Origin of the sequence: Marinifilum sp. JC120 (assembly GCA_004923195.1) — a bacterium.
Lineage (GTDB): Bacteria > Desulfobacterota > Desulfovibrionia > Desulfovibrionales > Desulfovibrionaceae > Maridesulfovibrio.
This window is the reverse complement of the sequence record RDSB01000016.1, coordinates 1-57,671: the sequence shown is the minus strand read 5'-3', so window position 1 is coordinate 57,671 and position 57,671 is coordinate 1. Positions and strand designations below refer to the sequence as shown.

The following is a 57,671-nucleotide window of genomic DNA, read 5'->3' as shown; positions in this document are numbered from 1 at the left end:
TTATCCCCTGAACGAAAATAAAGTTAAGCGTGGGACCAATCTCCTTTTATATTATGAGCCCATCAATTGGTTCACTTCTGCTCAGCAGGACAGGTATGAGTTTTATCTTACGCAGGATGTTGTGCTCGAATCCGCAGTCGGGGAAGTTCTTTTTGAACGCAAAGGACTTTTGAGCATGCATTACAATACCAGCAAGCCCATCCTTGATATTTATATGACCAATGATTTTAATCCGGGAAATTTGCCTGCCGGGAAGTATCGTTATCTTATTGTCTTGCACGACATGATCAGCGGGCAGGAATTTAAGCGGAATGTTGATTTTGAATTGGTCGATTAAGTTAATTTTTGTCCGAGACATGATAGGCCCGGATTGTTGGCGGGCCGTCGCAAAGGACGGCCCTTCTAGCTTAAGCTGTTGTCCTAGTTATTTGTTTTGGCGAAGTGCAGCGAGGCAGGCCGGACTCTTCGTCCAAGTGCAAAACCGTTTTAGCTACGGCGGTTGAAAAGTCCGGGAAGATATTTTGGGGCCCAACCAACTTATCGGTGCCGAGTCGGGTCATGATTTTTCTGATCCGCGGATGTACACCTGAGAGAAGTATTTTAATTCCCTGTGCGTGTGCCCGTCGAATTACAGTCTCAAGGGCTTCAATTCCTGTGGCGTCCATGGTTGGCACAAGACGCATGCAGAACACGATGATCTCAGGTTTCTTGCGGGTAAAGCTCATGACATCCACAAATCTCTGGGCCATGCCGAAAAACATGGGGCCGTTGATTTCATAAACAACCACTTTTTCGTGACCGTTAGTGCGGTCGATAATTTCATCTTCGGGCAATCCGGTGTCGAGGCTGTGAATATCTGTTAGTTGACTCATACGTTTCATAAATAGCATGGCGGCCATGACCACACCAACTTCCACTGCTACGGTCAGATCGACAAAAACAGTCAGTAGCAGGGCGATGAGCATGACCAGCGAGTCCGACTTAGGGGCGAAGAGTAAACGTTTGATGCGGTGGACCTCACTCATGTCCCAGGCTACCAGCATGAGTACCCCGGCAAGGCTTGCCAGCGGAATCATGGAAGCCAGCGGAGCGCAGACCTTAATGAACAGAATCAGGGTCAAAGCGTGAATTATACCGGCTAATGGGGAATGTGCCCCGGCCCGGATGTTTGTGGCCGTTCTGGCGATTGCCCCGGTGGCAGGCAGGCCGCCAAAGAGTGCTGAGCATATATTAGCCAGTCCTTGGGCAACGAGTTCATTAGATGAATTGTGGCGGTCTCCGCTCATGCCGTCTGCCACAGTTGCGCTGAGCAATGATTCGATCCCGGCAAGGATGGCGATGGTCAGGGCTTCCGGGATCAGGGCTTTGAGGTGCATCAGGTCAAGCCCGGAAAATGAAATAACGTCAGGAAGGATTGTGGGAATTCCACCGAATCTGCTACCGATGGTTTCAGTCTGAAGTCCCATGATCCACGTGATTATGCTTGCCAAAGCAATTCCGACAAAAGGAGCTGGGATGCGGGGGATGAACCTTCTGACCAGCAGCATAGAAATTACGGTTAGCATGCCCAGTCCTAAAGTGGTTGGGTCCGCACTCGGCAGTGCTTGCGCACAAGCCTTGATTCGGGGCAGGAAATCCGCAGGCAGCTGAGCAATGTTCAGGCCGAGGAAATCCTTGATTTGGGTGGAAAAGATCAGAATACCGATGCCGGAAGTAAATCCGGTTGTGACCGGGTAGGGGATGTATTGCAACAGTTTGCCAAGGCCGAGGATGCCCATGATCAGCAGCATGATCCCGGCCATGATGGTGGCGAGGATTAATCCCTCATAGCCATGGCGGGTGATGATCCCGGAAATTATGATTACGAATGCTCCGGTTGGGCCGCCGATCTGGAAGCGGGTACCGCCGCAGGCCGAAATGATGAGTCCGGCAATAATGGCGGTGAATAGTCCAGTCGCGGGGCTTGCACCCGAAGCGATAGCAAAGGCCATGGCTAGCGGTAGGGCCACAATACCGACAGTGATCCCGGCGGCGATATCCTGTCTTATTGTTGCAGGAGAGCAACCTGCTTTAATGAATTTGAAGCTGGTCGGGATGAAACGGTTTAGTTTTGAACAGACGTAAGTGTCCATTGAGAAACCTCCTTGTATGTGGTGGTGTCTCCGTGGGGCTCAGTCGGTGGTCATGTTTAATGAAATGAATTGGCCAGAGGCTGGGTCGCGCGCGGAAAAAAGAATCTGATAATGCCGCTGTTATTTCATGTCAATGGGGTTTTGAAGAAAAACTTTGTGCTTTTATTCCCAAATGTTGCGCGGTAGGGAGTTTGGCATAAGACCAAAAAAAGACCGGATAAATCCGGTCCAACTTAATTAAGGATATAAATGTAGTTTAACATCCATTTTTTCATGCAATATTCTTAAAATATTCAAATGATTTTTTGTCAGAAAATAAAAAACCAGATGGCGGTTTATTTGGGCTGAAAAGTAGCCTTGTTTTATTTCAAAACGTTTTTTGCCGAGTCCGGGGCTTGCTGCAAGTGATTTGATTTTAACATCCATTTCTAACATATAGCTGTCGGCTTTATCTTCTCCCCAGTGCGTTGCGCTATACAGCCAGATCTCTTTGAGATCTTGTCTGGCTGATCTTGAAAGGCGAATTTTAAGCATTTCGCTCTGTTCGGGCTTCGGAAATAATGGAGTTCATATCATATTCAGCGGTTTCACCATTTATGATTTCATCTTCGCCAGCAGCCAGTTTTTTTCTGAGTGCTTCAAGCTTCATGTATTGGACCAGCTCTTCGTGTTTATTCATAAAGCGCAAAGCTTCGCGTATAACTTCGCTGGCATTGTTATACATACCTGATTCAACTTTCTTTTTTATCTGAGTTTCCAGTTCGGGAGTTAAGGAAATGTGCATAGGTTTCCTCCTTATTTAATAATCATATATGAAAATTAAGTGCTCTCTCAAAGATTGTCAATGTTTGTAGGAGGGCATAAGACCAAAAAAAAAGACCGGATAAATCCGGTCTTTAAAATATGGGGTGAGTGAAGGGGTTTGAACCCTCGGCCTCTTGGGCCACAACCAAGTGCTCTACCAACTGAGCTACACCCACCATATAAAGGGGTCAGGGATTCTGATCCCTAAATGTCAAATGGGGTGAGTGAAGGGGTTTGAACCCTCGGCCTCTTGGGCCACAACCAAGTGCTCTACCAACTGAGCTACACCCACCGCGTGCTGAGAGGAGTGTTTAACTAAGCTGAGTGCGATGGTCAAGAAGTTTCTGAAAAAAAGGTCATTTTTTTTGTAATAAGTAAATCTTGCAAGTCAAAGAGATGATTAACTTGTTTATAAAACAGCGTTTTGCTCTTAATAGAAAAATAGGTTAAGCGCGGTCTTCACTAAAAAGTTATTTTGTGCCACAAACAATTTATTATTTTTGTTACTGAAAGCAATCAGGGGTCGCGGAAAGGTTATGTCTTTTCACCCGGCTGCCGCAGCGTTAATTTCAAGCTATTAACAGTGGTAGCTTTTACCTGATAATTATAAGGATTTTTAGATGGATAAATTAGTCATTGAAGGTGGAGTTTCCCTTAACGGTCCGATTCGGGTCAGTGGTTCCAAGAATGCAGCCCTGCCCATCCTGTTAGCCTGCATCCTGCCGGAAGGTCCGGTCTGTCTCAGCAATGTTCCCCGTTTGAGGGATATTAACACCACGCTTAAGCTGCTTGATATTTTGGGTTGTGAGACTTCTTTTGAAGGTAATACTGTCTGTAGTGAAGTTAAGGACCTCAAAGTTGAAGCTCCTTATGATCTGGTTAAGACCATGCGTGCTTCCGTGCTCTGCCTTGGTCCCTTGCTTGCTCTGAAAGGCGAAGCCAAGGTTGCGCTTCCCGGCGGATGTGCCATCGGTGCACGCCCTGTTGATTTGCATCTGACCGCATTTGAACAGATGGGGGCCAGCTTTGATCTCGATTCCGGCTACATTCACGGAAAATGTGATAAGCTTAAAGGCGCACATATCACTTTTGATTTCCCCACTGTGGGTGGTACTGAAAACGTGCTTATGGCTGCTGCCATTGCCGAAGGTGAGAGCATCATCGAAAATGCAGCTCGTGAGCCTGAAGTTGTAGATCTTGCCAACTTCCTCATTGCCTGCGGGGCTAAAATTTCCGGCCATGGTACCAGTATCATAACTGTACAGGGCGTACCTTCGCTTAAGGGGTGTGATTACAAGGTCATGCCGGACCGCATTGAGGCCGGAACTTACATGGTTGCCGCAGCCATGACTGACGGTGAATTGCTTATCGAGGATTGCCCGTTTCAGGAGCTTGAGTCTGTTGTTTACAAGCTGCGTAAGATGGGCGTTTTTCTTGAGGAAGAAAAGGGCGGGGTCCGCGTACGTCGTACTAATGGTCTTATCTCCGGCGTGGATATTACCACTCAGCCGTATCCCGGTTTCCCTACTGACATGCAGGCTCAACTCATGACCCTGATGTGTCTTTCCACCGGTGCCGGAACCATCGAAGAAAAGATTTTTGAAAACCGTTTCATGCATGTACAGGAACTGGTGCGTATGGGCGCGAATATCAAGCTCAAGGGACGTACTGCCATGATCCGTGGTGTTGAGAAGATGACCGGTGCCCCGGTTATGGCTTCCGACTTGCGGGCAAGTGCCTCTCTGGTTGTGGCTGGACTTGCAGCCCATGGGCGAACTGATGTCCAGCGTATCTACCACCTCGACCGAGGATACGAGAAGCTGGAAGACAAGCTTTCCGCTGTAGGCGCAAGGGTCTGGCGCGAGAAAGAGTAACCGTCCTCCCGCATTATGACTCAGGTCGCGGATAATTTGATTATTGAAAACAGGTCCGGGCTACCGGGCCTGTTTTTCTGGCAGATTCTTGTGCCCGCCTTTGTGTTCGGCATCCTTTCCATTAAATGGATGCTTCCTTCTCTGACCGCTTTGTTGGTCTATTTTTTTCTCATTTTTATTTTTAGATCTGAAAAAGCCGTGATCGTTTTGCTGCTTTTGTTTTTCGGGCTGGGCAACTGGTATGGAAATTTTGTTTTGCCGCCCGGTCCGGGACCTATGCCTGAGTGGATGGCTGCCCGTGAAAAGGTGCAGCTCAGCGGCACGATCCACAGCATCAAGGGTGCTCCGGGAAATCGTCTTAAAATTCTGCTTGAAAATGTTATCTGCCAGAGTGAGACAGAACAGACTCGGCTGGCTGGTTTTCTGAACTGGACGTGGGATAATCCGGATCAATTTCCTTTTGTGGGGCAACAGGTATCGCTTCATGTGCGGGTTAAGCCTGTCCACGGATTTCGCAACAGCGGGCTATGGGATTACGATTTTTTCTGCCGTGTGAAGAATATCCGTTACCGGACCTACACCCGTGGTTTGATCAAGAACGGTGGTTTGAAGCCTTATGAACCGCATGGCTTGCAGAAACTGCGAGCCTCTTTGCGTGAGCATGTTCTAAAAAACGGACCTCCCACTGCAGGCGGTGCGATTTTTCCGGCTTTGCTGACCGGGGATCGCTTTTATCTTTCCCGCGATAGTGTGGAGCTTATTCGCCGGGCCGGGGTTTCGCATGTTTTGGCGTTGTCCGGGTTGCATGTAGGTTTTATCGTAGCCATGGGATTTGGTCTGGCATGGTTGGCTGGTGCGGTTTATCCCCGTATTTATTTGCGGGTACCCCGCATGCGTTTGGGCGTACTTTTTTCTGTTATCCCGGTCTTGTTGTATCTCTGGCTGGGACAGTTCAGCCCTTCGCTTATGCGTGCTGTGTGCATGTTTGCGTTCTGGGGGCTGCTCATGTTTTTCAGCCGGGGCAGGGTGCTTTTAGACGGCTTGTTTCTCGCTGTTGTTGTGATTCTAGCCTTTTCTCCACTCAGTGTTTTTGATCTGGGGTTTCAACTTTCAGTGCTGGCCGTGGCCGGGATAGCCTTGTTGTACCCCCAGTTTGCTCGGTTTATGCCTGCCGGACACAATTTCATTTTTAAAGCAATCCGTTTTGTGCTGGCGATTTTTTATGTCAGCTTGTCTGCCAACCTTATTTTGCTTCCGGTAGTGATATGGAATTTCGGCGTGCTCACCCCGAATTTTCTGTTTAATATTCTTTTTGTGCCTGTGCTTGGCTCGATTATTCTGCCTGTTTGTGGTGTTGGCGGGCTGGTGGCGTCTTATTTCAGTCCGGAACTCTCGCATATTTTGTTTACATACGGGGCAAGGATCTTTGACTGGCTGCTGCAATTGGTGCGTGATGCAGTCAGTGCCGGATTGCTTCCTGAGTATGCTTTTTACCGTCCGCACTGGGAAGGGCTGCTGATTTACTATCTTGTGCTGGGGGCGGTGCTTCTTTTTTGTCATGGCAAAATAAAGCGGGCGCAACTTTTGTTGATTCCGGTCGTACTTCTCTTCTGCGTGCGGATGTATGGAGAACTGGGGCCGGAGCGGGTGCGCATGGATATTCTTGATACCGGTCAGTCTCAGTGCGTGGTCATTACCGGACCTGCGGGAACTCGCACTGTTGTAGACGGTGGCGGCGGTTTCGGCAGGACTTTTGATATGGGGCGTTCTATTGTCGGACCATGGTTGGCTCATGGGCATCTTCCGCGGGTGGACAATATTTTTATGACTCACGGTGACCGGGATCATGCCGGGGGGCTGGCTTTTTTGCTGGAGAAATTTTCTGTGGGCAACTTTTACTCCAATGGTGATATTCCTGCTGGTCGGGTTGGGCAGCGTTTTGATGCGGCATTTAAAGAAAAGAGCATAACTCCAAAGGCACTTGTGGCTGGCGATGAGATTGTTATTGAGCCGGGGCTGGTAATGGAGGTGCTGCATCCGTCTGTTGGATTTGAGGGCAGCCGCAACGATCGTTCCTTGTATCTTAGATTGCTATGGAACGGGCATCCCTTGTTGTCCATTTCTGGTGATCTGGATCGTAAGGGTGTGCGGGCAGTGCTTAAGAGTGGAAATGCGCTTGATTCCAAGGTTTTGGTGCTGCCGCATCATGGTAGTGCCGGATCATATTCTCCTGATTTATATGGACGTGTCGATCCTGAAATAGCTCTTGCAGCCTGCGGTTTTTTAAATCGTTTTAATTTTGTTGCACAAAAAGTTGTACGTGAGCTGGAAAAAAGACACATATGTATGTATACAACTTCTGCATACGGGATGCTTACCGTGGAATGGAACCGTGATGGGGCGATAGTAACTGTCCCTTGATTTAAAATGTTTTTTTCTTATTAATTTTGTACAGGAAACTTGATTTTCAAGTGCAAAAGTGCCAATGTCTACCCATTGACAGAAGTCTTTGTGTGATGCCTATGATGAATGGAGGTTAGTCTGCATGCGGGTTCTGATTGTTGATGATGATTTTTATTGCCGCAATATGTTGCATGAGATCATGAAACCATATGCACAGTGCGATATTGCCGTTAACGGTGAAGAGGCTGTATTTGCATTTAAGAAAGGACTTGAATCAGGCAATGCCTATGATCTGGTCTGTCTGGACCTCGTGATGCCGGAAATGGACGGTCAGCAGGCTTTACGTGAAATCAGATCTATTGAGAAAGATTTCAAGGTAGAGAATGATGGTGCAGTCAAGGTTATCGTGACGACCATGCTTGATGATCGTAAGGAAACACACGATGCTTTTTTTCTTGGCGGGGCCACATCGTATCTGGTTAAGCCAATTGAAGAGGTTAAGCTTGTGAACGAGCTTAAGAATCTTGGTTTTTCAGTTTAATTTATTTTAAGTTTTTTCGGGACTGTAATTAAGTCCTATTTTATATCTTTTGCCCTTTCACTTGGGCTGAATCCGCAGCATTTGCTGCGGATTTTTTTTGCTAAATATTAAAAATTGTTTTATTCAGGGCTATTAGAGATAGAAAACAAAATTGAAGTTCCTTTGGAAGTGGTCTATTGTGGCTCCTTCATATCAAGTTTTATCCGCCATCAGTTGCGGTTTATATAAGGTTTTTTAAAAATGTCACAGATTTTAGGTGTTAAATTTAACGATTTCGGACAGATATACTATTTCTCGTCCGGACCTTTCGTTGTCCGTGAAGGACATTCGGTCATCGTAAAGACCGAACAGGGTATGGGACTCGGTAAGGTCTTTGTGGTGCAGCAGGATCTGCCGGAAGATGTAGCTGAGGATTCAATTAAAACCATCTACCGCCTTGCCGGTGAGGAAGATCTTGAGGCTGAGGCTGAAAACAAGGAACTTGCCCGCTCTGCGCACAGGTTCTGCAAGGATTGTATTGAGCGCCAGAAGCTTGAGATGAAGCTTGTGGATGTTGAGGTCTTTTTTGACCGCAGCAAGATGATTTTTTACTTCACTGCTCCGGGCAGGATTGATTTCCGTGAGCTTGTCAAAGATCTGGTCAAGGAATACAGAACCCGTATTGAATTACGCCAGATTGGCGTGCGCCACGAAACCCAGATGCTGGGAGCTATCGGAAATTGCGGTCAGATTTGTTGTTGCCGTCGTTTTATGCGCAAGTTCATGCCGGTAACCATCCGGATGGCCAAAGAGCAGAATCTTTTTCTTAATCCGACTAAGATTTCCGGGATTTGCGGAAGGCTGCTTTGCTGCCTTTCCTTTGAGCAGGAAAATTACGAGGAATTCCATCGTAAGAGTCCCAAGACCGGTAAGAAATACAATACTGTACATGGTCTTGTCCGCGTTGCACGGACCAATTTTTTCAGGAATACCCTGACCGTTCAGCCTGAACATGGGGATGAAATTGAGATTCCTCTTGATGACTGGCCGGATATGATTAAGCCCGCCGGGCATGATCGGGGAGGAGATTCTGATTCCCGTTCCGATGAACCCCGCAGAGGGCGTTCCGAGGGTAAGGATAAAGGCTGGGGTGATCGTGATGGAGGCAGCGCAAGGCCGCAGAGGTCTCGTTCTGATCGGGGGCGTTCTGACCGTTCCAGACCTGAAAGAGGGCGTCCTGAACGTTCAAAATCAGATCGTCCCAAGTCTGATCGTCCCAGACCGGAGCGCAGGCCTGAGCGTGCGAATGTTGAACGGGAAAAGGTTGATGAGACCAGAACTTCAGCGGAAAAACCTGAAGCAAGGCAGGAACGCCGTCAGGATGAGTCCCAGCAACAGGATCGCCGTAGACGTCCTTCAAGGGGCAAGGATCGTCCTCAGAATAGACCGGAACAGAAGTCAGAGCAGAGCAAACCGGAGCAGAGCAAGCCGGAACAACAGTCTTCAGTTCCAGCTAAATCCGGGGAAAAGGATGATTCCGGTACGTCTAAAAAGTCTTCGCGTCGTCGTCCTTCAAGGCGCAGGCGCAAGCGCAAGCCTTCCGGACCACGGAAGAATAAAAGCGATTAATTCGTAAGAATAGAAATATTTGCTTATCTTCGGGTTCTTCGCTATATGCGTTCTGCCCGTTCAATGTAATCAATCTTGCGGCCGGTTGAAAATGTATGTGTTCTCACCCGGCTGTTAAGATTTTTTACGCTGTATTCATTTCGGATTTTGCGTGCGGCAGTGGCCGTTTTATATAATCTTTACTTAATCCGATTGTTATCACCTTAACAGGAGTGACTGATTTTGGATTCGTTTTTTATTACAACTCCCATCTATTATGTTAATGCTAAGCCGCATCTCGGCCATGCTTATACTACCATTCTTGCTGATTCCATGAACAGGTTTCACAAGCTGCTGGGAGATGAAACTTTCTTTCTCACCGGAACAGACGAGCACGGTGACAAGATTGTTCAGGCCGCAGAAAAAGGCGGTCAGACACCCCGTGAATACGTCGACGAGATAAGCTCTCTGTTCAGCGGCCTGTGGCCTGGTTTGCAGATTGAAAACGACGATTTTATCAGAACCACTGAAGACAGACATATTAAGTGTGTTCAGGAAGTTCTGCAAAAAGTTTATGACAAAGGCGATATTTACTTCGGTGAATACGGCGGTCATTACTGCTTTGGGTGCGAAAGATTTTATACCGAGAAGGAACTTGTTGACGGGAAATGCCCGCAGCATGAAACCGTTCCCAAATATATTGCTGAGAAGAACTACTTCTTCAAGATGTCCAAATATCAGGACTGGCTCATCGGACACATTAATGCCAATCCTGATTTTATTCGTCCTGAAAGGTACCGTAATGAGGTTTTGAGCCTGCTTAAGTCCGGTGCTCTTGAAGATCTCTGCATTTCCCGCCCTAAGAGTCGTCTTGAGTGGGGAATCGAGCTGCCTTTTGATAAGGATTTCGTGACCTACGTGTGGTTTGATGCTCTCATCAACTACATTACAGCACTTGAATATCCTGAAGGTGAAAAATTTGAAAAATTCTGGCCCAAAGCCAATCACCTTGTTGCCAAGGACATCCTTAAGCCTCACGCAGTTTTTTGGCCTACAATGCTCAAGGCTGCTGAGATTGAGCCTTACCAGCACCTCAATGTGCATGGTTACTGGCTGATCAAAGACACTAAGATGTCCAAATCTCTTGGTAACGTTGTTTCCCCGCTGGAAATGGCCGATAAATACGGGGTTAACGCATTCCGTTATTTCTTGTTGCGTGAAATGGTTTTCGGCAATGATTCCAGCTTTTCCGAGGAAGCCCTAGTGGGTCGTCTCAATGCTGATCTTGCTAATGATCTCGGCAACCTGTTCAGCCGCACCCTGTCTATGACCCACAAATATTTTGAGGGTAAGGTTCCTGCTCAGGGTGATGAGGTTGATGAGGATTGTGAAATCAAGAGCCTTGGTCGTAAGGCTATGGCTGAATTCCAAAATAATTTTATGGACGCTAAGTTTTCCCGTGGCCTTGAAGGGCTCTGGGAACTTGTACGCGGTTTGAATAAATATATCGATACCACCCAGCCGTGGGCTCTTTACAAAGAAGAGAACATGTCTCGTCTTGGTACTGTAATGTATGTCCTGCTTGAAAACATGCGCAAAATCGCGGTTCATCTCTGGCCGGTCATGCCTGAAGCCAGTGAGAAAATGCTCGAGCAGCTTGGTATCAAATTCGCTCCTGAGAAGGTCAACTTGCAGGGTGAGATTGATGTCTGGGGTCTGCTTGATCCCGGCTCCGAGGTTGCTAAGAAGTCTAACCTTTTTCCGCGTGTGGAACTGCCCAAGGAAGAACCTGCTCCCAAGAAAAAGGAAGCAAAGAAATCCAAGAAGCAGTCTAAGCAGGCCACGGAAGAAATTCCCGGCGTAATTGAGTTCCCCGATTTCCAGAAAGTGGATATGCGGGTTGGAACCGTACTTTCCGTAGCCAAGCATCCTGATGCAGACAAATTGCTGCTGGTCAAGATTGATACCGGTGATGACGAACCTCGTCAGGTCGTGGCCGGATTGGCTGAATTCTTCAAGCCTGAAGATCTTGAAGGACGTCAGGTTGTTGTGGTTGTGAACCTCAAGCCTCGCAAGCTGCGTGGTGAGGTGTCTCAGGGCATGATTCTCGCTGTGCGTAACGGTGATGAAATGCAGTTGCTGAGCGTCTCCGCACCTGTTGGAAATGGGTGTAAGGTTTCCTAGTTTCTCGTAAATAGTTAAAATCAAAACCCCCTGTTGCAGATGCAGCAGGGGGTTTTTGTTGTTTCCTATCTTAATCAATTAAAATTGAATTACTCTTCCACAACCTCGATTAATTTTTGCAAAACCAACGGAGTATTAAAATTCTCCAAAACCCGCACACGTCCGGCAGCACCCATTTTCTTGCGCAATTCTACATCTACAATCAGCTTTTCCAAAGCCGCAGCAAGCTTCTCAGTGTCTTCAACAGGAACTAAAATCCCTGTTTCGCCGTCAGCGACAACTTCAGGATTGGAGCTTATGTTAAAACCTACTACGGGCTTTTCAAGTGTCATGGCTTCCACAAGGGCATAACCGAATCCTTCCCAGAGGGAGGGCAGGCAGAAAATGTCCTGTGAAGCGTGGAAAGATTTCATGTCTTCGATGAAACCGAGGAATAAAACTTTGTCGGTTACGTCCAGTTCTGCGGCGTAATCTTTTAATTCCTGTTCCATTTCGCCTTTGCCCGCGATGAGAAATTTGAAATTTAATTCCTTTTCTTTGAGGATTTTTGCGGCTTCGATGAGATGCTTCTGGCCCTTTTGGGCGGTAAGACGGGCTGCGTTTCCGATTAAAATTTCTCCGTTCTCGGGAGTGTAAAGCGGGGAGAAATTCTGTTTATCGAATGCCGCTACGTCAAATCCATTATAGATTTGGCGAATTTTTTTCTCATCAATCAGGTGAGCATTGTTAGCTAAAACGGTCCGTTTTGTCTCAAAGGAGTTGACGATTAAGCGGTCAACAACGTTCTTGAAAATGTAGCGGTTGAGTAAAGAATCCTTTACTGGAACGGCAATTCCGCGACGGTAAATTACGCGATTAACTCCGGCGCGCTTGGCTGCAATGCCTCCGCTTTTGAGGTCAGAAGGTAGGGCGGTGATCAGAGTCTGGATGTTGTGGGCTTCAAAAAAAGATTTCAAGCGGCCCATTAGAATGGGATTTAAGAAGGAAAGATTACCGATCGGCTCACTATGCAGGGTGATGCCTGGTTCGTTTTCAAGGCGGGCTTTCAGCTCGGATTTATGGTTGGTTACTACAAATACGTTGTAACCTTGATCCCGGAGGAGCAGGGAAAAGTGGTGGTTCCACTTCTCCCCGCCGCCCCAGGCTTTATTGCTGTTAAAAAAGCATATGTTTTTATTCACTTAATTTAATTCCAAGTGCGTCTGCGGTAAGCTGCGGGATAGCCTCAAGGCTGGGGCAGACTGTGAAGCCAGCTGCTTTCATTTTTTCCAGCTTGCCCTGTACCCCGGTTCCTTCTTGGAGGATCGCACCTGCGTGGCCCAGACGTTTACCCGGAGGCGCGGTCTGACCAGCAATAAAGGAAAGTACGGGTTTGTCAAATCCTGTTTCAATAACATAATCAGCAAGATCCTGTTCTGCGGTACCACCGATCTCACCAAGGACCATGACAGCCTTTGTTTCATCGTGGTTGCGCAGCATCTCAAAAACGTCCGCAAAGGTGGTGCCGATGTATGAGTCACCGCCGATTCCGATGGACAGAGACTGCCCGATGCCCACCTGATTGAGGCGATCGGCAACTTCGTAGGTCAGGGTTCCGGAACGGGAAAGGACCGCAACCGGACCGGGTGAGAACGGGGTGGTGGGCAGGATACCGATTTTGGTCTGTCCGGGTACGATCAGGCCGGGAGTGTTGGGGCCGACAATTCTTGATTTGCCGCCTTTGACCTGCTCCAGCACGTTGAGCATGGCAGATTGCACAATACCTTCGGTGATGCAGACAACCCATGGAACTTCGCAGGAAGCCGCTTCAAGGATGGCATCCGTTGCCAGCTTGGGCGGTACGAAAATGATGCTGGCTCCTATCTCATGATGCCGCTGCGCTTCCTTGATTGAGTTATAGACCGGAACGCCGAGAACTTCCTGCCCACCTTTGAACGGAGTTACCCCGGCAACAATGTTGGAGCCGTATTCAAGCATTAGTTTGGTATGCAAGCGGCCTTCAGCACCGGTGATACCCTGCACGAGGATGGGGGTATCCTTGTCGATGCCAAATTCATGCGGAGATTTATAGCCGACATCTTTGGGACGGGAATCAGGCATGGCAGCGATGGGGTCAGGGAAATCGATTTTCTGCGTATCCGCAGGCTTGAGCTTAGTCAGCAGGTCGAGGGCTTCCTGCATGTTTCTGGCCCGGTGCAGCTTGTCACCTTTTACCTGCTTGAGGACTTCTAGACCTACTTCCGCGCTGTTACCGGACATGCGCACTACGATGGGCTTTTCAGGCTCCTTGCCGCCGAGGGCAGCAACGAGGGCATTAGCAACCAGTTCGCAGGAAAGGATGCCGCCGAAAAGGTTGATCAGGATCGCTTTGACCTGATTATCATCGAAGAGTAACCGCAGTGCGGTTTCAATCCGTTTCTGATCCGCAGCACCGCCAAGATCGAGAAAGTTGGCAGCCGGAAGGTCGGAAAAGTTGAGTGCGTCCATGGAGGCCATGGCCAGACCTGCGCCGTTGGCAATAAGTCCTACCCATCCTTTGAGGGAAACGAAACTCATCCCGGCGTCACGAGCGATGTTTTCCACCGGAGTGGAGTGTTCAGGCTGGTAATATTTTTCAAGTGCGGGGTTGAGGTCGACGATGTTGTCGTCCATCTCGATTTTACCATCAAGGGCGAGCAATTTGCCGTATCCGGTCAGGGCAAGAGGGTTGATCTCTGCCAGCAGCAGGCCGTGGTCGAGCATGGTATTATAAAGATTGGTGACGATCTTGCTGAAATCGCTGAAAAGCTCTTTGGCGATTCCAATGTGGAAGAACGCGGCGCGAATCTGGTTGGGCTGTAAGCCGCCGGGCAGGCTGATTTCCTGAACGAGCAGGTTTTCAGGACCCATGTTTTCAATTTCAACTCCGCCTTCGCGTCCCACTGTCATGATGACCTTGCGGCGTTGGCGGGAGAGAGTTAGGGAAAGATAAAATTCTTTGCGAATGTCCACCGCAGGCTCGGCCCGCAGGAAGGGGACCTTATTGCCTTTGATTTCCATGCTGAGGATTTCACGGGCGATTTTTTCGTATTCTTCTTTTGAATCAACCTTCTGAATACCTCCGGCCTTACCTCGGCCTCCTACGGGTACCTGTGCCTTGAGAATCCATGGCAAGGGGAAGTATGGTTCCAGTCCGGGAAGATCTTTCTCAGTGATTTTCACCCCGGTAGGTACGGGAAGTCCGGCAGCCTCTTTGAGTAAGGTTTTACTTAAATGTTCATTGAGCAGCATACTCCCTCCAGTATGTCTGATGTAGATGATGCGCTTCGCGCTTTGTTGATCCTTCGACTTGATGATACTCGTGCCCATAGCGTATAATTCAATTATATGGCACTCTCAAGGTTAATTAGTAATTTCATTTGCGGGTTGAATGCTTGTTTTGTCCTGGAAACCTGTAAAACAAAAGGATAGGGCGGAAATAAAAAATTTCCGTATAAAGTTTTTCAACTGTTCTATTGAAGGAAATATTATGGCTGATTTTAAAGATTTAACCGACGCTTTGACGGATGAAGTCCTTAGCGATATGGCGGATTCTTTTTTTGGTGCCCGTGTTGATGTGGATGATGCTCTTGAATTTTTCCATGAGGTTTCGGAGAAGCTTCACGTTAAATTGTATCAGGTTTTTCAGGCTTGTGCCCTGATGGAAAAAATATGCCTTGGCCCTGATGGATTTAATGATTTCTGGGTTTGTACCGGAATGAGCAGGGACCGTTTTTATTCTCCCGCCGGGGTGGAATGCGCTCCCATTATGGATAAGCCTCCTTTTGCATTTACGGGCAGGGGCGAATATACCAAATGGTTAGGTATTGCCTACGATATGCTTGCCATTGCTATTGACGAATATATGCATGGTTCGATCAAGGATGATGGAAATGGGCGTAAAATGCGTACCGTGAACCGTGAGGACTTCTTCAGGATGGCTGAAGAAATCAATATCAAGATCGAAAAGGTAAACAAGAACGTTACAGCTTCGGATGTTTTACAATTCACAAAATCACTTGATCCTGAATCTGTACACAAAGAGAATATTGCCGGATGTATCGGACCGGAATGTAAAGTGATTGATGATGAAATGGCTTTTACTGTAATTACAATTAAAGATATTGATTTCCCGCAGTTCCCGGACCTGCCTGTGCGTAAGGAAGTTGCATCTTATATTTCCGGGTATTGTTCACAGGTCTGGACCCGCGATAAAGTTCGGGTCAGGGCCTTGCTTGGGGAGTTGCGAAAGAACGCTGATAAGGAGTTGTCATGAAGAAATTATTTGGTTCTATATTGATTCTGATGCTTGTGTTGTGTCTTGGAACGGTTGTTTTCGCTGAAGAAAAGAAAGCTGTACCTGATTCAAAAAGTAAACCTGTTCCTGTTGAGAAGGTAGAGCAGGGTGCTGAAAAACAAGGCATTCCAGTTGTCGTCATTCACAGTGGGAATGATGTGCTTGGCGGGACTCTTGCCTTGAGGTTAAAGGAAAAATTCAGGAAATCAGTTCTTTTTGACTTGTCCGGCACTGACGCAAAAGCTGTACGTATCAATGTTGAATCGCGCAGTGAATTTAACGAAAGGCCTGAGATAGGTTCTGTTTATTCCGTGGTCTGGACCTTTGCGGAAAGTGAAGAGGTTGTTCCTTTTTATCTTAAGCAGGAGCTTGGTCTTGTAAGTTCGCGCAATGTAGAAAACGATGCCGCTGCACTAATGAATAAAACTGACAAAGTGGCCAGTGAATACAAGTATCTTTTTGAGTAGTCGATTGACGTTTAAATTGTGATGGCTATTGTTCACTTTTATTAGTTTTATTTTGCATAATCACTTATAAGCATGTAATGCTTCTTCTTGTAGGGTGTTGTTAAATTTTTTTAAAGGTATCCGAAGGAGTGTTAGATGAAGAAAGTCTTGTCGTTTACATTACTATTCGTTTTGTTTTGTGCTGCCACAGCTCTGGCTGAAGATTTTATTCCGATTGAAGTTGAGAACAATTGTTCATGTTACCTGTCTATCCCTTCTGCGGTGAAAGGAACTACGCATAAAACCAATGGGTTGGTTGCTCCCGGTGAATCTAAAACTCTGTACTATACTCCCGGATATCTGAAGTGGACTGGCAATAAAGTTGTAATTTATATGCAGACCGCTAAACTGCAACGGCTCAAGGATGAGTCTCGTCCTGTTGGTTCGAACCCTAAAAAAATAGTGGTGAAAGCCTCTGGCTTTGAATTGGCTTGTACGGCTAAAGTTAGTGTCCAGTAGTTAAATATATATCTTTTCAATAGATCAAAAAAAGCACCCCGTGCGGTAAAAGCGTACGGGGTGCTTTTTTTGTAATGGGGTAAATGTTTTGGATAAAGAACTGGGCCTAAGCCCATTTTCTGTTACTGCTGATGGTTTTGATTCTCATGGCCCGCATATTGCGCAACTTTTCTCCTGATTCTTTACCGAGATTTCTTTTATGGGCTGGTAGGGACACTTTGAGTATCTCTGCCAAGTCTGCGGGGGCATGTTTTAGTGCTTCTTCCTCCCTGTCCGCATGGCAGAGAGTGATCATGTTTTCGAGTAAACCGGAGACATGCAATTTTATGAGTAGGTCCACCTTGGTTCCGGGCCTGAGCTCTCTATAGTTGCCTGCTTTCATGTGTAGCAGGGCAGCGGTCTCCCCGGCGCGGATGAATTTTACCGGAAGCATGAGTCTGTTACCCAGTTCTTTTGCCGGGGCGGTTCCTGCTTTATCGTGCCCGTAGTGTGAGGGTAATATGTCTGTTGGTGTTAGCACTTTGCCCAGATCATGGCACATGGCCATCCAGCAGGTCAGTGGATTGCCTGCTACTTTATCCATTATTTGCGCCGTATGTCCGGTAACGGATTTGTCGTGATACTCTGGCGGACCAGCAGGAATTTCATCTGCCCCGCAAAATTCTTTAAGCCATGGTTCAAGGCAGCTCCCTTCTATCAACAAACGTAGAAAATTTCCCGGTTTGGCACCGTTTAATCCTTTACGCAATTCAACTCCGATACGGTCCGGGGCAATGTTTTCAAGCCAGCCGTTTGCAGAGCAGCGTTTCATTTCCATGATTAAGTCGGGGTGGGCGGAGAATTCAGGGAAACGGGCCATGAAGGCCGCTGCCCGGAACACACGTAATGGGTCTTCTTTGAATGTGTCGGTGAAGGAAGGCCGCAATACTTTGTTACACAAGTCATCCAATCCCTGCGGGTGGGCGTACATTTCTCCTTCTTCATCCAATGCAAAGCTGTTGACTGTGAAATCCCGTGCTTGCAGGTCTAAATTTATTGTTTCCTCTATGCTCTTTCCCATCACTCTTGGTAAGGAGAATTCCAAGCCATTATAATAGAAAATTTCATAGGATTTGCCCACAGGACGTGCTTTTGGAAAAGCAGCAATAAAATCTTCCGCAGAGCCGGACGCAATAAGATAATCAACATCTTTCGGGCTCTTGCCAAGCAGCAGATCCCGAACCGATCCTCCGGCAATAAGAATTTTTAATTTACTTTTTTTATTAGTCATTTATGGTCTTTTTATAGTGGCAGCTGCTAGCAGCTTGTTACTGGTATGAGTTCTTGATTAATTTGGTGTTGATGTTATCGTATGATCAATGAAAAATAAAATACTGATACTCATATTTATTGCTGTGGTTGCGGTTCTTTTTTTCGCTTTTGATCTGGACAGATTCCTTACCCTTGAATACTTGAAAAATTCGCGTCAGGAATTTCAAGTCTTTTACGATCAAAACCCACTGCTTACAATCTCTTCTTTTTTTCTGGCTTATATTCTTATTGTCGGTTTGAATTTGCCCGGAGCAGCCGTATTAGGTCTTGCCGGTGGGGCCATGTTCGGGTTTACAGTGGGAGTGGTGACTATTTCATTTGCCAGCTCCATTGGTGCTACACTGGCTTGTTTTTTCTCACGTTACCTGTTCAGGGATTACGTGCAACAGAAATTCGGTGATCGGCTGGATAAGGTTAACCGGGGCATTGAGGAAGAAGGGGCTTTTTATCTTTTTACCATGCGCCTTATTCCGGTGATTCCTTTTGTGGCTATTAATCTGGTAATGGGATTGACGCCCATAAGATTGAGGACATTTTATTGGGTATCGCAAGTAGGAATGCTACCCGGAACAATGGTTTACATTAATGCAGGAAAGGAGCTTGGGGGCATTGAGTCTCTGGCTGGAATTGTACAACCGGGCGTTCTGATTTCTTTTGCCTTGCTCGGGTTGTTTCCGCTTGTGGTTAAGAAAGTGGTAGGGCTTGTTAAGCTCCGCCGTAATGTGTAATATTTATAAAAATTCATTTTAATTAAGTACGGTTAAAGATGATTGTCAGGACAGCACCAAGTATTCGGACCTACCACAAGGGTAAGGTTATTTTTCACGAAGGGCAGGAAAGCAAGATTGCCTACATGATCAAGTCTGGTAGTGTTGATATTTTCAAGGTTATCGACAAAAAAAAGACGGTCATGGCTACCCTGCGCCGAGGTGATATCTTTGGTGAAATGTCTCTTCTGGCAAACCAGAAACGCACAGCCAGTGCTGAGGCTTCCAGTTTTTGTGAGCTGGTGGTTCTGACTGAAGAGATGATGAATAAGCTGCTCAGGTTGTCGCCTGAGACCGTGCGTAAGATGTTGGAACTGCTTGCTAAGCGAGTCGCTGCTACAGACTTGAAAGTTTCTGGATCGGAGCAAAATGATTCATTTCTTGCTCTGGCTACCATCCTTGATCTTGCCTACCGGGAATTTGCATATATTCCCCGCAATAAACAGCAAGAAATTGATAATTATAAAATGGGTTTGTCGGTTAAGTCCTATACTGAAACGGTAAAGAATCTGGCTGTCTTTTCGAATCTTGAAATTGAAGCTTTTCTTGAAACTGTTTTCAAGCTGCGCCTGATTGATATGAAAAGTGTAAAAAAGGGCGATAAAAGCGCGTTTGTTGAAAGGTATATCAATATCAAGAATTTTGAGCAGTTTATGCCCAGTTTACGCAATCTTTATAAGCAGATGAGAGAGCTGGGCGCAAATGTAGATCAGCGTATGAGCTTCATGAGCTTCAGCGATCTTGCTCAAAGAACTGGAAGTACCCCGGAGCAGATCTATAAAAAGGTCATTAAAGAAGAGATGCCTGAAAATTTACTCTTTTTTAACCGTGAAAAGGCTATAGAGTGGGGGAAGGGCAAGGACTCCAATTTTTTCAAAAAGTTCCGCAGGCCGCGTAAGGCTCTGGAAGATCTTGAGTCTGTTGAAGATATTATCTTTATTGATAATCCAACTCTTAAAAAAGCCCTTGAAGGATTTAATTATCATAATATTTCGGTTCTTTATTCTGCTATGGATCAGCAGGGGCAGGATAAGCTTAAACGCAATATAGGTAAGAAAGTCGCTCAGATATTGTTGCGCGAGCCTCCTGTTGCCCGCGATGCCAATGATTCCGAAGTTCTTGAGTATTGCGATGAACTCCTTGATATTGTCCGTAAATTAAAGGGAGTTAAATAGTATGGCATCTGTCAAGCCGCAGTCAAAAACGTTTCTCAAAGGCGAGGTCATTTTTCGGGAGGGAGGCAAGGGGCATGTTGCTTATTTGATTCAGTCCGGTTCTGTTAATATTGTTAAAAATATTAAAGGAAAACGTCAGATACTTGCTACCTTGGGCCCGGGCGAACTTTTTGGCGAGATGGCTATTATTTCGAAATGCGAAAGGGTTGCCGGAGCAGAGGCGGCCTCAGAGTGTGTTTTGCTGGAACTGACTGCACGGCTGATACTCTTGCTGCTCAAAAAAAGCCATCCCACGGTCTTTCACCTAACCAGAGTTTTAGCTTCTCGTCTTGCACGGGCTGACCGTGCTATTTCAGAAAGCCGCAGTGATAATTCTTGGCTGACTTTTTGTCGCTTGCTACATATGAAGCATCGTATTTTTCAGACCGCTCCTAAAAGCGAGGATGCACCTATCGGCATAACCCTAGAGGAATTGTCCAGAGAGTTTTCTGAAATTACCAATGCTCCGCAGCTAGAAATTGACCGCCATCTCAAATCTGCAATCGGTTTTAATATGGTTTCGGTCAATAAAATTGCATCGCAGACCTATCTTAGTATCACTAATCCTGATGATTTTCTTGTCATTGCGGAGAATCTTTCTGAAGATATCAATAAATTCAGTGGTAAGGTGTTTGTCTCCGATTTTGTCGATATTTATGATTTTTCAGCTATTGTGGATTCCGAACCTGAGATGCTTTATAAAAAGATAGGGGTGGGCGATTTTCCTGAAGAAATCTGCATGCTGCATAAGGAAGCCACTTCCAAATGGGTCGAAAAGAAAGGGGCCCAGTATTTTAAAGAGGTCAAGCGTAAGCGCAAATCCATTGATGAGCTTGAAGGCGTTGAAGATATTATATTTGTGGATCTTGGAACATTGAAGCTGGTTTTTCGCAAGCTCGGTTATTATAAACTGGGTATTCTGCTGGCTATTGCCGGAGATGATGCGAAAAAACGGATTCTTACAGCCATTTCAACCAAGATTGCCGCAGCCATTACCCGTGATTCCCGGTCTTCCGATGCCATTGACCAAAGCGAAGCAGATGATGTGGAAGAGGAACTCATCGATATGATCAGGGAGATCAAGTCCTCAAAAACAGAATAGCCAAACGTCTTACAAAGCACCATCTGCTGCGTAAAGTGAAGAATGAAAAGAAGTTGCACATCGTGCTGGCTTTGGTTAATAATATAATTAAGCTAAAGTATTAATAAAAACAGGGTTAACCTTGTCAACCAGCCTTAGAACATGGGATAGTGCAGCATGATTACACGAATTACCATTATCAACGGAAAGGACCCCAGCCCTCTTCCCAAGACGACTCCGGAAAATCTTTTTCAGTCCCATCCCCTTTGGGCGCGGGATATTGAAAGCTTCGGCCCCTGGAACAGCGAAGATGCCGAGTACAGGACCTATTCAACATGGATATCCGGTTCGCGAACCGGCGTTCCTGTTGCGGTTTGCGGTTCTTGTGTTTCCAGTCTTGACGTTGCATGGCGACTCAATGCGCTTGAAGATCTTTCGGAATGGGGAAGCGTGCTGGCAGTTGAGCAGAACACCGGACGCGGACAAGTGCGCCGCGAGTGGATTTCCCCTCCAGGAAATTTGTACGGTACAATTAAGTGGCCTGCGTTGCCGGAAGTTAAGCCCGGTGAAGTTCGTCCTGTCTGGAACCGGATTCTTCCTCTTATTGTTGGCTACTTGACTTGCAACGGTCTGCGTGATCTCGGCGTGGAAGTCCAACTCAAGTGGCCTAATGATATTTTGATCGATGGGAAGAAGGCTGGCGGTATTCTTATCGAGGAGCGGGGAAATGCGACTATGGTCGGAATTGGGCTTAATTTGGCCTACGCTCCGTCTCGTGACCTGCTCCGGCCTGATCATGCTGTTCCCGCCGGAAAGCTTAATACCGATACAATGCAACTTGGTCCTTTGGAAACATGGGTTGAGTTGATTAAGTATTTCAGGGGTAATTTTGAGCATATTATCTCCATGAAGAATACTGATGATTTTCTATACGAGCTTGCGGATCGGCTGGTCTGGTTCGGTGAGGAAGTACGAATTGTTGACGGTCCTGAAGGAATTGACCGTGGTGTTATTTGCGGTCTGCGTTCTGATGGAGGTCTTGTCGTTGATCATAATGGTGAGCAGCACGAGATTTATTCCGGTTCTGTAATGCCTTTATAACTGTGTTAGGTACTGTTTTTTCTTGACATACAGGCCTTGCTGAGGAATTCATTTTTTGTTGCCGGGTGAAATGAAGGGAAGCTTTTCACCCGACTACGGCAACCCCGGAATGCAGCGGAGTTCTTCCGTTTGCGCTCGAATTAGTATCATTACTGTTGGCACCCCTGTCTTTTTATTGAGCAGGGTGCTATGTCTGTTTATATTCTGTTAATTTCTTTTCGATTACTGATTATCTTATTTACCCGGATTTTATATTAAAATCCAAAGGCATATCTTATTAATGATGTGTAAGGAGGAAGTGATGGCTGGTAAGACGGAAGAAGCCGTTTCCGCTAAAGGTGCGGGAACCGCAGCTCCCAAGAAGTCCCAGGCTAAAAAACAGCTTGAGAAAAAGCTGATTCTAACCGGTGCCGATATCGTTAAAATCGGCGAAGATGCAGAATTACTGGTCGGCGGAAAGAACTATAATACCGCTTTGATCAGTGAGGTCGAAGGCATCAGATCACCCCAGTTTAGAGCCGTATCGTCTATTGCATTCCATAAACTTCTTGATGAGACCAAGGTCCACGCCAGTGTTGTCCGAGCTGTTGTAGACAGTGAATATAATGCTGTGGACTGGAGCAGTGAAGAAGTTAACAGCGACAGTGAATTTTTACAGAAGTTTGTCCGTTCTATCGCGCTGGTGATCAGGAAAGAAGCGGGTAAGCATACTGAAACGCAGATTCAGCTGCGTACTTTTATCAACAACGTTGTTGAAGGGTTCGCCACTTCTCCTGAAGGAATTGACCAGCTGCGTAAAAGATCCGTACTTGTTCAGAGTGCGATTCTTTCGGTTATACTGCCTAAAGAAGTCGAAAACGCAGTTAAGGAAGCTTATCTTTCAATATGCAAGGATGCAGGACTTGAGAATGAGCCTGTTGCTGTCCGTTCCTCCGCAGCCGGTGAAGATAGTCGTAAAAAGGCCTTTGCCGGACTTCAGGATACCTATCTTAATATTGTCGGCGACGATAATTGTGCCGAAGCATATCACTGGGACTGCGCATCCGCTTATAACCTGCGCAGCATGACCTACCGCCGTGAAGCTATTCTTGATGCTGTTACTCTTGCTGAGAATACCGGCGATGCCTCCATTGCCGAGAATGCGAAGCTTGAATGGGCCATCGAGAATACCTCACTTTCCGTGTGCATCATGCGCATGATCAACCCGGTTATTTCCGGTACCGCGTTTAGTGCGGATACTTCCACCGGTTGCCGTGGAACAGATCGTAAAGATCTTGTTTCCATAGATGCCAGTTATGGTCTCGGAGAGGCTGTTGTGGGCGGCATGGTCACCCCTGATAAATTTTACGTATTTCAGCGCGATGACGGTTCTGAAGTTGTTGTCCGTAACATGGGTAGCAAGGATAAGAAGATAGTCTACAGTGAGAAGGGCGGAACCAAGGTTGAGAAGGTTCAGCCCGGTGCAGTGTACCGCTGGGCACTTTCTCTTGCACAGGCAGAGGAAGTAGCCAAAGGCGTACGCTCTATCTGTGAGGCATACGGCGGTATGATCATGGATACCGAGTTCTGCCTTGATGCGGCTGACCGTCTCTGGTTTGTTCAGGCCCGTCCTGAAACTCGCTGGAATGAAGAATTTGAGCAGCATCCCGATTCCATCTTCATGCGTAGACTTGAGGTTGATCCCAAGGAGCTTGAAGAGGCCGAAGTTGTTCTCGAAGGTAACGGTGCTTCACGCGGAGCAGGGCAGGGCACAGTTAAGTTCCTTCGTTCTGCTCTTGAGCTGAACAAAATCCACAAAGGCGATATTCTTGCGGCTGAGCGTACCGACCCGGATATGGTTCCGGGGATGCGTATTGCTTCCGGCATTCTCGCGGATGTGGGCGGTGACACCAGCCATGCCGCGATCACTTCCCGTGAGCTGGGAATTCCGGCCATCATCGGTATCCAGAGACTGGAAATTATCCGCTCCCTTGAAGGGCAGGAAATCACTGTCGACGGTTCACGCGGTAAGGTTTATCGCGGCGTGCTGCCTCTTATTGAGGTTGGCGGAACTATCAATATCGCAGAACTTCCAGCCACTAAGACTAAAGTCGGCCTTATTCTTGCGGATGTGGGACAGTCTCTGTTCCTTTCCCGTTTGAGAGAAGTTCCTGATTTTGAAGTCGGCCTGCTGCGTGCTGAATTTATGCTCGGCAACGTGGGCGTGCATCCGCTGGCTCTTGAAGCTTACGATAACGGAACTCTTGATAAATTGGTTCAGGATAAGCTTGATGAACTGGATTCAAGGCTGACTACGGTCATGAAGACCCAGCTTGATTCCGGACTTATTTCCCTGAACATTAATCTCAGGGAGTATGTGGGTGCATTGACCGGGTTGACTGAGGACATGGACTCCATGGCCAACGCCAACACCGCACGTGGCACTGAAGAAGTTTTGGCCATGCATCGTCAGTTGCGCGAACTTGATAAGAAGCTTGACCATTATCTTGAGCATGCCACTGAAAGTCTCTATGCACTCAAGACATCAGTTAATATTGAGGAGCATCTGCGTGGTGTTCTCGGTATTCATGCCGGTGAACATGCAGACTCCAAGTTCATCTATAAGCGTACCGAATCTCTTGATGAACTGCCTGAGATGCTTGCTAAAGCCAAAGAGAATCCTGTTGTTTTAGATTATATTAATGAAATTAAAGCATTACGTGAAGAAGTGGCCCTTAAAATGGGTCTCAAATCCGAAATGGACGAGGTTACCACTCTTCGCCAGCGTATAGCAGATATTATTAAATCCCGTGGTCTCAGAACCGGTAAGGAAAACTATATCCAGACCCTGTCTCAGGGCTTGGCTCTGTTCGCCATGGCTTTCTACGGCAAGGATATTGTTTACAGAACTACCGACTTCAAGACCAACGAATATCACAACCTTCTCGGTGGATTGCTTTTTGAGCATCACGAAGACAACCCCATGCTCGGCTATCGCGGTGTTTCCCGAAACATCCACGACTGGGAGCTGGAAGCCTTCAAGCTGTCGCGTGGCGTATTCGGCGGTAAAAATCTGCATATCATGCTGCCTTTTGTCAGGACCATTGAAGAAGCGCGCAGCATGAAACGTTACCTCTCGCAGGTGCATAATCTTGAATCCGGCAAGGACGGCCTGAAGCTTATCCTCATGGCTGAGATTCCCAGTAACGCCGTACTCAGTAAGGAATTCATCAAGGAAGTCGACGGATTCTCCATCGGTTCCAATGATATGACTCAGCTGGTTCTCGGTACTGACCGGGATAACTCCAGTCTTCAGCACATCTATGATGAAGAAGATCCAGCTGTTGTCTGGGCCATTCTCTCCGCAATCTTTACCGGGCAGAAGTTCGGTAAGAAGATCGGTTTCTGCGGTCAGGGTGTTTCCAACAGCGTCATTCTGCGCGGTGTTGTCTGCATTGCCGGGATTGTTTCCGCATCTGTTGTTCCTGACACTTATCTCCAGACCAAGCTTGATATGGCTGCGGTTGAAGCGGAAAATATCAAGGTCAGTGAGTTGGGACAGTGGATCAGGGCCCGTCATTTTGAGCGCCTTGCCAAGCTCATGGAAGAAAACGGTTACAGCCACATCATCAAAAAGTACAAGACCCCTGAGGATCTTGAAGACTGGTATGAAGGCGAAATCAGAAGACTTAACGAGCAGCTCCGCGACAACTTGGATTCTCCCAGAGAAGATTTTATCAGGCAGGAAATGGATACCTTTCGCGGTACTTTCCACAAACCTGTCATCTATTCTGCTTGGAATTGGAACCAGACCGTTGAAGATGCCATGCATCATGCCGGTTTTGCTACTTTTGAAGAACAGGACGCAGCTCTTGAAGAGCAGCGTAAGAAGCAGTGGTAAGAATCCAGTAAATAAAATATTGAAAGGCCGTCCCGATGGGGCGGCCTTTCTTGTTCTAATTCTGTTCAGAATCCTTTATTGGCCCTGTAAATACGCGCATAGTCTTGACAGAGAACTGGAGCGGGGGCATATATTTATGAACAGGAGATAAAATGATTAAATCTAAAATATTTGTAAAAATATTGCTTGTCGCAGTGGTTTTGTCTTCAATGCTGCTTGGCGGCTGCTCCCTTAACTCAGCAAACTATGTGGGAAACGAAGAGAATTATTCTGATCGTGCGCCTCGTAAGTTGGGACGGGGGATGACTAATATTTTGAGCGCGCCGCTGGAGATCCCCAATCAGGCTGTTGATCTCGCTGCTGAAAATGATGAACCTGCACAGCAAGCCGCTGGTTATATAGGCGGTTTATTTGTGGGCTTTGCCTATGCCGGAGGACGTGTTGTTTCAGGTATGTATGATATCGTGACTTCTCCTTTTGGCGGACCTTCGGTTCCCACCATGGATCCTGATTTTATTCATTCAGATTTTTGTGAAAAGGTTGATAAAAGAGACGATTCTTTTAGTGATGTCTGGGGACTTGGGGTTGAATAGTTTCGAGCCTGTTTGAACTTATGATTATCAAAAACCTCCTCGGTATGACCGTATGGAGGTTTTTTATTGAATTACAGCTGAAGAGGGTACTATGCTAAAGAGAATTTTACTTGTGTTGTGTTTACTTGTGATGGCTTCCGGTTGTGTGAATAAACAGATGCTCAAGGAACAGATTACCGAAGCAATACGCGAGAATCCTCAGATTGTGCTTGATGTCATGCGTGAAAATAGTGTGGATATGCTGACGATAGTTGAAGAGGGTATTGACCAGCGTGAGAAACTCAAGCGCGAAGCCATGCTTCAAGCTGAAATTATGAATCCTTTCAAGCCTCGTATCTGGGCTGAAAGACCCATGCTTGGGAATCCTTCTGCCCCGGTGACAATTGTGGAATACTCTGATTTTCTTTGCCCTTATTGCAGCAAGGGAGCCAAGGTTGTAAGCAAACTGGCGATTGAACAGCCGGAAAAATACAGGCTGGTTTTTAAGCACCTGCCCATGCATGAACAATCCCGTGAACTGGCACTTATTTTTGAAGCTCTTGCCCTGACTGATAAGAATAAAGCATATAAATTTCATGATCTTGCTTTTGAACGCCAGAAAGAAATCTATGAAGATAAAGAAGGTGTTGTTCTAGGAGAAATTCTGACTGAAATAGGCGTTGACCCGGACCAGCTTCAGAAAAGTCTTAATTCAGCCCAGTTGCAGGAATTCCTGCTGGCTGACGAGAAAGAAGCCGGCGAATTTAAAATCGATGCTACTCCCACCTTCTTGGTTAATGGTGTAACCATTCGTGGTTACCTGCCTGCTGAAAGATTTGAAAAGATGGTGGATATGATTTTGGAAAAGTCTGCCAAAGCTGCTCCCGTGGAAACACCCGAAGGCGAAGTCTGCGATGATTGTTTGAACCAGATGTAAGCGGTGGACCATGAGAGATATTACTAAGATTTCTGATCCTCCAGAGGATTTGCATATTTGTTTCGGTGGGGGAGATTTCCGTGCTGTGGGGAACAAGATGATCGGCTTCTGCCGGGATAAGCTTGACCTGCAACCGGATGAGAAAGTTCTGGATATCGGGTGTGGAATAGGTCGTTTGGCTTTTCCGTTGCTGGAATATCTTTCAGAAGAGGGGGGGTATGAAGGATTTGATACCTTTCCTGTGGGGATTAAATGGTGTTCGGATAATATTACCCCGGAGTTTCCTAATTTCAGGTTTCAACTGGTTGATATCTTTAATTCAACATACAATCCCTATGCTCAAATCAAGGCAGCTGATTTTATTTTTCCCTATGAAGATGACAGCTTTGACTTGATTATGCTTAATTCCGTGTTCACACATATGATGCCGGAAGATATCATGAATTACATCAAGGAGATGGATCGGGTTCTGACCGACAAAGGGCGTATTTTTGCGACGTTCTTTTTGGTTAATGATGACTCCAATGCTTTGATGGATCAGGGTAAGAGCACACATGATTTTTTCAAGTACGGGATATTCTACACCGCTGATCCCAAGGACCCCATGGATGCGGTGGGTTATGATGAAACGTTTGCCTTGAATATGTTTGAGCAGAGAGAATTTAAGGTTAAAGAAATCCTTTTGGGTAACTGGTGTGGCCGTAAGGCGATGAATCATCAGGATATTTTATTGGTCACCCGTTAGATCTATAATTTTAGAAAAAAGAAAGCTGGAGTTAACGTGTTTAACGTAAACTCCAGCTTCTTCTTTTGTATTAACTAAACTGATTAGAAAGCAGGATTTTTGTGCCAACGGTAAGCTGTTTCTATGATCTCACGCAGGTCTGCATATTGCGGGGTCCATTTCAGAAGTTCTGCCGCCTTTGAACTGTCTGCTACCAGTCTGGGTGAATCCCCGGCCCTTGCAGGTTCGTAGTCGAATTCAATTTCGTGCCCGATTACTTCGCTGGAAGACTTGATCACATCAAGTATACTGAATCCTTTGCCATTTCCGAGGTTAAAGGAATGTGCGCCTTTGTTGTCGTTCATATACTCAATAGCTTTGAGATGTGCGTCACAGAGGTCCAGTATGTGGATGTAGTCGCGCACGCAGGTTCCGTCCGGGGTGGGGTAGTCGCTGCCGAAAATCTTCAGCCTGCGTCCTTCGTCTATACTGCTGAGCAGAATGTTGGGAATGAGGTGTGTTTCAGGTAAATGCGCTTCCCCGATGATGCTGTCCGGGTGAGCTCCGGCAGCATTGAAGTATCTGAAGCAGACTGAATCAAGACCGTAGGCAACAGCATAATCCTGTAAGATCTCTTCTACCTGAAGTTTGGTCCTGCCGTAAGGATTCAGCGGCTTAAGGGGATGCTCTTCAGTGATCATATCCATAACCGGATCACCATAAACCGCAGCCGTGGATGAAAATACGAATTTATCCACGCCGTGTTTGCGCATGGCTTGCAGCAGGTTGAGGGTTCCGGTTACGTTGTTGTCGTAATATTCAAAGGGCTTCTCTACGGATTCGCTGACTACAATCAGCCCGGAAAAGTGAAAAACAGCATCATATGATCCTTCAGCAAACAGCTTTTCAAGATCAGCGGGGTTGCGCAGGTCGCCCTGTACGAATTTACCCCATTTGAGTGCCTGTGCATGGCCTGTGGAGAGGTTGTCAAAGACTGTTACTTCATGTCCGGCCTCGGCAATCATTCTAGTCATATGTGAGCCGATATATCCTGCACCGCCGCAGACGAGCAGGGAGAGTTTTTTGCTCATTTTTGTGCTCCGATTGTAGTGAATAAATTTAATACTAACGGCATGGAGTATTTATCAAAAAGGATGAATTGTCGAGTAGGGCAAAGGATTAATAGCCGTCAGTAGGGGTGATTAAATATTTTTAATTAGATATGATTGAGTGTTGTTGAATCTGATTGATCTCTGATATGATGCAGAATCAAGATTTTTATTGACTGCTAACCGAGGATGATGATTTGCAGAAAAAAATGATATGTATGACTTTACTTTTGTTGGTTGTGTTTTGCGGCACAGCTTTGGCTGCATCCGGGCAAAGGGTGGTTTTTTATCCGTCCGGTGCAGATTTCAGCAGTGAGGTGAAGGCGAACATTAAGAATGATGTGAATGGCAACTACGTTCTGTTTACCCTGTCAGGGCAGGCAGTGCCGGATACATTTACCATCGCTTCTCTGAGCAAGGGAGTAGCTATCAATGATGTTTCATGGAGCCGGAGTGATTTGTCTCGTTCTCCAGCTGCAATTGAGCTTGGTAAAAAGATTGATCAGTTGAAGTTCAAGAGGAATACCGTAATCTCCCAGAAACAGGCCATAGATGGCGGGATCGTTTTTTGGAAGGAGAGAGGAAGTGAGCAGCAGATTAAGCCAGCAGATTTAAATAAAATTGCTGGGCTGGTGGTCAGCAATCTTTCCAATCTTTATACTGAATCTGCAAAACTCAAAGTCAAGATTGATGAGCTGCAAGAACTTATCAACGATTTGCAGCGACAGTTGGAGGAAATGTCCGGTGGCGGCAAATTGGTTTGGAACGTGAAAGTTTCTATAGTTTCCAAGGGTGCTAAGAGTGCCGATTTTAAAATAGGTTACATGCTGGGCAATTGCGGGTGGACTCCAAAATACAAGCTTGATGCATTTCCCGGTTCCGGAAAGGTACAATTTACCTTTGAAGCGGAAATTCGTCAGGGTAGCGGCATGGATTTTAAAAATTGTGATGTAGCCCTTGCAACAGTAAAAAAACGCTCCAGAATCTCCCCGCCGCAGCTTGATATCTGGATTATTGAACCCCGCCCTGAGCCGGAACCGGTCGTGGGCCGTTATGTCATGGATGAAATGAATATGGCCATGGAGTCCGCTTCCATGGCTAAAAGTGCAGGGAGTGGTGTGTCTTATAGCCCTGCTCCCAAGCGGGTTAGTAAAGCTACTTATTCATTGTGGGAGATGGGCAAGAAATCCATTCCTGCGGGTAGTACCCGGAAATATGCGGTGGAGAGTGAGACTTGGAAATCTGAATTCTCTTTCATAGCCCGTCCTTCCCTTACTCCTGATATTTTTGTTTCTGCTAAAACTCTGCTTGCTGAAGCAAAAGATTATCCGGTTGGAGTTGCTCTCATGTTCATGGAAGGAACCATGATTGGAAAGAAACGGTTTTCTTTTTCCGGTAAGGAGAAGAAGCTTTTCTTCGGCTCTGATCCCATGCTTAAAGCTGAGCGCAAAACTGTAGAGAAGAAATCAGGCGAGCAGGGTATGTTCAGTTCCAAGCAGACTTACAGCTGGAAGTACAAACTTGAGCTTGAAAACAGCCGCAAATCTCCGATTAAAGTACTGGTGCAGGAGCCTGCTCCAATATCCGGTGATAAGCGAATTAAGCTGGAAATTATAACTAAACCCAAGGCTGAGATTAAAGATGATAATTTTGAGTGGCTGGTAGAAGTTCCTGCTGCTGGAAAATATTCAGTAAATTATGCAGTGGAAATGAAGGCCCCGGATGATATGGAAATTGATCTGGGTATCGGCAGATAGTTTGAGGATGTCGTTTGAGACGCCCTGTAATAGATTAACGGTTTACTAAGAAGGCCAGCCTCATTACGAGGCTGGCCTTTTACATTCTTATTTTAGAGGCTAGTTTGCGAATCTAAATTAAACCTGTCCGTAATGGGGCGGTGGAACATCATCCTGCGGAGAGGCATAGTCCACGGCTTCTTTGAGGTCTTTCATCTGCCTGACCATGAATTCAAGCTTTTTCTCAAGCTCGTTGATTTGTTTTTGCTGGGCGATGATGAATTTATTCAGTTCTTCAACGGTCTGGTCCTGAAGAGCTAGTGCGCTTTCAAGGCTTTCTATTCTTTCTTCTGTGGATTTTGTGTTGCTCATGGCTGGAAAATGCCAGAAGAGCAGGGGGAAGGCAAATAAAAGTAAGCAGGGTGAAATTAATTATGCTTTGGTCTTTTTAGGCAGGTCGTAAGGAACGTCCGTACCATTGACTACGAGATTGATAACCCGGCCTTCAGTGCGTTCGACGAAATCTTTGTAGTTTTTGAGGGAGTTCATGGTCTCTACTGTGTCCTGAGTGTTGGACCAGACACCGTGCGAAGCCTTAAGGCGGTCATGAATTTTTTTCATCTCAAGAATTGTGAGAGAAAACCATGAGCCGTTGTTGGCAAGAATTTCAAGAGATTGCCATTTTGCGTCAGAACCCATGACTAAATCCTCTTGATTGAATTGGCGAAAAGTTTAGTTGCGTGTATACTAAAATGCACTGCATTTGTTGCAGTCGCATACAGGGATGGCCATGATCTTGTTGGCCATTTCACGTCCAATGGCAAACTGCGAGCTGCGCACACGGACATTCATACGACCGTGACCACTAATTATGTCCACGATTGTACCCGGAATTATGCCCATGGAAAGGAGTCTGCTACGGCAGCACTTTCCACCTTCAAATCCGGTTACCCTGACCGACATTCCGCCTTTATAGCTGGAGAGAGGTCGTGCGTTTTCTGTGTTTGTCATTACGTTCATTGCAATTGAAATTTAAAGTCAGTTGTGTATTTTGTCAATGGCACGAGGAGATTATCATACAAATAAGGTAGACAACTCTCTGCTTGCTCATCTGCGAGTAATGATTTATGTCTTTCTGTCTCTTCACAAGTCTTAACGCCAATATCTCAAACCATTTTTGGGTGGAGTTCATGCCTAAACGCACTGATATCAAAAAAATTATGCTTATCGGCTCCGGGCCGATCGTCATTGGTCAGGCCTGCGAGTTTGACTATTCCGGGACTCAGGCTCTTAAAGCCCTTAAGGAAGAAGGTTACGAGGTTATTCTCGTTAACTCAAATCCCGCAACCATCATGACCGATCCCGTTCTAGCGGATCGAACTTACATTGAACCCATCGAACCCGGCACCATTGCCAAAATCATTGAAAAAGAAAGACCGGACGCACTGCTGCCCACGCTTGGTGGACAGACTGCACTGAATACCGCCCTTGCTGTTGCAGAGCAGGGTGTGCTTGAAAAATTCGGTGTGGAGCTGATCGGTGCATCTGTTGATGTTATTGAAAAAGCTGAAAGCCGTGAACTTTTCCGTGCAGCCATGGAAAAAATCGGCCTTAAGGTTCCCACCAGCCGAATTGCCCGCAACATTGATGATGTCCGCCGTTGCGGTAAGGAAATTGATTTTCCTATCATCATCCGTCCGGCATTCACCCTTGGTGGAACCGGTGGCGGTGTTGCCTACAACATGGAAGATCTTGAAGATATCGCCATGCAGGGTATTTCCGCCAGTCTTCAGAACGAAGTCATGCTTGAGGAGTCCATCCTCGGCTGGAAAGAGTACGAGCTTGAGGTCATGCGTGACCGCAAGGATAACTGCGTAATCATCTGTTCAATCGAAAACATCGACCCCATGGGCGTGCATACCGGTGATTCCATCACTGTTGCACCGGCTCAGACCTTGACCGATGTTGAATACCAGATGTTAAGGGACGCCTCACTCGCCATTATGCGCGAAATCGGCGTTGAAACCGGCGGCTCTAACGTACAGTTTGCTATCAACCCGGAAAATGGTGAGCTGGCAATCATTGAGATGAACCCGCGTGTTTCCCGTTCTTCCGCTCTGGCATCCAAAGCAACCGGATTTCCTATCGCCAAGATCGCAGCCAAGCTTGCAGTTGGCTACACCCTTGATGAGATTCCCAACGACATTACTCGCGAGACAATGGCTTCTTTTGAACCGACCATTGACTACTGCGTGATCAAGATTCCCAGATTTACTTTTGAAAAATTCCCCGGTGCTGAAGATTACCTGACCACTGCCATGAAGAGTGTCGGTGAGACCATGGCAATCGGAAGGACCTTTAAAGAATGTTTGCAGAAAGGGCTTCGTTCGCTGGAAGTAGGCATGCCCGGCTTCGGCAAGGTTTTCGAACCCAGTGATATCGACCGTGATGAATTGGTCGGTTTGATCCGCAAGCCCAACTCCAAGCGTATGTTTTTCCTACGGGAAGCTTTCCTTGCCGGAATGACCCTTGAGGAAATTTTCGACATTACCAAGATTGATCCCTGGTATCTGCACCAGTTTGAAGATCTTGTTACTTTTGAAAAAGAACTCAGACAGTTCTCCCTTGAGAACGGTTTGTATTCCGGTGATGAGCGGGTTGCGGCCATGTTCAAGAAAGCCAAGGAATACGGTTATTCCGATCCGCAGCTGGCAACCATGTGGCGTGAGTCCGAAAAGAATGTCCGTGAATTCAGGAAGAATCTCGGTCTGATTCCTACTTACTATCTGGTTGATACCTGCGCTGCTGAATTTGAAGCATACACTCCTTACTTTTACTCCACTTATGAGTCCGGTCAGGAAGCAGAATCCATGAAGGAGCGCAAGGTCATGATTCTTGGCGGCGGTCCCAACAGGATCGGGCAGGGCATTGAGTTTGACTATTGCTGCTGTCACTCCGCTTTCGCGTTGGAAGACATGGGCGTGAAATCGATCATGGTCAACTCCAACCCGGAAACCGTATCTACTGACTATGATACTTCTGACAGACTCTACTTTGAGCCGCTTACTTACGAAGATGTGCTCAATATCATCGAGTTTGAAAAGCCTGAAGGTGTCATCGTCCAGTTTGGTGGACAGACTCCCTTGAACCTCGCTATTCCGTTGCTCAAGGCCGGGGTTCCCATTTTGGGTACTTCACCTGACGCAATTGACCGTGCAGAAGACAGGGAAAGATTTCAGGCATTGCTCCAGAAGCTTGATCTCAAACAGCCGCCTAACGGAACTGCCATGTCCCTTGACGACGCCAAGACCATTGCTGAGCGTCTCGACTATCCGCTGGTACTGCGTCCTTCTTACGTTCTTGGTGGACGTGGTATGGATATTGTTTACAGTGACGAGGAATTCGATACTTATTTCCGCGAAGCTGCGGTTGTTTCTCCAGAGCACCCCATCCTCATCGACAAATTCCTTGAGAATGCGGTTGAGGTGGATGTTGATGCTCTTTCAGATGGCGACCAGACCTATGTTGCCGGGGTAATGGAGCATATTGAGGAAGCTGGAATCCACTCCGGTGACTCCGCTTGCGTACTGCCTCCGCATACTTTGGGCGATGAGCTCGTGGCTGAGATTGAACGTCAGACTGTGGCCCTTGCTGAAGAGCTGGAAATTGTCGGCCTTATGAACATCCAGTTCGCGGTTAAAGATGGTGATGTTTATATTATTGAAGTAAACCCCCGTGCTTCCCGTACTGTTCCGTTCGTGAGCAAGGCTACCGGTATCCAGCTGGCTAAGATGGCAACCAAGGTCATGCTCGGTGAAAAGCTCAAGGATCTCGATCCTTGGTCTATGCGTAAGGAAGGATTTTACTCCGTTAAAGAAGCGGTTTTCCCTTTCAATAGATTTCCTAATGTGGACGTCATGCTTGGGCCTGAAATGCGTTCTACCGGCGAGGTTATGGGGATGGATTATACTCCCGGCCTTGCTTTTATGAAAGCTCAACTGGGTGCAGGCATTAAGCTGCCTCTTGAGGGAACTGTTTTTATTTCGGTCAAGGATCGTGATAAGGAAGCAGTTTTGCCTATTGCTAGAAGATTTGAAGACTTGGGCTTCAAGATTCTGGCCACCGGAGGAACCGCTGACTTCCTGTATGGGAAGGGCATCGCTACCAAGAAAATTCTCAAAGTGAATGAAGGTCGACCACACGTTGTTGATTATATCAAGAACGGTGACATCGACTTGCTTATAAATACGCCTTCCGGCAAGCAGACAGTTACTGATTCCAAAGAAATCAGGCAGACTACCCTGCTTCACGGACTGGCATATACAACGACTGTCACGGGCGCCAATGCCATGAGTTTGGCAATTGAGGAGCAACGTGGCAAAGGACTTGATGTGCAGTGCTTGCAGCACTACCATAACATGTAAGAAGTTAATTAATTGGAAAATGGACCGAGCTATAGCTACGGTCCTTTTTCCTTTTTTGATAGTAACAATTATCGCTTCAAGCGGCGAAGCCCTAATAAAAGGTTTTGGGATTTTTAAACCCTTTTGCAAAAGGGTTTAAGCCGCCGGAGGCATTTTTCGGGAAAAGGAAAAATGAAAAAAGAATATTGCGGACTGTTTGGGATTTATGGACACCCTGAAGCAGCAAGAATGACTTATTTCGGCCTTTACGCCATGCAGCATCGCGGGCAGGAGTCTGCCGGGATCGTGACTTGGGATGGCGGAACTATCCGTGAACAGAAGGGCATGGGGCTTGTGGCCGATGTCTTTAACGAACGCCATCTCGGGAAGGAACTTAAAGGCGATATTGGTATCGGGCATATTCGTTACTCCACTACCGGGGCTTCCTTGATCAGGAACGCCCAGCCTTTTCTCGTCAAGTTCGGTGATTTGCATCTGGCAATCGCCCATAACGGGAACCTCGTAAACACCCTTGAACTGCGTAAAGAGCTTGAGGCACAGGGGTCTATTTTTCAGACCACTATGGATTCCGAGGTTTTTGTTCACCTGATCGCCAAGCATCTTAATGGTAATACCATTGAAGACGCGGTCATGAAGGCCTGCCGTAAGGTTAAGGGTGCTTTTTCCCTGCTGATTATGGCTAATGATAAGCTTATCGCCGTAAAAGATCCTAATGGATTCAGGCCGCTTGCTATTGGTCGTGTGGGCGATAATTACGTATTTGCCTCTGAAACTTGTGCTTTCGATCTCATCGATGCTGAGGAAATTCGTCCCGTCAATGCCGGAGAGATGGTAGTTGTGGAAGACGGAAAGCTCACTTCCTATACTTATTGCGAAAGTGCTCCCAAGCGTCAGTGTATTTTTGAGCTGATCTATTTTGCCCGTCCTGACTCCACTGTTTTTGGTGAAGTTGTTTATGAACGACGCAAGAAAATGGGGGCTGTTCTGGCAGGTGAACAACCCGTGGATGCTGATTTTGTCATGCCGTTTCCTGACTCCGGAAACTATGCCGCAGTAGGCTATTCTCAGGAATCTGGTCTACCGCTCGAACTTGCCATGATCCGTAACCATTACGTAGGCCGTACCTTTATTCAGCCTTCACAGGATATGCGCGATTTCAGCGTACGGGTTAAGCTAAATCCGGTAAAATCCATGATCAAGGGCAAGAAGATCCTGATTGTGGAAGATTCCATTGTACGTGGAACAACCACCCGGACCAGAGTCAAAAAACTTCGTGAACTTGGTGCCCGTGAAATTCATATGCGGGTAAGTTGTCCTCCTATACGCAACCCATGTTATTACGGTATCGACTTTTCATCCAAGGGCGAACTTATTGCCGCCAACAGCACTGAAGAGGAAATTGCACGTTTCTTAGGTCTTGATTCCCTGCACTATCTGTCCATAGACGGTCTGCTTAGTTCAGTGGAAGACAAAGATTCTTACTGCCTTGCCTGCTTCAACGGCGATTATCCCATTCCTCCCTGTAAGGGATACGGGAAAATGTGTCTTGAGGACGATTAATAAATTTACCGGGAGTCTTTAATTATCATGAGCGATCCTTTTGTATGTGCCAGATGCGGTGCCAAGGGGCCGACATGTTGTGAATTGACCCCGGGGACCGAGGAAGTCTGCTTCCCTGTCTCTGAATATGAACGGGAACGCATTATGGAATGCGTTCCCGATTTCGGTGGGTTTGCCTTGCAGGTAAATACACCTGTTTTTATTGAGAATATGCTCAGACTATTCCCGGGACAACGCAGGACTGTAAAAGAGCTTCTTCCTCCCGGAGGAACTCATTATCGACTGGCAGTTGACTCCGGTGGAAAATGTTTGTTTCTTGGTAGCGAGGGGTGTGTTATTCCCAAGAAAGTCCGGCCCTTGTATTGCCGGATTTTTCCTTTTTGGACAGATGAGAATGGCAGGATTACGCTTCTTGAGGTTGAAAACTGTCTCGCACAGCATGAAAATAAAACTCCGGGCAAGTTGTTTAAGGCTCTTGGAGTTACGCAGGCCGAAGTGCGCGAGCTGCACAGCAGGCTGAGAATCGCTTGGGGATTTGCTCCCCATGCAGATGATTGATGAGAATCATAGATGAAAAAAGTATATAAAATCCTACTGATAGTGACACTGCTGATGGGAATCCTCGGCGTCGGGTCCATGGCCGGACTTTATTTCTGGGCTGCCAGTGACCTGCCCGGATTTAAAAATATTACCGATTATAATCCGCCGCTGGTTACTACTGTTTATTCCCGCAACCACAAGGTTCTCGGATATTTCTATAAGGAAAAGCGTTTTCTGGTCCGCATGGACGAGATGACTCCGCTACTGCCCAAGGCTTTTCTGGCAGCGGAGGATGCTTCCTTTTATCAGCATGACGGTGTTGATTTCACCGCGATCTCCCGTGCTTTTGTCGCTAATATGAAAAGCGGCGCCAAGACTCAGGGCGGGAGTACCATTACTCAGCAGATTATTAAACGTCTGCTGCTGACTCCGGAAAAGAGCTATAAGCGTAAACTCAAGGAAGCCATTCTTGCTTTCCGTCTGGAGCATTATCTTGAAAAAGATGAAATTCTGACCATTTATCTAAACCAAATTTATCTTGGCGCAGGTGCTTACGGCGTCGAAGCTGCAGCGCGCACTTATTTCGGAAAACATGTTGATGAACTCAGCATCGCTGAATGCGCTCTTCTGGCCGGTCTGCCGCAGGCTCCCAGTCGTTATGATCCTCTGCGTCATCCTGAAAGGGCGAAAGCGCGTCAGCTTTATGTGCTCGGCCAGATGTACGCGCATAACTGGATTTCCCGCGACGAGTACAACAAAGCTGTAGAGCAGCCCCTTGTCTATAAGAGTATGGAAGATCCTTCATGGAATCACGGCCCATATTTTCTTGAAGAAGTACGCCGTTGGCTGATCGATAAATACGGGGAAGAGACCGTCTACAAGGGCGGGCTCAACGTATACACTTCCTGCGATATGAAGCATCAGGATGCTGCTGATCAGGCTGTTAAGAAGGGACTTGAAGCATCCACCAGACGTCGTGGCTGGAGAGGGCCGCTGCTGGAGCTCAAGCCTGCTGAATATGCCGGATTTTTAGCTTCCGAGATTATTCCTGAACCTGATTTGCGCCCCGGAAAATGGGTCAAAGTTCTGGTAACCAAGGTCTCCAAGAAGGAAGCTGCGGTTAAGTTTGGAAAATATGCGGCCAGCATGCCTGTTACCAGCATGAAGTGGTGCCGCACCCCGGATGTGAAAAAAGCACCTGAAGATGTCCGCCCCAAGAAAGATGCCACCAAGATCCTCAAGAAGGGTGATGTGGTTTGGGCAAGACTTGATAAGGCCTTTTTCAAGGATGGAAGTGAAGTCAATTTTAATCAGGTTGATCCTGATACTGATACCCTTGGTGATGTGAGTTGGCTGGTATCGCTCATGCAAAAACCTGTTGTGCAGGGCGCACTTGTTTCCATGGACCCCAAGACCGGTGATATTCTGGCTATGGTCGGTGGTTACACCTTTCGGGGTAGCGAGGGCAGCCAGTTCAACCGTGCTACGCAGGCTAAGCGTCAGCCCGGTTCTGCTTTCAAGCCTATTGTTTACTCCACTGCCATGGATAACGGGTTCACCCCGGCCTCCATCATGATGGATGCACCTTTTGTGTACACTGATATGGAAGCTGGCAAGCTCTGGAAGCCTCAGAACTTTGAAGGTGTTTTTTACGGTCCAACCTTGCTCCGTACTGCTCTGGTTAAATCAAGAAACCTTGTGACCATCAGACTTGCCCGCAAGATGAGCATGGATAAGATTATTCAGCGCGCCAAGGATATGGGGCTTGAGTCCGAGTTTCCCAGAGACCTTTCCGTTGCCCTCGGTTCTGCATCCGTGACCCTCATCAATATGGTTGAAGCGTATTCAACCTTTGCACGTGGCGGTTCGCGGGTAAAAGCTCGTCTGGTTTTATCTGTGAACAGTGCGTGGGGTGAGTTGCTTTATGATTCCAAACCGGAAATAGCTGATGCTATCAGTCCGCAGACAGCTTACATCATGTGTAACTTGATGAAAGAGGTTGTACAACGTGGAACAGGTTGGAGAGCCAAAGTGCTTCGTCGTCCTGTTGCAGGTAAGACCGGAACCACCAACAATGAGCAGGATGCATGGTACATGGGATATTCTCCGTACCTTGTGACCGGTGTCTTTGTCGGTTTTGACCAGCTTACCCCCATGGGCAAATGGGAGACCGGGTCCCGCGCGGCCAGTCCGCTTTGGGTCGCCTACCGCAAGAAGGTGGAAAAGGATTACCCTTATGAGGATTTCCCGCAGCCTGAAGGCGTAGTCATGGCAAAAATTGATGCTGCTTCCGGCTTGCTTGCAGGGCCGAATTCTAAGGAAACCTACTTCTTGCCATTCAAAGAAGGCACTCAGCCTACCAGAACTGCATCCGGTTCCGGTGAAGATGGTGATTCCGGTGGATCAGGCTCCAGTGAGGATCTGTTTAAGCAGACGTTCTAGCTGAGTTCTAATCATAAAATATTTATCCCCCTCGTACTGAAAAGTATGAGGGGGATTTTTTTGGGTTAGCTGAAATGTGCATTTGTATGTTACAGTCTGGTTACTAAATTGTATTATGTGTAATGGCGGCACTTATGCAACTGGAGTAAATTTATGGCTAGTCCTTTGGGATGGAGGGAACATGAACTTATTGGATAATTTTAAAATTAAGACCAAGTTTTTGGGTAACATCGTTATTGTTCTTAGTTTGTGTGCTTCTGCATTGGGTATGTATCAGTTTGCACTAATTGAAACCGGAGAAGGTTATACTGATGTTCTAAATGAAGAAGTTTATATTTCACAGCTGGTTCAGAATGCTAAGGTTGCCATGCTGGAAGCCCGCAGGTCTGAAAAGGATTTCATGCTTAGAAAAGACATGAAATATGTTCCACGTGTTGAAAATAATGTTTCAGAAATCATAACAGCTATGAACAATATTTCGGATACGGGCTTAAAAACAGGGTTGACTGAGATAAGACAACAAGCAGAGGCTATCAAGGTTAATGCTCAAAAGTATCTTAAAACATTCAAGGGTATTACGGGAAGCTATGTCACCAAGGGGTTAAGCCCTAAAGATGGTCTACAGGGAGAGTTCAGGGAAGCTGCCCATGTGATCATGGATCGTGTTCCGGCATATGCGGTAGATGATTTGTATTTGCATTGGTTGCAGATGCGCAGGTATGAAAAAGATTTTATGAGGACTGGGAGCGCAAAATATCATGAAAAACTATTTGCAGAGCTGAATGCTTATGGGAAGGCTGTAAATGAAAGTGGCTGCTTGGAAAAAAATAAGAAAATCCAGCTGAAAGAGCTCGGGGTTTATGAATCGGCCATGAAGAGGATTGTGCAGGGAGTACCCTCAGATTTGCAGACTGCATTATACCTTAAGGCACGAACATCAGCCGCGAAAATGGAAAAGGCTTTGAAGTCTGTCTTGGTGCCGAGAGTTGAGTCCCTAGTGCTTGTCGTACGCAGAGATGAAAAAGATTACCTGCTCCGAGGAAGTGAAAAATATGTGAAGAAGACTTTGGAGGGACTTCAAAAGTTGAGTATGGCTTTTTCGCAGTCCTCTGTTTCGGCTGGGAGTAAGGCTGAAATTGAAAAAAGTATTGATATTTACCGCACGGCTTTTCAGGCTCTTGTGGATGAGAATATGAATATTGCGGAACAGACTAATGAAATGCGGTCTGCCGTTCATGCAATTGAACCTGAATTGATAAAAATACATGAACTGGCGGAAGAACTGATGGGTCGGCGTACTGTCTCTCTCAAAGCTGAGGCCGGGTTGTTTTCAAAGACAGCTATGGGAATCGGCGGGGTAGCTTTATTTCTTGGTATAGTTATTTCCTTGCTGGTGACGAATTCCATTGCCCGCCCGTTACGTACGGCAGAAAGTACTGTTATGAAGATGGCCGATGGCGACCTTAACCAGAATGTGCAATCTGCCAGTCGTGATGAAACAGGAACTATGCTTAATGCCATGGGGGATATGATTTACAGGCTGCGTGATGTTGTTGGCGGGGTTAATTCTGCTGTATCAAATATTGCGGCAGGTAGTGAAGAGCTTGCTGCCACATCGGAATCCATGTCTCAGGGATCATCTGAACAGGCTGCCAGTGTGGAAGAGCTTTCCGCTTCTATTCATTCCGTGACAGTATCAATTGAAAAGAATGCACGTAATTCAGAGGAAACAGCTCAAATCGCGACCAAGGCTGCTTCTAGGGCTGATGAAAGCGGACAGGCTGTTTCCGGTGCGGTGAATGCTATGAAAGACATAGCCGAGAAGATTACCATCATTGAGGATATTGCACGGCAGACTAATTTGCTGGCATTGAATGCTGCTATTGAAGCCGCAAGGGCCGGGGAGCATGGTAAGGGATTTGCCGTTGTTGCCGCTGAGGTGCGTAAGCTTGCGGAGCGCAGCGGAGTTGCTGCCGGGGAGATCAGCGAACTTTCCACCAGTACACTCAATGTAGCCGACAGGGCGGTGAAGATGCTCAATGAACTGGTTCCTGAAATCGGTAAGACTTCCGGTCTGGTAGAGGAAATTAACGCTACCTGTGCGGAGCAGGGCGAATCTATCAAGCAAATCGGGGCTGCTGTTTCACAGGTGGAAGTTGCAACACAGACTTCAGCTTCGGCTGCCGAGGAAGTTTCGGCCACTTCGCAAGAGTTGGCAGGTCAGGCTGAAAAATTGCGCAGGATGATGGGTTATTTCAAGTGTGATTCAGCCGATGATTGTGATGTTCCGGATTTTGAAGAACCTAAAGCCCTTGCTTCGGCAGAAGAATTTGATGGAATGGATCGGTTCTAGCCATCTCTTTGTCAGATTCAAATAATACAAAAGCCGGGAAAGCATAGATAGCTTTCCCGGCTTATTCAGTGCGGTTTCCGGTGAGGATTTGTTCAAACAGAGTTATAAAATTTTATTATTTGTTGAACTAAGTTCTCTTTACCCAACTTAACCGGATTATTCTTCAACCTTTCCAGATTGACGTAACCGACAATATTTTCACACTCTGTTTCCGGGATACCGAGTCTTTCCATGCTGTATTCCAGTTCGCAGCGGTTCATCATTTCGTACCAGAAATTGCAGCACTCATCGGCTGAAGCGCAGCCCATGATTTCGTATAGTTTATTGGGAATGGCGTCTTGGTTGATTTTAAAAAAAAGTCCGGTGAATATTGCCACCGCGTGTCCATGGGGTATCCCGTACGCGGAGGTCAGGTAGTAGGAAAAAGCGTGCGGTGCGGTAGTTTTACTTAGATTGATCGCCTTGCCTGCATAGTGCGCGCCTAAAGCCATGTCCTGCCTGCTTTCCGGGTCGGGGTTGAGTACCACCTTTTCCAGGGCAGGAAGGATCAGGGAAATTGCTTTTGCGGCGTACTTCCTGCTTTGCTCAGTTGCTCCGTTTGCCCAATATGATTCTATGGCCTGACTAAGGGCGTCAAAGCCGGAGCAGGCTGTCAGGTACGGCGGCATGGAAGCTGAGAGTTCCGGGTCGACGGCAACTCCGAGGGGGAGCAGGTTTTTATGGGCCAGTGAATATTTTTGACCGTCCATGTAGATTACGGCAAAATGGGTGGCTTCACTCCCCGAACCTGCTGTTGTGGGGGCGCAATAAAGGGGCAGGTTTTCGTGGATTTCTTTTTGTCCAAGAATCATTTGGCGCAATTCTTCACTGCTTTCCGGATTCAGGGAGATTGTCTTGGCCATGTCGATTACACTTCCTCCGCCAATGGCAAGTACTGCCTCAATGTTGGATGATTGGATTTTTTCGCATCCGGCCCAGCTTTCTTCATATTTTACGTTGGGCGAGAATTCAGAGAAGAAGATAAGCTCGCAGCCCTGAAGCTTGGAAATGATTTGTTCTTTTAAGCCTGATTTTTCAAAAGATGATCTGCCTGTGACTACCAGAATATTGTGGTATTGCTGCGCTTTTATCTCGTCCAGAAGTTGTTTCAGACAGCCGTCCCCAGTGAAAACAGCCATTAGAAATTACCCATGAACATTTTTTTGTTTTGCAGCGGAGTGCTGGTCGGTCTGCCGATCTCTTTTGATTTATGGTTGTTGGTCATCACTTCAAGAAAGCAGAGTCCTTCAGCTTCAGCTAGTTTGGCATTTAATTCATCTTCCGTTTCAATTCTGGCAACTGAGCTGTAGCCGCAGGCTTTGGCTATTTGGCAAAGATCAACTTCGCGGGAAACAGTGGGTTGGCCTCCGGTGGAACCGTGTTCTCCGTTATTGATGACAATGTGGAGCAGGTTACTTATGCAGCTTGAACCGATGGTCGCAAGAGAACCGAGATGCATCAAGCATGCACCGTCACCGTCAAGGCAGATGACTTGTTTGCCAGGGGCATTAGCTGCAACACCAAGCGCGATTGACGAGGCATGCCCCATGCCGCCCACGGTCAGGAAGTCCGTTCCGTGTGAAATGTTATTATCTTTTCTGATGTGGAAAAGCTCCCTTGAAGCCATTCCGGTGGTGGAAACAATTACATTGTCAGCGTTCTGTGCATTTACCAAACACTCAATGGCTCTCTGTCTGCTGAGCGAATAATCTTCAGCAGTTACGGCCGTACTTTCATATTCAGAGAATGTTCCTTTTTTTACCAACAAGGCATATGGGCGGTCGTGCTTTTGAAAAAAAACATCGGCCTTATGAAGCTCTTTTTCAATGTCTGAATCCTTATCGAGCACGGCGTAGTCGATTTGAAGATTTTCCAGCATTGCCGGGGTAATTACCCCTTGGAAAGCGTGTTGCGGTTCATCTTTGACTCCCGGCTCCCCTCGCCAACCGACGATGAGCAGCATGGGGATGGAGTAGACTTCCTTTGCTACCAGCGAGGTCAAAGGATTTACGGCATTGCCGAGTCCTGAGTTTTGCATGTACACAACCGGTGTTTTGGTTGTGGACAGGTGGTATCCGATTGCAGTGCCGATGGCTGCACCTTCGTTCACACATATGGTGTGTTGTAATTCTTTGTCGTCAGTTGCAGCAGTGCAGAAGTGTTTCAAAGTGGAGTCCGGCACTCCGTAAAAGGTGCTGAATCCGTTGTCCTTACATTTATTTAAGAAAAACAGAGGATCAATCATTTTATTTGGTTCCGGGTATGAGTTCAAGAATCTCTTTAATGCTCATGCAGGTGTCGTTGCACTCAAAAGACCGTTCATTTCTGAGTATCTCTTTGGCTACTTCCATCATGGCCGGATAGGCTGCCCGCAGCAGGTGGTTGGCATAAATCACTATTTTTACACCTGCATCAATGAGCTGCTGCTCGTAAACCTTATTGTAGCTGGAAGGAACAGCAATGATGGGGGCGGTGTGTCCGAGTTCCTGATAACGGCGGCAGAACTCAAGGATGTCTTTTTCTGATTTATTTTTAGTGTGAATCATGACCCCGTCTGCCCCTGCACCAAGGTAGGCGGTGGCTCTTTCGAGGGCATCGCCTACGGGTTTGTTAAAGATCAGACTTTCAATTCTAGCAAAGATCATGAAATCTTTTCCGACCTGACTTTTTTTGCCTACTTCAATTTTGTAGCAAAAATCTTCAATGGAGGCTTGATATTGTTCCACATCGGTCCCGAACAGGGAATTCTTTTTCAAACCGACTTTGTCTTCAATAACAATTGCCGAAACTCCAAGCCGCTCCAGCGAACGAACTGTGAAGGCTAGATGTTCCGGTTTACCTCCGGTATCACCGTCGTAGATCATGGGCTTGGTGGTTACTTCAAAAATTTCATTGATGGTCTGAAGTCGTGAGGTGGTATCAACAGCTTCAATGTCGGGCTTACCTTTCATGGTTGAGTCGGTGAGGCTGCTTTCCCAGATAGCGTCAAATTCTACCGAGCGACCATCTTTTTTTACGCTGGCATTTTCCACAATCAACCCGCTCAGTCCGCTGTGAGCTTCGAGCACACGGACAACCGGTTTATTCGCAAGAAGTCGTTTTAATCTTTGCTGCCGGGTAACAGGGGATACTCCGATTTCTTTGAGCATGCCGTTGAGCTGGGTTGAGCTGATGCCTTCAGTATACGCCGGTTCGATCAGTTTACCGTTCCATTGGGCAAGGGCGGCGATCACTCTTTCTCTGGTCTGTTTTTGCGGACCTGTCTTCCAGTCATCTCCATGGACAACAAAATCAGGGCGTACTTTTTCAAGGTTTTCAACGTAATCCAGCGTGTGCTGGGGAATTACTTCGGTAACTCCTTTGATGTTTTTTATGACCATTTCGCGCTGTTTGTAGGTCATGAAAGGTAGTCTTTTGTAGCTGGCGATTGCCTTGTCGGTCAGCAACCCGACGGTTACGTCTCCGTACGAAGCGGCAATATTAAGTATATTCATGTGGCCGGGGTGGACAAGGTCTGCGCTCATTCCTACGTACACTTTCATAATTAGTCCTTGAGATAGTCGTTTAATTAGTAGATTTCAGTTTAAAATTACCGCTGGTTTGAGACTATACTCCTGCATTGCGCAGTTAATCAATCCCGACAGGGCTTTAAAGTTACTTTTTAAGAATTTTTCACAATAAAAAACGGGAAGATGCTTTTTAAAAAGCATCTTCCCGATAAAGAGTAAAATAAAATCTACTAAAAGATTTTAAGGCGTCGGCAGATTCGCCGAAGGCCTACTCAGGGTAAGTAGAAATACCACCGTGTGCGGCGGACCATTCTATGGGGTTGTTCAGGAATTTTTCAACTTCATCCAGAGATTTGGTGTCGAAGTACTTTTCCTTCTTGGCAACATTGAGGATATCCCACCAGTTTGCGAGGGAAAGCATTTCGAGTCCTGCGTCAGCAAGGGTTTCCTTTGCTTTGGGAAAGATGCCGTAGTGGAAGAGCACGAAGGTGTGAGTTACTTCAGCACCAGCTTTGCGCAGAGCCTGAGCAAAGTTGATTTTGCTGCGTCCGTCGGTGGTCAGGTCTTCTACGAGCAGTACTCTTGCGCCTTCAGCGAAATCGCCTTCGATCTGAGCGTCACGGCCGAATCCTTTGGGTTTTTTACGTACGTACTGCATGGGCAGCATGAGACGGTCGGAAAGCCATGCGGCAAAGGGAATACCTGCGGTTTCGCCACCGGCAACGCAATCAATGGATTCGAAGCCGACTTCGCGCAGGATTACGGAAGCACCGAAATCCATCAGGGTCTGACGGACACGGGGGAAGGAAATGAGCTTGCGGCAGTCGATGTAAACCGGGCTGGCCCAGCCGGAGGTGAACTTGAAGGGTTCATCTGCACGGAAGTGAACTGCTTCTACTTCGATGAGCATTTTCGCTGTGATTTCAGCGATGGTCTCTTTGTCAGGAAAGCTGGTGGGAACCATTTTTTCTCCTTGTTTTATTTTATCGCGAAAAAAAAGCTGAACCGAAATATAACGGTTCAGCTGGTATCAATCAACCAAATCCCAATAAAGGGGGGTGTCGGGTTTGAATATCTTTACGATATCTCCACCGACTTTGATCTGCCAGTCCATTTCAACGGGTGTTTCTCGTTTGGCCAAAGTAACAGTGCTGCCATTGGGAGAAAATCCGTAAAATCTGGCGCCGTATATGGAAGTAAACCCTTCGAGTTTTTCCAAAGCATTATGCTCGTCAAACACTTGGGTTACATATCCTATTGAAGTGGGGGCATTGAAAATACCCGCCGCAGCCCCGGCTTTTTCTTTGACCCGCGCCGGATGGGGAGCGGAATCTGTACCGAGGAAAAATCTTTCGTCACCGGAAACAGCTGCTTTGCGCACAGCCTCGCGGTCTTCAAATGTTTTGGCTACAGGCAGGCAGTACATATAGGGATTCATGCCGCCTTTGAATAGATCATTGCGAGTCAGCAGCAGATGATGCGGAGTAATGGTGGCAGCCATGTTTTCATCCTGCTCGAATACGTAATCCACCCCCGCCTTGCTGGTCAGGTGTTCGAATACGATTTTAAGTTCCGGGAAATCTTTGTGAACCGGATCAAGCACACGTTCAATGAAGACCTCTTCCCGGTCAAAGATATCTACTTCCGGGTCGGTCACTTCGCCGTGTACGGAAAGGGGCATGCCTATTTCCTGCATGGCTTCAAGTACGGGGTAGACATTTTTAATGTCAGTCACGCCGTTCTCGGAATTGGTGGTCGCTCCGGCCGGGAAAAGTTTTACCGCATGAAATGCTTTGACTGCGTAGGCGGTGTGGATGTCATCCGCTGAGGTGGAATCGGTCAGGTAGCAGGTCATGAGCGGTTCAAAATGTGAACCCTCGGGTTTTACTGCAATGATGCGCTTGCGGTATTCTTGGGCAAGCCTTGCAGTGGTTACCGGGGGGATGAGGTTGGGCATGACAATGGCCCGCCCGTAAATATTGGCACTGGAAGGAAGCACAGCCGCAAGCATATCTCCATCGCGCAGATGAAGATGCCAGTCATCAGGTCTTATGATGGTGATTTCGTTGTTCATGAGTTGAACTCCGTGATTGTGCGGTGCAGTACTGAAAGGCCCCGGATAAAATCATCCATGTCCATTTCTTCTTCCGGGTTGTGAGAGCCGTTGCGGTTGCGCACGAAAATCATGCCTGTGGAAACACCCGCGTTGGCGAAGAGCGAGGCATCGTGCCCAGCTCCACTTGGAATAGCTTCTACAGGTAACCCTTCCGCAATGCAAGCATTGTTTATACGTTCTACCAGATCCTGATCCAGAACCGCAGGAGGAGTCTTAACCGGTTTGTCGAATTCGAAATTTATGCGGCGTTCATGAGTGATGGTGGCGCACTCCGAGTGAAGCAGGGCTTCAATGGCTGCGAGAGTATGCTCGTACTGGCTGCGTGCTTCAAAGCTGAAAGTCACTTCTCCGGGAATGCGCGACATGGCATGATGCTGCGGATCGGTACAGAGTATACCACAGGTTGCCACCAGATCGCCACCATGTTGAAGGATGGTGGTCCAGTGATCATCAATACGGGTGATCAGTTCCGAGGTAGCGAAAACCGCATCTTTACGCAGCCAACGGGGAACAGCTCCGGAATGGCCTGCCTCGCCGATGCATTTGATTTTGCGATGGCGGATGTTGCCCCGGATTCCGGTCACTGCGGCAACGGGCAGGTTGCGGGCGATCATGACCGGACCCTGCTCAATGTGCAGTTCAAAGAATGCCTTGATCTTCGATGTGTCAATGAGCACTTCGCCCTTGGCAATACGCTCAACTTCGGCACCGCAATCGGTCATGTGCTCTTTCAGCGGACGGCTGTCATCACGCTGAAGCAGTTCCTGTTCGGATTCTTCCAGCTTGCCGAGCAGAGCCTTGGAACCGAGGTAACAGGCACCGAACCACGCGCTTTCTTCACCGCGCAGTGCGATGACTTTAACCGGAACTTCAGGCGTTATGCCGCTACGCTTTATTTCAACAAGGCAGAGTAAACCTGCGATTACTCCGGCGGCGCCATCATAGTTTCCGCCCTGGGGGACGGAATCAAGGTGCGAACCGATGAGGATGTATTCGGCATCAGCAGGAACTTTTTCCAGTTCGACGACAAGGTTTGCGGCATTGTCACGATAGGTGATCAAGCCTTCCTTGTGGGCGAAATCTTCGATCAGTTCAAAAGCCCGTGTTTCCGCTTCTCCGTATGATGGGCGGGATACCCCGGCCACATCACGGGAGAGTTCTTCCAGATCGGCAAAGAGCTTTTCCGCTTCTGCGGTCAGATGCTCAAGGTTTGCCGGGGTCTGTGGAACCGGATGGGGGCTGTTGCTGCCTGCTGAACCCATATTGTTGGTCATTGCGTTCATAATGATAACCTGCCTTTTTTAGGGGGCAATAAGGCTTGGCAGGAAAGTTGCCAGGCCGGGAACATAGGTGACCAGAATAAGGACCAATATATTAATGAACAGGAATGGCCAGACTCCGTTGATAATTGACATTACGGGTTTTTCCAGAGTGGAGGAAGCCACGAAAATATCCAGTCCAAAGGGCGGGGTGATCATGCCGATGCAGATGTTCAGGCAGACGATTTGACCAAAGTGGATAGGGTCAACACCCATTGAAAGCGCTACCGGATAAAGAGGCGGAACCAAGATCAGCAGGGCTGAGTTGGGATCGATAAACATTCCGGCAATAAAAAATGCGATATTGACGATCATCAGGAAGGTGATCGGTCCGGCATCTATTTGAGTAAGAAAATCTGTGATCAGTACTGGAACTTGAGCAAGGGTGACAAAGTAGGAAAGCACACTGCCCATGGCCAGCAGGATGAAAATGATTGTGGTGGATATTGCAGCCCGTTCGGTAATGCTGATCAGTCGGGAAAAAGACAGGTTCTTGTACACGAATGCTTCAATAAGGATAGCATAGACAACAGATACAGCGGCAGCTTCAGTGGGAGTGAACAGGCCGGAATAAATACCGCCAAGTATGATAAATGGCAGGCCAAGTGCCCAAGCGGCGGATCTGAAAACGGTCAGAAAAGGTATAGTGCTTTTTTCGCCACGGCCTACGCCTTTGCGCAGGGATTCGAATATGACCAGTCCGGCAAAAGCAATACCGAGAGCCAAACCTACGCCAAGACCGCCGATAAACAGTCCGGTGATAGAAGTTCCGGTCATCCAGCCGTAGATGATCAAGGTGATGCTGGGCGGAATGAGCAGGGCAGTTTCAGCACTTGAAATAATCAGGCCGAGACTGAATTTTTCGCTGAATCCGGTTTTGCGCAGTTCCGGGTACATGAGCTTGCCCATGGCGGCTACCGTTGCCGGAGCTGAGCCGGAAACGGAACCGAAAGCCATGGAACCGAAAATTGTAGTATGGCCGATACCGCCGAGACGGTGTCCGGTGAAATGCTTGATCAGGTCAGTCAAGCGTTTGGCAATCTGCCCAGAAGCCATGAGTTCTGCGGCAAAGATAAAAAATGGAATTGCCAGCAGGGTGGAAAAGTTGATTCCGCCGACCAGTTTCTGAATCAGCACCGGATCAGGGATACGGGGAAACATGAAGGTCTTGGTCAGGAATGCGGGTACGCCGAGTACCAGCAGCATTTCAAAACCGCAGACGAGCATCAAAAGGGCGATAAGGATAATTACGGGAGTCATGTTTTGCTACCTGCCTTTATTACTTAGTCTGGGTGACGATGGGCCGGGTGTGGCGGTCGTTGATACTTAAGAGTTCGAGCAGGTAGCGCAAGGCCAGCAGTCCGAATCCGATGGTGGGCGCAATGTAGAGCCAGTACATGGGCAGTCCTAATGTCGGGCTGAGCTGTCCTGTGCGCATGACGAATTTAACGAGAGCGATTCCCAGCCAGACCAGATAGCAGCTAAAGACAGTTCCGGTAAGGTTGATCATAATGCCGACAGCCTTGCGGGGCAGGTCGGGCATTTTTTCTAAAAGTGTGGTTACAGCCACCTGACGGCCACGTTCGAGGGCAAGGCCAAGGGCAAGGAAAACCGCCCAGACCATAAGCAGCCTTGTAGCTTCATCTATCCATGCGAAAGTGCTGGAGTATTCGGGCATTATTTCCCTTACCAGAACATTGAATGTGTACAGGCCGACCATTATCAGATTGATGGAAATGATCAGAATTCTTTCGATTATTCGTATCCCGTCCAGCAGGGAACCCAGCAACTTACGCATTTTTACTTACTCCTGAAAAAAGGCAGGAGAGGGTACCCTCTCCTGCCGTGAATAAACTTCTAACTATTTTATAATACGTGCGTATTCTTCTTCGTAAAGCTTGATCAGTTCCTGTCCTGTTGCACCTGCACGGGCAAGGTAAGCCGCGCTGGTTTTAGGGTACATGAGCTTACGCATAGCAGCACGATCAGCAGCATGCAGAGGAGATACTTTTACACCAGCTTTTTCAATAACAGCGAGTGCGTCTTTCTGAGCTTGTTCTTTGTGAGCTTCAACACCGGGCATTACTTCTATGAAAGCATCCACGATGATTTTCTGGTATTTCTCAGGCAGAGATTCCCAGTAGGAGGGGTTAAAGAGAACGTAGTCTTCCATTGCGCCGTGCTCGGAAGTTACGAGGTATTTCTGTACTTCGTAAAATTTCATGCGCTGAATGGTATCGAGAGGGTTTTCTTCACCGTCTACAACGCCGTTCTGCAACGCGGTGTAGAGTTCACCGAAAGGCAGGGCGATGGCGGAAGCGCCGATAGCTGCGAACTGCTCGATGAGGATTTTGGAATCCATTACGCGGAAGGACTGGCCTTTAAAATCTGCGATGGTGGAAATTGGTTTGTTGGAGGTGAAGTTTTTACGACCGTTGGGCCATGTTGCGATTGCTTTGAAACCTCTGGAATCGAAGGATTTGAGCAGTGCTTTACCGAACTTGCCCTGACGCAGTTCCTGAGCTTTTACGCGGTCAACAGGAAGCAGAAAGGGAATGTCCATGATGGAAACAGCAGGGTTGAATCCGCCGAGGAAAGCCGCGGCAGAAACAGTTCCTTCGATAGTACCAAACTGTACTCCTTCATTCATCTGGCGCTGGTTGCCGAGCTGAGAAGAGGGGAAAATTTTAAATTCGACTTCGCCGCCTGTACGTTCTTTAACGAGCTTGGCAACTTTTTCCAGACCCTGATGGCGGGGCTGAAGAGGGGATTCAAGGTGACCGATGCGGGCTTCGTATTTGGCAGCATTGGCGGAAATAACTCCACCCATAACCATGCACAAAGCCAGAGCTACTGTAACAATTCGTCCGAAAAATTTCATTCTGGAAGCCTCCTGAAAGTGTGTACGTGAAACTGTTAAGCAGTTTCACAGGATCAAGCCGAACCGGAACCATGAATTCCGGCAATTTCCCGACTGGCAATCGGGTTTGATTGCAAATTTAACAGCCCGCAAGACGAATTTAAAGTAAATTCGTATATGCTTGCAGTTATGATTTGATTACGTGATATTGATTCAAAAAATAGATTTTTGTCAAGCAAAATCTCATTTTTGAAACAATTCAAAAAAATATTCACAAAAACGAGATTTTGAGTCATAAGTGATAATGGTAATGGCAAGTCAGACTGTCTGTGGTCAGAGTAATATATGTTAGGTAGTTGAATTTAAGCTCTCATGGAGATGGGTGAATGAGTGAACTTAGTCCCAAGGAAATAGGCTACCGTCTGAAGGCATTCAGGCTGGGCAGTAAATACAGCACCGAGGAAATTGCAGCCAAGATCGGAATTTCACGGGCGGCTTTGTATCGTTATGAAAAGGGAGATCCGCCCAAACTTGAAACTCTTGAATCCATAGCCGAGTTATTTGGAGTATCTCTTCCTTCATTAATGGGTGTCGGTGTAGAATATATTTCTTCTGCTATCAGTTTTTTCGAGCGCATGCGCCAGAATGAGGCTGAGTCGGAACAGCTTTCGGTTATGTTCGGGCTGGTTTCCTATCTGCTGACCACTGATGATTTTGATAAATACTTAGAGATTTCCATTAAGGAAGGATTGCCGGAAGAATTGCAGAATGATCCTGATATTCTGAACCATATCTCTGAAATACTTTCCGTGTTGCAGGAACGTAAAAAGCGATACAAGCAACGCAGACCTAGCATGGTTAATCTTGCTTCCGCCACAAATCTTGAGCAGTTTTTGCGTAGCGGTTTTGTGGGTACGTTTGATCTGCCTGAAGATGTTTTGCAAGAGCGGCGCGAAGTCGCACGGCGGGAAGTTGAAAATGTGATTACTCTGCTCGAAGAGCAGCCTATCGGGGTTCAAATCGGAGTCTTGATAGATTCTGTTCCCAGCACTCATTTTCAGATTTTTCGCCAGTCTAAGCGGTCCACTCTGTGTGTTAGCCCCTACAAATTATGTCATTTTCCCAATGTACGATTGGGTGTGGGCATGTTAACATCTGCTCCCGAAGCACTGGAATTGCATCAGCAGATGATTACCGAGCTTTGGGGCCGCGCTCTCAAAGGCCGCAGGGCCGCTGATTATCTGCGCAAAATGCTGGAAGACTGCAAATAAAAACGGGTTCCGCACAATTGTGCAGAACCCGTTGCGAAGCTTAATAAAGGTTTTTGGGATTTTTAAAGTAAACTTAAATCCCAGTTGAAATTACTGGTTCTTTGCGGCTCGGGCACAGCGCGGGGCAACGGTTCCTGGATATCAAGGAACATGGTGTAGCCGGAGTTTTCCAGCACCTTGCGTTCCGCACCGAGATCAAGCGGCCAGCCGGGATAAATCCAGTAGGTTTGCCCGTATTTGCGTGCCCAGCAGATCTCTTTTTTCTGGCTGTAGATGGGACTCATTAATTCTGTTTCATCAGCCATGATCCTTGACAGGGCAAGCGGCCACATGCCGGTAAGCACAACTCCCAGCGGAAGTGGGCTGCTCTGCGGCAGGGAAAGGAAATCATCGCGGGCCAGCTCCGGGCTTACGTATGCGGATGAAAATCCCATGTCGGCCAGCAGTTCGATGGCTAGCGGATTGGAAACGTTGCAGAATGGTCCGGCATGAAAGCGGACTTTGGCATGTTCCGGAAAAAAGGCTTTCTGCCACGGCGCGTTGAGTACGAAATCGCGACCACCACCGCTAAGGGTGATGTCGACGAGTTTCTGGACTTCCTTTTCTTCGTCAGGCCAGACTACCGGGGGCATGTGCCAGAAGATTTTGGATACAGCCGGACGCGGTGTACGCTTGAGGGCATTCATGGAAAGCCAGACATCGGTACCGAATTTTGTTTTTCCCTTGGGCGGATTGCGCTGTAAAGTATGACGCGCGGTCCGTTCAGGCAGTGGACAGGGCTGCGGCAGCTTAACTATCATGTTGCTCGCTACGTTGTCCGAAACTTTGATCTTTGAAAGTCTGGAATCAAGCTTTTTGAGTGCCTTGACCAAACCTTCCTCGCGGCGGTCGATAAGGAACACCCGTGTGCCGGATTTGAGGCGGGTTCTGCCTTTGACCTGGATGGAGACCTTGCCCCGCTTGGGGATGAATTTACGGATCTTCATGGTCTGGTGTCCGGGCTGGTCCTGATAGCCGATGCGCAAGAAGTCTCCTGCAAGGAGTTCCTGTCTACAGTTGAAGTAGGGCTTGCCGTTTTTCTCCTGTTTGGTAATTCCAATCAGGAAACCGGAGCCGGTCTCGTTGGACGGGTCAAGCGGTGTGTATGGACGCTGCGGCAGGAATACGGAATGTGATGTGGGTCTGCCGAGGGCAAGCTCCAGCAATTCTACGGCATTCTTTTTGGCTTTGGCGTCATTGGGGTTGTCGCGCAGCATTTTGTACGCTGCTACTGTGTAGTAGACGTAGTGCGGACCCTTTTTGCGGCCTTCGATTTTCCATGAGCTGACTTTGGGAATGGCAAGGGTCGGCTTGGTCAGCACATCGAGGCTGAGGTCGAGGCAGGAGAAAAGACGTTTGGGTGCATCTTTACGTTTGGCACCGCCGTAGAGTCTGCGGCAGGGCTGTACACAGCGACCGCGCAGGCTGCTCTTGCCGCCGAAGTAGGAACTCCAGTAGCAGCGGCCGGAAACGGAATAGCAAAGTGCGCCGTGCACGAACATCTCAAGAGTCATGGAATCAGGACAGGCTTCAGCCATCATCTTGATTTCATCAAGGTTGAGTTCGCGAGGCACAACAACGCGGTCTACGCCAAGCTCTTTTGCGGTCTTGAGAGCGGCAGGGTGGCTGACGTTGGCGAGGGTGGAAAGATGCAGTTCGCCTTCGAATCCGGCCTGACGGGCGATATCGACCATGGCGATATCCTGAATGATCAGGGCATCCGGTTTTACAGTGCGGGAGATGCGTTCTACAAGACGGGCTGCTGAGTTCAGGTCGTCCGGTTTCATCAGGGTGTTCATGGGAATATGGGTGCGAACCCCGTTTTCCCGGCCCAGTTCCGCAAGGGCTGCAAGCTCGCTCGTAGCGAAATTATAAGCTTCCATACGAGCGGAAAAATGTTTAAGTCCGGCATATACGGCGTCCGCACCTGCGGCTATGGCTGCAAGGAAAGAGGATTTATCGCCTGCCGGAGCAAGAATTTCTGGTTTATGTTCATTCATAATGTATCACGCTTATGCCGCAAAGTGCGGTCAGCAAAAATCTACAGGATTAAATCATGAGTGCAAACAATTGCAGGGCTGTGAAAGTCATCAGCAACAAGCCCCTCGGGTTATCCTCACCCGGTGAGGAAATAGTCGAACTCAAACTCGAATCTCCGGACTGGAAGCCGGGTTGGCGGGCCGGACAGTTCGTCATGATCAGGCCTATTTCGTGGCCTTTGGACCTCGTCTGGGGACGTCCGTTCTCCATATGTAACGCAGATGAGACCAGTCTGACCATCCTTTTTCAGGTGGTGGGTCGCGGGACATCCCGTCTGCTGGAACTCAAAGAGGGCGATGAAGTAAATATCTGGGGACCGCTGGGTAACTTTTTCAGCAAACCGCAGAACCGTCCCGTACTCATGCTCGCCGGAGGAATGGGCATAGCTCCCTTTTGCGGTTATGTCGACTCCCATCCGCAGCCTGAAAATCTTAAATTGTTCTTTGCACACCGTCCGCCGCTGGAAAATTACCCTTATAAAGGTATTGCAGGTAAGGTTGATGTTGAAGATATTCGCGAAACCAAGCCAACAGATATCCCTTCTATTATCACAAGGGTGGAGGAATTGGTTAAGGAATATGCGGAAAAAGATGGTCTCATCGTAGCTTGTGGACCGACACCGTTCCTGAAAACAATCTGGAATGCGGCCAACAAATATGGTGCGGATGCGGAGCTTTCTCTTGAAAACCGCATGGCCTGCGGCGTTGGTGCCTGTCTCGGCTGCGTCTGTAAAGACGGCGATGACCATCATACTCAGGTTTGTACAACCGGGCCTGTTTTTAAAGCCAATAATCTCAGTCTGGAGGGTTAAGAAATGGATGTATCAATTGATTTTGCCGGACTGAAGCTCAAGAACCCCATTCTTACAGCGTCCGGGACATTCGGTTTTGGCCTTGAATTCAAGCACTTCGGCGATCTAGAATCTCTGGGCGGTATTGTGGTCAAGGGACTTTCTCTCAAGCCGAGGGAAGGAAACCCCATGCCTAGAATTGCAGAAACTCCCTGCGGTATGCTTAACGCTATCGGCATTCAGAATCCCGGTGTTGAGGAGTTCATTAATAAGAAGCTGCCAAAGTTGCCGTGGAAGACTCTTCCTGTGCTGGCTAACCTTTACGCCACCGATGCTGCTGAATTTGGCGAGTTGGCCGGAGTTCTGGCCGGGGAAGAGGGCGTGGCAGCACTTGAAGTTAATGTTTCTTGTCCTAACGTTAAAGAGGGCGGTATCGCCTTTGGTCAGGACCCCAGACAGATCACCAAGGTTGCCGAGGCGGTAAAGAAGAATGCCGGGAATAAGCCGGTCATTATCAAGCTTTCCCCTAACGTTACTGACATCACTGTTTGTGCTAAAGCGGCTGAAGACGGCGGAGCAGATGGTCTTTCGCTGATCAATACTCTTTCCGGTATGGCAGTGGATATTGAACGCAGAACCCCGCGTCTTGCCAACGTAATCGGCGGTTTGTCCGGTCCCGCTGTTAAGCCCGTAGCACTGCGCTGCGTATATCAGGCCGTAAATGCGGTTAAAATCCCGGTAATGGGGCTGGGTGGCATTACCACAGCTGAAGACGCAGCAGAGTTTCTGCTGGTGGGAGCAAAGGCCGTTCAGATCGGAACCGGAAATTTCATCAGCCCTGATACTGCTTTTAAGGTAGCAGAAGAGCTGCCGAAAGTTCTGGAAAGGGTGAAAGCAGAGTCTATTGATGAATTTATTGGTAGTCTCCAGTTACCTAAATAGGTCCATTTTTTCATTTAATTTAAAATAATTGGGAAAAAATGCAAAAAGTACTTGCCAAGCAAGTCTGATTTAGCTAAATCCTTTTTCACCCAAGCGGAGAGGTGTCCGAGTCCGGCTTAAGGAGCACGCCTGGAAAGCGTGTATAGTTAACGCTATCGGAGGTTCGAATCCTCTCCTCTCCGCCAGCTTG

The 57,671-nt window shown here is 47.5% G+C and carries 46 protein-coding genes and 3 tRNA genes (1 of these 49 running past the window's edge); 27 read left to right on the top strand and 22 right to left on the bottom strand.

The features are described from left to right. Positions 1-337 carry the 3' portion of a hypothetical protein gene (locus tag D0S45_15125; GenBank protein ID TIH13391.1) on the top strand. 200 nt of this gene lie to the left of the window's left edge, so 337 of the gene's 537 nt are visible here — the last part of the coding sequence; its start codon lies off the left edge, out of view; the stop codon is at positions 335-337. 70 nt (positions 338-407) lie between these two features. Here the strand turns inward: D0S45_15125 and D0S45_15120 are convergent, their stop codons facing one another. From D0S45_15120 to D0S45_15100, 5 genes are all read right to left on the bottom strand, one after another. After that, positions 408-2,132, bottom strand: a complete 1,725-nt coding sequence (locus tag D0S45_15120; GenBank protein TIH13390.1) for an STAS domain-containing protein — start codon at positions 2,130-2,132, stop codon at positions 408-410. A gap of 237 nt (positions 2,133-2,369) precedes the next feature. Beyond that, positions 2,370-2,666 (bottom strand): type II toxin-antitoxin system RelE/ParE family toxin, encoded by a 297-nt coding sequence (locus tag D0S45_15115; GenBank protein TIH13389.1) that lies wholly within the window; start codon positions 2,664-2,666, stop codon positions 2,370-2,372. Further along, on the bottom strand, positions 2,659-2,916 hold the full coding sequence (locus D0S45_15110; GenBank protein ID TIH13388.1) for a type II toxin-antitoxin system ParD family antitoxin: 258 nt from the start codon (positions 2,914-2,916) through the stop codon (positions 2,659-2,661). Before D0S45_15110 ends, D0S45_15115 begins: the two co-directional genes overlap by 8 nt. Before the next feature lie 120 nt (positions 2,917-3,036). Continuing rightward, a tRNA-His gene (locus tag D0S45_15105) sits at positions 3,037-3,112 on the bottom strand. A gap of 40 nt (positions 3,113-3,152) precedes the next feature. Next, a tRNA-His gene (locus D0S45_15100) sits at positions 3,153-3,228 on the bottom strand. Positions 3,229-3,556: 328 nt separating this feature from the next. On the opposite strand from D0S45_15100, the gene murA reads away from it, so the two are divergent. The 5 genes from murA (at position 3,557) to metG (ending at position 11,525) form a co-directional block, all read left to right on the top strand. Then, positions 3,557-4,810: a UDP-N-acetylglucosamine 1-carboxyvinyltransferase gene (gene murA / locus D0S45_15095; protein TIH13387.1), complete on the top strand. Its 1,254-nt coding sequence runs from the start codon at positions 3,557-3,559 to the stop codon at positions 4,808-4,810. Positions 4,811-4,825: 15 nt separating this feature from the next. Further along, positions 4,826-7,231, top strand: coding sequence for a DNA internalization-related competence protein ComEC/Rec2 (locus D0S45_15090; protein TIH13386.1), 2,406 nt, complete (start codon positions 4,826-4,828; stop codon positions 7,229-7,231). A gap of 124 nt (positions 7,232-7,355) precedes the next feature. Then, complete coding sequence (locus tag D0S45_15085; GenBank protein ID TIH13385.1) at positions 7,356-7,754, top strand: response regulator; 399 nt, start codon at positions 7,356-7,358, stop codon at positions 7,752-7,754. 240 nt (positions 7,755-7,994) lie between these two features. Beyond that, positions 7,995-9,362 (top strand): hypothetical protein, encoded by a 1,368-nt coding sequence (locus D0S45_15080; GenBank protein TIH13384.1) that lies wholly within the window; start codon positions 7,995-7,997, stop codon positions 9,360-9,362. Between the two features lie 222 nt (positions 9,363-9,584). Next, complete coding sequence (gene metG, locus D0S45_15075) at positions 9,585-11,525, top strand: methionine--tRNA ligase (protein ID TIH13383.1); 1,941 nt, start codon at positions 9,585-9,587, stop codon at positions 11,523-11,525. A gap of 89 nt (positions 11,526-11,614) precedes the next feature. Here metG and D0S45_15070 read toward each other — a convergent pair whose 3' ends face one another. Both D0S45_15070 and sucD read right to left on the bottom strand, forming a co-directional pair. Then, positions 11,615-12,706, bottom strand: a complete 1,092-nt coding sequence (locus D0S45_15070) for a glycosyltransferase family 1 protein (GenBank protein ID TIH13382.1) — start codon at positions 12,704-12,706, stop codon at positions 11,615-11,617. Continuing rightward, positions 12,699-14,795 (bottom strand): succinate--CoA ligase subunit alpha, encoded by a 2,097-nt coding sequence (gene sucD / locus D0S45_15065; protein ID TIH13381.1) that lies wholly within the window; start codon positions 14,793-14,795, stop codon positions 12,699-12,701. Before sucD ends, D0S45_15070 begins: the two co-directional genes overlap by 8 nt. Positions 14,796-15,033: 238 nt before the next feature. Here sucD and D0S45_15060 point away from each other — a divergent pair, with 238 nt between their 5' ends. The 3 genes from D0S45_15060 (at position 15,034) to D0S45_15050 (ending at position 16,805) form a co-directional block, all read left to right on the top strand. After that, complete coding sequence (locus D0S45_15060; protein TIH13433.1) at positions 15,034-15,819, top strand: hypothetical protein; 786 nt, start codon at positions 15,034-15,036, stop codon at positions 15,817-15,819. Beyond that, positions 15,816-16,307, top strand: a complete 492-nt coding sequence (locus D0S45_15055; GenBank protein ID TIH13380.1) for a hypothetical protein — start codon at positions 15,816-15,818, stop codon at positions 16,305-16,307. Before D0S45_15060 ends, D0S45_15055 begins: the two co-directional genes overlap by 4 nt. 135 nt (positions 16,308-16,442) lie before the next feature. Continuing rightward, positions 16,443-16,805, top strand: a complete 363-nt coding sequence (locus D0S45_15050) for a hypothetical protein (GenBank protein ID TIH13379.1) — start codon at positions 16,443-16,445, stop codon at positions 16,803-16,805. Positions 16,806-16,911: 106 nt separating this feature from the next. Here D0S45_15050 and D0S45_15045 read toward each other — a convergent pair whose 3' ends face one another. Beyond that, complete coding sequence (locus D0S45_15045) at positions 16,912-18,075, bottom strand: polynucleotide adenylyltransferase (GenBank protein ID TIH13378.1); 1,164 nt, start codon at positions 18,073-18,075, stop codon at positions 16,912-16,914. A gap of 88 nt (positions 18,076-18,163) precedes the next feature. On the opposite strand from D0S45_15045, the gene D0S45_15040 reads away from it, so the two are divergent. The 8 genes from D0S45_15040 (at position 18,164) to D0S45_15005 (ending at position 28,413) form a co-directional block, all read left to right on the top strand. Further along, on the top strand, positions 18,164-18,844 hold the full coding sequence (locus D0S45_15040; protein ID TIH13377.1) for a TVP38/TMEM64 family protein: 681 nt from the start codon (positions 18,164-18,166) through the stop codon (positions 18,842-18,844). Positions 18,845-18,882: 38 nt separating this feature from the next. Beyond that, a complete protein-coding gene (locus D0S45_15035) occupies positions 18,883-20,058 on the top strand; it encodes a Crp/Fnr family transcriptional regulator (protein TIH13376.1) in 1,176 nt (391 codons plus the stop codon). A 1-nt stretch (position 20,059) separates the two neighbouring features. Next, complete coding sequence (locus D0S45_15030) at positions 20,060-21,199, top strand: Crp/Fnr family transcriptional regulator (GenBank protein ID TIH13375.1); 1,140 nt, start codon at positions 20,060-20,062, stop codon at positions 21,197-21,199. A 156-nt stretch (positions 21,200-21,355) separates the two neighbouring features. Beyond that, entirely contained in the window at positions 21,356-22,279 is a 924-nt protein-coding gene (locus D0S45_15025) for a biotin--[acetyl-CoA-carboxylase] ligase (GenBank protein TIH13374.1), read from the top strand. 301 nt (positions 22,280-22,580) lie between these two features. Further along, complete coding sequence (locus tag D0S45_15020; protein TIH13373.1) at positions 22,581-26,159, top strand: phosphoenolpyruvate synthase; 3,579 nt, start codon at positions 22,581-22,583, stop codon at positions 26,157-26,159. Between the two features lie 152 nt (positions 26,160-26,311). Then, entirely contained in the window at positions 26,312-26,752 is a 441-nt protein-coding gene (locus tag D0S45_15015; GenBank protein ID TIH13372.1) for an exosortase system-associated protein, TIGR04073 family, read from the top strand. A gap of 91 nt (positions 26,753-26,843) precedes the next feature. After that, positions 26,844-27,668, top strand: coding sequence for a disulfide bond formation protein DsbA (locus D0S45_15010; protein ID TIH13371.1), 825 nt, complete (start codon positions 26,844-26,846; stop codon positions 27,666-27,668). 10 nt (positions 27,669-27,678) lie between these two features. Beyond that, complete coding sequence (locus D0S45_15005) at positions 27,679-28,413, top strand: class I SAM-dependent methyltransferase (GenBank protein TIH13370.1); 735 nt, start codon at positions 27,679-27,681, stop codon at positions 28,411-28,413. An 83-nt stretch (positions 28,414-28,496) separates the two neighbouring features. Here D0S45_15005 and galE read toward each other — a convergent pair whose 3' ends face one another. Next, complete coding sequence (gene galE, locus D0S45_15000; GenBank protein ID TIH13369.1) at positions 28,497-29,483, bottom strand: UDP-glucose 4-epimerase GalE; 987 nt, start codon at positions 29,481-29,483, stop codon at positions 28,497-28,499. Between the two features lie 215 nt (positions 29,484-29,698). Here galE and D0S45_14995 point away from each other — a divergent pair, with 215 nt between their 5' ends. Beyond that, positions 29,699-31,258 (top strand): mucoidy inhibitor MuiA family protein, encoded by a 1,560-nt coding sequence (locus D0S45_14995; protein ID TIH13368.1) that lies wholly within the window; start codon positions 29,699-29,701, stop codon positions 31,256-31,258. A 117-nt stretch (positions 31,259-31,375) separates the two neighbouring features. On the opposite strand, the gene D0S45_14990 is transcribed toward D0S45_14995, so the two are convergent. The 3 genes from D0S45_14990 to D0S45_14980 are packed head-to-tail and all read right to left on the bottom strand — an operon-like array spanning position 31,376 to position 32,257. Continuing rightward, positions 31,376-31,609 (bottom strand): SlyX family protein, encoded by a 234-nt coding sequence (locus D0S45_14990; GenBank protein ID TIH13367.1) that lies wholly within the window; start codon positions 31,607-31,609, stop codon positions 31,376-31,378. A 60-nt stretch (positions 31,610-31,669) separates the two neighbouring features. Further along, on the bottom strand, positions 31,670-31,936 hold the full coding sequence (locus tag D0S45_14985) for a hypothetical protein (protein TIH13366.1): 267 nt from the start codon (positions 31,934-31,936) through the stop codon (positions 31,670-31,672). A 48-nt stretch (positions 31,937-31,984) separates the two neighbouring features. After that, positions 31,985-32,257: a ferrous iron transport protein A gene (locus D0S45_14980; GenBank protein ID TIH13365.1), complete on the bottom strand. Its 273-nt coding sequence runs from the start codon at positions 32,255-32,257 to the stop codon at positions 31,985-31,987. A 170-nt stretch (positions 32,258-32,427) separates the two neighbouring features. Here D0S45_14980 and D0S45_14975 point away from each other — a divergent pair, with 170 nt between their 5' ends. From D0S45_14975 to D0S45_14955, 5 genes are all read left to right on the top strand, one after another. Continuing rightward, a complete protein-coding gene (locus tag D0S45_14975) occupies positions 32,428-35,661 on the top strand; it encodes a carbamoyl-phosphate synthase large subunit (protein TIH13364.1) in 3,234 nt (1,077 codons plus the stop codon). A gap of 171 nt (positions 35,662-35,832) precedes the next feature. Then, positions 35,833-37,221, top strand: coding sequence for an amidophosphoribosyltransferase (locus D0S45_14970; GenBank protein ID TIH13363.1), 1,389 nt, complete (start codon positions 35,833-35,835; stop codon positions 37,219-37,221). Positions 37,222-37,248: 27 nt separating this feature from the next. Then, positions 37,249-37,779, top strand: a complete 531-nt coding sequence (locus tag D0S45_14965; protein TIH13362.1) for a YkgJ family cysteine cluster protein — start codon at positions 37,249-37,251, stop codon at positions 37,777-37,779. A gap of 12 nt (positions 37,780-37,791) precedes the next feature. After that, positions 37,792-40,203, top strand: coding sequence for a PBP1A family penicillin-binding protein (locus tag D0S45_14960; GenBank protein TIH13361.1), 2,412 nt, complete (start codon positions 37,792-37,794; stop codon positions 40,201-40,203). A gap of 115 nt (positions 40,204-40,318) precedes the next feature. Further along, a complete protein-coding gene (locus tag D0S45_14955; protein TIH13360.1) occupies positions 40,319-42,556 on the top strand; it encodes a methyl-accepting chemotaxis protein in 2,238 nt (745 codons plus the stop codon). 92 nt (positions 42,557-42,648) lie between these two features. Here D0S45_14955 and D0S45_14950 read toward each other — a convergent pair whose 3' ends face one another. From D0S45_14950 to D0S45_14910, 9 genes are all read right to left on the bottom strand, one after another. Further along, positions 42,649-43,734 (bottom strand): iron-containing alcohol dehydrogenase family protein, encoded by a 1,086-nt coding sequence (locus D0S45_14950; GenBank protein ID TIH13359.1) that lies wholly within the window; start codon positions 43,732-43,734, stop codon positions 42,649-42,651. Then, on the bottom strand, positions 43,734-44,840 hold the full coding sequence (aepY, locus tag D0S45_14945; protein ID TIH13358.1) for a phosphonopyruvate decarboxylase: 1,107 nt from the start codon (positions 44,838-44,840) through the stop codon (positions 43,734-43,736). The genes D0S45_14950 and aepY overlap by 1 nt, the downstream gene beginning before the upstream one ends. Position 44,841: 1 nt before the next feature. After that, positions 44,842-46,137, bottom strand: coding sequence for a phosphoenolpyruvate mutase (aepX, locus tag D0S45_14940; protein TIH13357.1), 1,296 nt, complete (start codon positions 46,135-46,137; stop codon positions 44,842-44,844). A 235-nt stretch (positions 46,138-46,372) separates the two neighbouring features. Continuing rightward, positions 46,373-47,068, bottom strand: a complete 696-nt coding sequence (locus D0S45_14935; GenBank protein ID TIH13356.1) for an orotate phosphoribosyltransferase — start codon at positions 47,066-47,068, stop codon at positions 46,373-46,375. A 66-nt stretch (positions 47,069-47,134) separates the two neighbouring features. Further along, positions 47,135-48,178, bottom strand: coding sequence for a dihydroorotase (locus D0S45_14930; protein ID TIH13355.1), 1,044 nt, complete (start codon positions 48,176-48,178; stop codon positions 47,135-47,137). Continuing rightward, a complete protein-coding gene (locus D0S45_14925) occupies positions 48,175-49,506 on the bottom strand; it encodes a Zn-dependent hydrolase (GenBank protein ID TIH13354.1) in 1,332 nt (443 codons plus the stop codon). Before D0S45_14925 ends, D0S45_14930 begins: the two co-directional genes overlap by 4 nt. 15 nt (positions 49,507-49,521) lie before the next feature. Next, complete coding sequence (locus D0S45_14920) at positions 49,522-50,799, bottom strand: TRAP transporter large permease (protein ID TIH13353.1); 1,278 nt, start codon at positions 50,797-50,799, stop codon at positions 49,522-49,524. Positions 50,800-50,818: 19 nt separating this feature from the next. Further along, on the bottom strand, positions 50,819-51,337 hold the full coding sequence (locus D0S45_14915) for a TRAP transporter small permease (protein TIH13352.1): 519 nt from the start codon (positions 51,335-51,337) through the stop codon (positions 50,819-50,821). A gap of 63 nt (positions 51,338-51,400) precedes the next feature. Continuing rightward, the gene (locus D0S45_14910; GenBank protein TIH13351.1) at positions 51,401-52,420 is read right to left on the bottom strand and encodes a TRAP transporter substrate-binding protein; all 1,020 of its coding nucleotides are present in this window, start codon (positions 52,418-52,420) and stop codon (positions 51,401-51,403) included. 365 nt (positions 52,421-52,785) lie between these two features. Between D0S45_14910 and D0S45_14905 the strand changes: the two genes are divergently transcribed. After that, on the top strand, positions 52,786-53,670 hold the full coding sequence (locus D0S45_14905; GenBank protein TIH13350.1) for an XRE family transcriptional regulator: 885 nt from the start codon (positions 52,786-52,788) through the stop codon (positions 53,668-53,670). A 62-nt stretch (positions 53,671-53,732) separates the two neighbouring features. Here D0S45_14905 and D0S45_14900 read toward each other — a convergent pair whose 3' ends face one another. Then, positions 53,733-55,709: a U32 family peptidase gene (locus D0S45_14900; protein TIH13349.1), complete on the bottom strand. Its 1,977-nt coding sequence runs from the start codon at positions 55,707-55,709 to the stop codon at positions 53,733-53,735. Positions 55,710-55,765: 56 nt separating this feature from the next. Between D0S45_14900 and D0S45_14895 the strand changes: the two genes are divergently transcribed. From D0S45_14895 to D0S45_14885, 3 genes are all read left to right on the top strand, one after another. After that, positions 55,766-56,560, top strand: a complete 795-nt coding sequence (locus D0S45_14895) for a dihydroorotate dehydrogenase electron transfer subunit (GenBank protein TIH13348.1) — start codon at positions 55,766-55,768, stop codon at positions 56,558-56,560. Positions 56,561-56,563: 3 nt separating this feature from the next. Next, positions 56,564-57,481 carry a dihydroorotate dehydrogenase gene (locus D0S45_14890; GenBank protein ID TIH13347.1) on the top strand — a complete coding sequence of 306 codons (918 nt, stop codon included), beginning with the start codon at positions 56,564-56,566 and terminating at the stop codon, positions 57,479-57,481. A gap of 95 nt (positions 57,482-57,576) precedes the next feature. Next, positions 57,577-57,666: transfer RNA gene (locus tag D0S45_14885), tRNA-Ser, on the top strand. Positions 57,667-57,671 lie beyond the last annotated feature (5 nt).

Coding starts and splice junctions, on each gene's coding strand:
- D0S45_14915 (TIH13352.1), bottom strand. CDS start 51,337: ATGCGTAAGTTGCTGGGTTCCCTGCTGGACGGGATACGAATAATCGAA.
- D0S45_15060 (TIH13433.1), top strand. CDS start 15,034: ATGGCTGATTTTAAAGATTTAACCGACGCTTTGACGGATGAAGTCCTT.
- D0S45_14890 (TIH13347.1), top strand. CDS start 56,564: ATGGATGTATCAATTGATTTTGCCGGACTGAAGCTCAAGAACCCCATT.
- D0S45_15050 (TIH13379.1), top strand. CDS start 16,443: ATGAAGAAAGTCTTGTCGTTTACATTACTATTCGTTTTGTTTTGTGCT.
- aepY (TIH13358.1), bottom strand. CDS start 44,840: ATGATTGATCCTCTGTTTTTCTTAAATAAATGTAAGGACAACGGATTC.
- D0S45_15015 (TIH13372.1), top strand. CDS start 26,312: ATGATTAAATCTAAAATATTTGTAAAAATATTGCTTGTCGCAGTGGTT.
- galE (TIH13369.1), bottom strand. CDS start 29,483: ATGAGCAAAAAACTCTCCCTGCTCGTCTGCGGCGGTGCAGGATATATC.
- D0S45_14980 (TIH13365.1), bottom strand. CDS start 32,257: ATGAACGTAATGACAAACACAGAAAACGCACGACCTCTCTCCAGCTAT.
- D0S45_14960 (TIH13361.1), top strand. CDS start 37,792: ATGAAAAAAGTATATAAAATCCTACTGATAGTGACACTGCTGATGGGA.
- D0S45_14930 (TIH13355.1), bottom strand. CDS start 48,178: ATGAACAACGAAATCACCATCATAAGACCTGATGACTGGCATCTTCAT.
- D0S45_14955 (TIH13360.1), top strand. CDS start 40,319: ATGTGTAATGGCGGCACTTATGCAACTGGAGTAAATTTATGGCTAGTC.
- D0S45_14950 (TIH13359.1), bottom strand. CDS start 43,734: ATGGCTGTTTTCACTGGGGACGGCTGTCTGAAACAACTTCTGGACGAG.
- D0S45_14990 (TIH13367.1), bottom strand. CDS start 31,609: ATGAGCAACACAAAATCCACAGAAGAAAGAATAGAAAGCCTTGAAAGC.
- D0S45_14935 (TIH13356.1), bottom strand. CDS start 47,068: ATGGTTCCCACCAGCTTTCCTGACAAAGAGACCATCGCTGAAATCACA.
- D0S45_15035 (TIH13376.1), top strand. CDS start 18,883: ATGATTGTCAGGACAGCACCAAGTATTCGGACCTACCACAAGGGTAAG.
- murA (TIH13387.1), top strand. CDS start 3,557: ATGGATAAATTAGTCATTGAAGGTGGAGTTTCCCTTAACGGTCCGATT.
- D0S45_14920 (TIH13353.1), bottom strand. CDS start 50,799: ATGACTCCCGTAATTATCCTTATCGCCCTTTTGATGCTCGTCTGCGGT.
- D0S45_14895 (TIH13348.1), top strand. CDS start 55,766: ATGAGTGCAAACAATTGCAGGGCTGTGAAAGTCATCAGCAACAAGCCC.
- D0S45_15085 (TIH13385.1), top strand. CDS start 7,356: ATGCGGGTTCTGATTGTTGATGATGATTTTTATTGCCGCAATATGTTG.
- D0S45_15045 (TIH13378.1), bottom strand. CDS start 18,075: ATGACTAATAAAAAAAGTAAATTAAAAATTCTTATTGCCGGAGGATCG.
- D0S45_15115 (TIH13389.1), bottom strand. CDS start 2,666: ATGCTTAAAATTCGCCTTTCAAGATCAGCCAGACAAGATCTCAAAGAG.
- D0S45_15040 (TIH13377.1), top strand. CDS start 18,164: ATGAAAAATAAAATACTGATACTCATATTTATTGCTGTGGTTGCGGTT.
- D0S45_15120 (TIH13390.1), bottom strand. CDS start 2,132: ATGGACACTTACGTCTGTTCAAAACTAAACCGTTTCATCCCGACCAGC.
- D0S45_14970 (TIH13363.1), top strand. CDS start 35,833: ATGAAAAAAGAATATTGCGGACTGTTTGGGATTTATGGACACCCTGAA.
- D0S45_15020 (TIH13373.1), top strand. CDS start 22,581: ATGGCTGGTAAGACGGAAGAAGCCGTTTCCGCTAAAGGTGCGGGAACC.
- D0S45_15090 (TIH13386.1), top strand. CDS start 4,826: ATGACTCAGGTCGCGGATAATTTGATTATTGAAAACAGGTCCGGGCTA.
- D0S45_14910 (TIH13351.1), bottom strand. CDS start 52,420: ATGAAATTTTTCGGACGAATTGTTACAGTAGCTCTGGCTTTGTGCATG.
- D0S45_15025 (TIH13374.1), top strand. CDS start 21,356: ATGATTACACGAATTACCATTATCAACGGAAAGGACCCCAGCCCTCTT.
- sucD (TIH13381.1), bottom strand. CDS start 14,795: ATGCTGCTCAATGAACATTTAAGTAAAACCTTACTCAAAGAGGCTGCC.
- D0S45_15055 (TIH13380.1), top strand. CDS start 15,816: ATGAAGAAATTATTTGGTTCTATATTGATTCTGATGCTTGTGTTGTGT.
- D0S45_14985 (TIH13366.1), bottom strand. CDS start 31,936: ATGGGTTCTGACGCAAAATGGCAATCTCTTGAAATTCTTGCCAACAAC.
- D0S45_15080 (TIH13384.1), top strand. CDS start 7,995: ATGTCACAGATTTTAGGTGTTAAATTTAACGATTTCGGACAGATATAC.
- D0S45_14965 (TIH13362.1), top strand. CDS start 37,249: ATGAGCGATCCTTTTGTATGTGCCAGATGCGGTGCCAAGGGGCCGACA.
- D0S45_15030 (TIH13375.1), top strand. CDS start 20,060: ATGGCATCTGTCAAGCCGCAGTCAAAAACGTTTCTCAAAGGCGAGGTC.
- D0S45_14905 (TIH13350.1), top strand. CDS start 52,786: ATGAGTGAACTTAGTCCCAAGGAAATAGGCTACCGTCTGAAGGCATTC.
- D0S45_14900 (TIH13349.1), bottom strand. CDS start 55,709: ATGAATGAACATAAACCAGAAATTCTTGCTCCGGCAGGCGATAAATCC.
- D0S45_15010 (TIH13371.1), top strand. CDS start 26,844: ATGCTAAAGAGAATTTTACTTGTGTTGTGTTTACTTGTGATGGCTTCC.
- D0S45_15005 (TIH13370.1), top strand. CDS start 27,679: ATGAGAGATATTACTAAGATTTCTGATCCTCCAGAGGATTTGCATATT.
- D0S45_14975 (TIH13364.1), top strand. CDS start 32,428: ATGCCTAAACGCACTGATATCAAAAAAATTATGCTTATCGGCTCCGGG.
- D0S45_15110 (TIH13388.1), bottom strand. CDS start 2,916: ATGCACATTTCCTTAACTCCCGAACTGGAAACTCAGATAAAAAAGAAA.
- aepX (TIH13357.1), bottom strand. CDS start 46,137: ATGAAAGTGTACGTAGGAATGAGCGCAGACCTTGTCCACCCCGGCCAC.